This is a genomic window from Oscillospiraceae bacterium (assembly GCA_025758045.1).
GTDB lineage: Bacteria > Bacillota > Clostridia > Oscillospirales > Ruminococcaceae > Gemmiger.
Window position 1 is genome coordinate 1,551,055 of sequence record CP107208.1, and the last position, 57,671, is coordinate 1,608,725.

Sequence of the window (57,671 nt, forward strand, 5' to 3'; positions counted from 1 at the left end):
GGCGGTATCGTGGGCCGCAACCGCGGCGAGATCATCGGCAGCACCGTCGGCACCAAAGACAAAACGGGTAGTATCATCACCGCCCGCAGCGGCTTTGTGGGCGGCGTGGCCGGCTCCAACAGCGGCAGCATCTCCACCAGCGGCGGCCTGGACACACAGCCCCTTGTAAAACAGATCAACGCCTGGCTGGATGTGCCCTATAAAGACGAGACCACCACCGACGAAAACGGCAACGAAGTCACTGCCCAAGTGGTAGACACCGACAAACAGAACGCCAACCTGAACCAGATGGTCCGCGTACTGACCGGCAAGGCCAGCGGTGAGGCAGAGAAAAAACTGCAGACCGACTTTAAGGCCATGCAGGGCTTTGATACCCTGACCTATGGCGATAAAAACTATAATACAGTTTATACCAACCGCAGCGTCAACCAGCTGCTGGTCTCGCTGCGGGGCAGCACCAGCCATGGCAACGGCCTGGCCGACGGTTACCTGGGCGGCATCACCGGCTTTAACGATGTCACCGGCCAGATCACCAACAGTGCCAGCGGCCAGTGGTTCGTCTACGCCGATAACATCAACCAGAGCTGGGGCGCCGTGGGCGGCGTCATCGGCCAGAACGAATCCAATGCGGATTCCACCAGCGGCCTGGTCAACTTTGCCGCCGTGCGCCGCTTTGTGCGCGGCACGCGGGGAACGGCGGATGACAATATCAACGCTAATAATGACCGCTATGCTACCACCAAAGGTGACAATGCAGCAGATAACTATGTAGGCGGCGTTATTGGTACGCAGGAAAACCGCACCGGCGACCGCTGGACGCTGGAAAAATGTGTCAATATTGGCACGGTGTTCAACAGCCGCTCCAACAACGCGGGTGGTGTGCTGGCCTACTGGCTCAGCTACGGCGGTACGCTGACCAACTGCTATAACTTTGGCGAGATCACCACCAACGCCAACAACGGCGAAAGCTCCGGCACCGTTGGCGGCGTGGCAGGTTACTTCAATAATCCTGTTGCCGGTACGGCGGCCAACCTGTATCGCTGCAGCAACTATGGCAGCGTAAAAAAGATGACCAATGGTGCAAACGACGTAGGCGGCGTTTTTGGTAAGGTACAGCTGGCGAATGACCATAACAGCGATGCCATGACCATCAACGTGATCGAGTGCGTCAACGGCTCCAATGTCGAACTACAGGCACAGTCGATGTCTGTCGGCATCTTCTGCTATATTGGTCCGTGGGCGGCTATCCCCAACGTTGAGGTCAACATTGACCGCTGCCGTAACTATTGCACCGAAATATGGGGCCCCGTCCGTTCAGCTGGCATCTGGGGCAACCGCGGCAACGGCAGCACCTCTAACAAGAAAACGACCATCACCAATTGTTTTGCCTTGTATAAAAGCAAGAACAATACGGGCAGCATCTGGTACCCGATTGCCTATCGCCATACAGCCAATGAAAGACTGACCGGTTCCAACAACTACTACATGCAGCTGGATAAGAGCTTCGCTGGTTATTCCGGCATTGCTGGGCTGCAAGAGGGCCTGGGCCGCAACAAGGTTACGGGGGGATGGAGCCAGGGTACCAATGAAAGCGAAGAAGGCGGCGGTGCGACTACCGCCGTAAACGCGCATCGCCTGTATGCCGGTGTGGACAGCGGTGCCAACGCCGCCCAGGATGGCAACAACTTCTATCACTTCTTTGCAATGCTGCCAAAGATTTCAAGCGATGGCAGACCGGTCGTCTCGATGCAGGCTGTAAAAAAGAGCAGCTCGTATATTACCACCTTGCCGGGCCAAAACTTCTCGGAAGCTTCGTCTGTGCGTTATATCTTTGCAGCGGATGCCAAGGATCTGACCCAGTATCCTGTGCCGGAGAAATGGAATGTCGGCTATGTCGGCAAGATCCTGCTCCTCTTCGACGACGTCGACGGTAACAACAAGACCAGCAAGGAAGATATTACCGATGAGGTGCTCCAACGCTACTACAGCAATATCCTGGACAACAGCACCCCGGATGCCCCCACAGGACTGAAGATCGAACGCAGTGATGCTACCGGTTCCGGCAACGAGAGTATTTACGGCCGTTATAACGTGACCTGGAATGCCCCCACCACCGGCAGCCCGGCCATCTACTACCATATCACCGTTTACGAGACCGATGAAAACGGCGACCGTATCGGCAATACCTCCCTGCTGGAGGCCGATGCCTACGACACCCGCTTTACCTTTGAAAGTAAGGCCGAGTGGAAGGGCCGCTATTTCAAGGTCAGCGTGGCCGGCGTCAACAGCAAGGGTACCGGCACGGCAGCTGCTTCGGGCCGGCAGCAGTTTGTCCGCGCCCTGCCCACGCCGGAGCTGGAGGTCCGCCTGATGCCCACGCCGGAGGAGGGCGGCCATGTTCAGTTCAGCCAAAAGCTGGTGCTGACCAATGCCGATGAATACGATAAGTTGATGCAGAACAGCGGCCTGGCCGATTGGAGCGTCACAGTCAAGGTCGGCGGCGATAACGGCGACACCTACCAGTTCAGCAACGGGAATACCACGCCCAAACGCATTTCGGAGAGACTTGGCAGCAGCCAGCGTATGACGGCGGAAGCCACCAGCAGCGACCAGCGCTGGATGCGTTCCGGCCAGTATGACGAGACGGTGTATATGCCGGTCTCCTGGGTCGTGGTTCCCGGCGACAACACATGGGGCAACAGCAACTCCGGCCTGGCCGAGGGCAGACTTGCTGCCAAAAATGTCGAAATTACCGGCGCTACCATCGACGACCTGACCGTAATGGTTACGCTGAACTTTACCGCCAGCGTCAGCGGCACACAGCCAACCTACCGCGTCATGCTCATGGGCCGCTACCTGGGCGATGAGGCCGTCACGCTGAACGGCGAGGAGGTCTATCTCAAAGGCCAGTACATCACGCTGGCTGCACGCCAGAACGTTGTGCCCAACAGCAGCACTACTTTTACCTTCAATAACCTGCCGGACGACACCCTGACCAACTATGATAACTGGACGGTCGTGGCTGTGCCGGTCACCAGCGGTTTGGGGGATGTGGTCACCCGTTGGGATGCTGCCGATGCCGAAGCTCTGGCCAAGCTGCAGGCTTCCTCTGCCGACCGCCCGGCGGCCTGGTATGGCGGCCTGGAAATCGTGCGGGAAAGCAACGGCTACAGCTTTGCCAACCTGACCCCGCTGTATTTTGTAAGCAAGAATCTGACAGACTACAGCAACTGGGCTGGCTATGCCGCGAACCAGGTCATTTTTGAACAAAACAACATCACCGTTGCCCAGGCCCCGAAGTTGATAGGCGTGCCTGCCGACGGCGACCTGTACCTGAATTACGACGCCGACAAGCTGGCCAACGACAACCAGCTGGCCTACACCTTTACCTGGACCCAACCCGGCGAGGCGGCTGCCAGCGGCGGCAACACCAAGTATAAGCTGACGCTGTACGGTGTGACCGAAACCAGGGATGAAAACGGCAATGTAATTTCTACGGCGGAGGAGACCATCACCCTGCCGGATGATGCCAACAGCAAAGTCCAGTACAAGGATGGCACCTACAGCTACACCCTCCCTATCGATACCGACCTTGCGGGCGGCAGCAACAGCTGGCGCTTTAATAAAGTGCGCCTGCGCGTCACCCGCGATACCACCGGCACCACCCAGGGCATCGGCGCAGCCGACACCGCCGTCTATACCGTGCTGCGCCGCCTGCAGCAGGTGGGCGAGCCCGGCCAGGTGTTCCCCGTGGATACCAGCAATGCTGAACAGACCCGCTATCAGATCAGCTGGCCCGCCGTCTCGGATGAACGCGTGGACCACTATGAGCTGTGGGCACAGGTGCAGACCACCAACGCCGCCGGCACCACCCTGGGCGAAGCCTTTAAGCTGCACCCGGCGGATGGCGACAGCACCACGCTCATCAAAGACACCCAGACCATCGTGGACCTGGAAGCTTACCAGGGCGAAACGCTGGTGTTCTACGTGGTGGCCTGCCCGGCAGACGGCGACACCACCGTGCTGCGCAGCCCCAACGGCGAGGTCAGCGACCCGCAGACCATCATCCAACGCACCGAGGCCCCGGCCATCCGCAAGGTGGACTTTACCTGGACGGGCAAGGCCGTCAATGACGCCCTGCCGCTGATGAACGCTTTCTGCAATGACCTGACCATCCGGATGACGGTGGACAAGGCCGACGCCGCCAGCTATTTCTTTACCGGCTATTTGTTTGATGATGAGGCCAACTACATCGACGCCTGCGCCAAGGCCAAGATCTGGATGGACGACCCCACCAAGGAAAACCTGGACGCCCTGAATGCCGCCATGCGTGAGGATAAGGCAACGCTGATGATCCCCGAAGCCTCCAAGACCGTGGGCAGCGAGACCCAGGTCAGCGGCGATGGCACCACCGTGTCCTACACGGTCACGCCCAACGCCAACGCTTTTACCATGCAGCCCGCCGACGCCAACCGCTACCTGCTGCCCGCCCTGCGCGCCATGGTGGCCAACAGCGAGTCGGCAGCTACCTCCTCCTCCTGGAGGTTCTATGTGCCGGACGATTATGCCGGGGCCGCAGGCGCTTTGCACCTGCCCAAGATCCAGCTGGACAAGCCGGAAAAAGACGGCGTTCTCAGCGTGACCTCGGTGGAATCTACGGTGGAGGGCAAGCTGTACGGCACCGAGGGCGAAGCCTGGAAACCTGACAGCGCAGAGATCACCATTCACCAGTACGCTGTGCAGTGGCCTGCCGTCAACGAGTACACCGATACCGACGGCACCACCCGCAACTTTGCCGAGAAGTACCGCTTCCACGTGACGCCTGCCGCGGATATGCCCGCTGACGACCCGAACAAGGAAGGCTACGACATCCGCTTTACCGTGGCCCCGGCGGATGTGGTAACGGAAAATGACGATGGCACGCAAACCATAACGACCCACCGCGGCGATATTTTGAAGGTGGAAAAACTGCCGTCTGGCTTGAACGAAAACGACCCGGCCAACTGGCTGGACATCACCAAGGCCGCCCGCAACATTGCAAACGAGGGCACCGCGGATGAGTATGTCTGGTACGATTTGAGCATTGTGCAGGTGACCCGCACGGTGACGAATGATGACGGTACGACGTCCGAAGTGACGGAGCTGGTCAGCCAGCCCATCACTCTGACCGGCCACCACGCTATCGACAACGATAACCCCAGCTACCGCATCAAGACCGTGCCTGCCCTGCGCCAGGCCGAGATGACCGATTATTCCCTGGGCTACCGCCTTACCCTGCCTGATATGACCCAGCGCGCCGACGGCGACAACGACGAAACCAGAGCACTGGAGAAGTACACCGAAAAGGTCACCATCTGGGCTGTGGGCAACGGCGAAAAGACCGTCGATTCCGACCGGCTGGATGTCTCCCTGCGCACAGAGGGCCAGGCCATGACCGAGGATGCCGCCCGCCCGGTGTTCGCCATGGCGGAAGCCGACCCCCGGCCCGCACAAAGCACGGGCCGGGCAGGGGAGACGGACCCCACGCCCCCGGCCAACGACCCCAGGGCAGAGGATACCCCCGTTACCCCCGAAACCGCCGTGATGTAAAGCAGAAAGGAGGGCGCACCATGCCCCCAAAACGCAACCGCCCGCTGCGGGACCAGCAGGGCCTTGCCATGATCTTAGTGCTGTGCCTGGGCGCGCTGTTTGTGGCGCTGGCTGCCGCCCTTGTGTATGCGGCCTCGCTGATGATGGCCAACGCCGACCGCCAGCTGCCGGAGCAGGACGTCTACGAGCTGGCCGTCAGCTTCTCCGACGTGCTGGAGCAGGAACTGCTGCATTACACCGGCGCTAAAGAAAAAGACGGCGCGATGACCGAGGAGAACGACCAGAGCATCGGCTACTTTATCAACCATATCTACGTTAAAAAAGGCTCTATCGATAACCCCTACGGCGACGACACCGACCATACGTTTACCCTGCAGGCGCCCGAGGGCATCGACGAGATGACCGTCACCCTGAACAAGCACCCCAGCGACGATGTGGACGAAGGCGGCAACGTGATCGATAACGAACCCATCACAGAGAACCTGAGCAACCTTCTCATCAAACTGAGAAATCAGAGCGAGAACGGGTCCACGATGAATGTGGATGATTATGTCATTCGTGTGACCGTCAAAGTGGTCAAGGGAGACCAGAGCTACAGCTACACCAGAAAGTACAAGCATACCGGCATTTACAGCTACTATTACACGCTGGATAATGAAAACACTCGTTACAGCTTCAGTGGTGCCGAGGGCGATACAGCTTTGAAATTGACCAACATGGCAACCGGTGAGGAACGTACCGTCACAAAAAATAATGCTTCTACACTATACCTGCGCTACAGCATGGATACGGATAGTGCGTGCATTTTTGCACGCATCAACGGCAATGATGAGTAAGGAAGTGGCACTATGCAAAGATTGAAAAACGCCCTCCGTGACCGCCGCGGCGAAACCATCGTGGAAGTGCTGGTGGCCTTCGTGCTGCTTATGCTGTTTCTGGTGCTGTTTACCGCGTCGCTGCGGTTTGCCCGGCGGGCCTCGGCCCAGGCGCAGACCACCCGCGATAACGCCTACCTGCTTACCGAAGCACTTTACCCGGTCAACGACGATGCGGCCGAGTGGAAAAACGAATCCGGCACCAAGACCATGATGAACTTCAGCCGCGGTGACCGCACGGTCTTTGCCGTCAAGGATGTGGAAATACAGACCATACAGGCTAAGATCAAAGACGATAACGATGAGGCTGCTGCCACGCATACCTTCACCCGTTACTACAAAAAAGTGGACGAAGATAAAGACGACACAAAAGAGGACACGACCCCATGACCACCCCGCTGAACAACAAAAAAGGTACTACCCTCGTGGAGCTGATGGTCTGCCTGGTGCTGCTGGCACTGTTTGGCACGGCGGCGGTCACGCTGGTCAAGCCCTGCGCCGAAGCCTACATCGAGGTGCAGCAGCTGACCCGCGCCCAGAACCTGGCCGATGCCCTCACCGAGACCATCCGGGGCGAGCTGGCCGATGCCGACGGCACGATCTCTATCGTAAACGCCGCAACAGAGAGCGACGCAGATTCGGCAGACGCGGATTCGGCAAATAATATTTTTATAGAAGATGCCCGCTTGACGGAAGGCACTGCTCTGCGCTTTACAGTGGAAAGCAGCTATACCGAGATACTTGATGCCGGTTATGTGCCCAAGCTGACCGCCACCACCCTGAACGCCGACAACACCACCAGCACCAAGGTCCTCTACGACCCCGCCGACGACACCTTTGCCGAGCTGAACCGCTACCTGCACATGCGTTTTTACAAGCAAACGGAGGGCAAGGACGGAAAGAAAAAAGAGTACACGACCTACGCTTATACAACGGCCTATCCTAACAAAGATTATATGGGGCTTGTCGTTTCGGATCTTGCGTTCTATGCCCGCGGATGGAAAGAGGAGAAGGAAACCGGGAAGATCTGCCTGACCTCGCTGTCTATGCAACTGACCGTCGCTAAGCCCGATGGCACCCCCGTCTACACCCAGACCGCGGTCATTCCGCTGCCCGGCGCACCGGAGTTCCAATAATTTGGCGAATAAATTGTTGTATGGGCACTGGACAATCGGGTGAAAAAACAGTATACTAATTAAAAATAACACCGCAAGGTGTGTCAATCGTGAAACAAACGCACAGGAGAGACCTACCATGGCAGACATTGAGATCAGGATGCTCGGGAAATTTGAGATCCTTATGGACGGCAAGCCGGTCCTAGCCGCACTGAAACAGTCCCGCAAGGCTACGATGCTGATCCAGTACCTCGTCCTGCAAAAGGGCGAAAAGGTGACCCACAAAGACCTGACGGATACCCTGTGGAACGGCGAACGGTCCACCAACCCGGATATGGCTCTGCGCGCCATCATGCACCGCTTCCGCAACATGATCGAGGCCGAGGGCCTGAAGGAGCTGGAGACCTGCATCATCACCAGCCGCGGCTACTACCAGTGGAACCCCACCATGGAGTGCCGTGTGGACGTGTTTGAGATGGAAGCCCTGATGGAGGAAGCCCGCCGCCAGCTGAACCCTGCCGCCGCCGTAGCCCGCTACGAGCGTGTGCTGGAGCTGTATGCTGGCCGTCTGCTGCCGATGTCCTGCAACGAGCCTTGGGTCGAGACCCGCAGCCTGACCCTGCATGTGCAGTACCGTATCGCGCTGTTCCAGGTGCTGGAAGCCTGCAAGCGCAAGGGTGAGAATGAGCGCATCGTTAAGCTGTGCCGCCGCGCCATCGAGCTGGACCCCTACGAGGAGCGCCTGTATCTGGAGATGATCCAGGCTTTGGAGACCCTGGGCCGCCATGAGCAAGCGCTGGAGATGACCCGCCGCGGCAACGCGATGGGCTGTCTGCACCATGCCGTCGAGCCGGAGCGTGTGGGTGTGGTCTCCCGCCAGGCCCGCCAGGCTGACCGCAACCTGGAAAATGACATCTCCCGCCTGGCCGAGGAACTGTCCGCCGACGACACCCCCGGCGCTGCGTATTGCAGCTTCGAGAATTTCCGCCAGATCTATCACCTGCAGCGCGGCGTGCAAAGCCGCTTCGGCGTGCCGGTCTACCTGGCGCTGCTCACCATGTCGCCCGCCCAGAACGCTGACCCCGCCGAGACCGGCTCCATGATGGAGCAGCTGGGCGAGCTGATCCACAAGAGCCTGCGCCAGTGCGACGCCATGGCCCGTTACAGCGAGAACCAGTATGTGCTGCTCATCAGCGGCAACAGCAGCGCCGAGAACGGCAGCACCCCGCTGGAGCGCATCAAGGCGGCTTTCTACCGCGTGCCCGCCCATGGCCGTTATCTGCTCAACTACCACATGTACGCCCCCGAGCTCCACGCCCTCTCCGCCGACGCCCGGAGAAGATAATATTAGGCAATACCGCACAATTCCCGCCTGACGGCTTAAGCACCGCTCCGGCGGCTGCGGCACGGCATCTGCGTTGCCAAAATGCTCGATAATACACAAAGTATTATCTGCGCTTTTGGCTTAGCAGCTGCCGCACCTCGCTCGCCGTATCGGCACTTAGAATTATGCGGTATTGCCTTAAAATTGCCGTTCTCTTCTATGTATCTTCCATTCATCCCGTAGGGACGCACATTGTGCGCCCGGCCCCCTCTGTGAGGAGGCTCCCGCGTAAGCGGGTGGGGGAGACATTAAAATCATTGCATCCTTGCCTTTTTAATCCTATGCCACTTCAAGACACGCTCCGCCAAAGCGTGTCTTTTTTGTTAAATCATTGCAACGCACGCCCCATCGTGCTACAATAGGTACAATAATGTTAAATCCGTGACAATTTGCCCCGGAGCAAAGGAGAATCCCCCATGGGTTTGTTCAATTTCCATTTCGACCGCCCCGGCCCCGGTGTCTCGCCGGACGCCCCCCGCAAAAAAGGCCCCGCCCGCTTTTTCGAGATTTTGGGCCGTGACCTCATGTCCTTTTACCTGGCGGGTCTGCTGGCGCTGGTCAGCGCACTGCCGTTCGTGTTTGGTGTGTGGTTCGCCGTCGATACCCACTCTCTGGTGCCGCTGCTGCTGGCAGGCGTGCTGGGCGGCATGATCGCCGCGCCCCAGCTGTGCGGCCTGCTGGATACCATCCTGCGCAGCCTGCGCGACGAGCCGGGCTTTTGGTGGGCTACCTACCGCCGCGCCTGGAAACGTAACGCCAGGGCGTCGCTTTTGCCGGGTGCCATCTGCGGTCTGCTGCTGGCCATGCAGATCTTTACGGTGTTCCATTATGACGTTTCGGCCGGTGTAGTGCCGGGGGCGCTGCTGGCCGTAGGCCTGTTTTTGCTGCTGGGTCTGGGCGAGTTCCTGTTTGCTCAGGTCGTGCTGCTGGACCTGCCGTTTGCGGGGCTGGTCAAAAACTCGCTGTTCCTGTTTTTGGGCTACCTGCCCCGCGCCGCGCTGGGCGTAGTGTGGCAGTTTGTCTACTGGAGCATCATCCTGCTGCTGTGGCCCATCAGCGGCTTTGCCATGGTTCTCACGGGCCTGTGGCTGCCCGCCGTCCTGACCATGCAGGCCATCTACCCCGTCCTGAACAAAGCCTTCGACCTGGAACGCCAGATCAAAGCCATCCGCGATGCGGAGCTGGATTCTTCTTCTGATTCTGATAATTAAGTGCAGCCTTGCGGGCGTCACCACTATGCGGTGACGCCCTTTTTTTATGGCATCCTTCCATTAGGCCTTCCTTTTTGTGATCCAAGAGGAACACCGAAAGCCGCACGCTTTAAAAAGCCCCTTTGCCGCAGGCTAAATCCCCCACCCTCAATCTTGCGTTATGCCCCAAAAAAGGTTATAATAACATAATAGCCCATCTCTACCCATTCGGGCGAAAAATGTGTACAAAAGGGGGCCTTCCGCGGTGAAAATTCTGCTGGTGCACTGCCATTATCGGATGCCGGGCGGTGAGGATGCCGTCTTTGCGGCCGAGCGCGCCTTGCTGGAACGCCGCGGCCATCAGGTCATCGTGTATGAGCGCAGCAACGAGGAAGCCGCCCACGGTCTGCCCAAGGCCCTGCTGCCCCTGCATGCCGTGTGGAACCACGCCGCTGCCCGGGATATAAAACACATTATAAAAACACAAAACATCGATGCTGTGCACATTCACAATACGCTGCTGCTGCTCAGCCCCGCGGTGGTCCGCGCCGCCAAAAGCACCGGCGTGCCCGTGGTGCAAACGCTGCACAACTTCCGCCTGTTCTGCCCCAACGGCATTTTATTGCGGGACGGCCGGGTCTGTGAGGACTGCCCCCGCCACGGCCTGTCCTGCGCCATCCGCCACCGCTGCTACCGCGGCAGCCTGGCCCAAACGCTGGTAGTCGCTGCCGCCTACGGTCTGCACCGGCGCTTGGGCACCTGGCGCAGTGTTACCATGGTGGCCCTGACCGAATTCGACCGCCAAAAACTGCTGGAATTCAACCGCCAGTACCCGATGTTCGACGCTGACCGCCTGGTGGTCAAGCCCAACCCGGTCTGCGTGCCGTCCGGCCCCGTCAACCCGTGGGGAGACCGCAAAAATCAAATGCTCTTCGCCGGCCGGCTGGAGGAACTCAAGGGTCTGCGCACCGTACTGGAAGCTTGGCGGCTGCTGGGCGATGCCGCCCCCGCGCTGCTGGTGGCAGGGGATGGCCCCCTCGGTGACTGGGCCCGCGCCCAAAACTTACCCAACGTGCAGTTTTTGGGCCAGCTCCCCCGCGCGGAACTCCACGCCCGCATGGCCGAAAGCCGCGCCGTTGTCGCCGCCAGCCTTTGCTACGAGAGCTTCGCCCTTGTCCCCGCCGAGGCCCACGCTTTGGGCACCCCGGTGCTGGCCAGCGGTTTGGGCAATGTGGGTGCGTCGGTGCAGCCGGGCTTTGACGGCCTCTGTTTCGCCCCCGGCGACGCCAACGCTCTGGCCGGTGCCGTGCGCGCCTTTGGGCAAATGAGCTTTGACTGCAATGCCATCGCTGCCCGCGCCCGCCGCACCTACAGCGAAGATGAAAATTATAACGCACTGATGCGCTTTTATACAAAAGGAACGATTCAATGAACCAGCTTTACCGCGCTTTGCATATCCCGCCCAAACGGCTGCTGCGCAAGCTTTCGGGCGAAAAAGAGATCTACACCATCGCCGTGCGCCCCGTGCCTAAGGCCGAGGGCACCGACCCGCTGCCCGCCCTGGGCGGCACCCCCTACACCATGCTGCCCGCCCGCCCCGGCTTCTGGTACGCCGACCCGCTGCTCTACCACCGGGACGACCGCCGCTGGCTCTACGCCGAGGCCATGGACCTGGCCACAGGTCTCGGCCGCATCGAGGTCTGCGAGCTGCACGACGACGGCGCGGCAGGGGAGTGGCAGGTCGCCCTGCAGGAGGACTTCCACCTCTCCTTCCCCACAGTGTTTGACTGGAACGGTGAGACCTGGATGATCCCCGAGACCGGCAGCGACCACAGCTTGCGCATCTACCGCTGCAAAAATTTCCCGGCCGAGTGGGAGCTGGTGCAGCGCTTTGCCGTGGACGCCGAACTCTGCGATACGATTTTGGTCAACCGCACCCCCAACGAGCTGACCCTGCTTTGCAGCGAGACCCTGCCTGAAAACCAACTCTGGGTGCGTTACCGCCGCTGCACTCTGCGCCGCGCCGAGGCCCCTGTCGACACCGTGCCCGGCGCCCAGGCGGACGCCGCCTCCGCCCCGGCAGGTCCCTTTGCCCTGCTGCCGGACGAAGCCTACAACCTGCAGCACCGGGAAAACGACCTGACCAGCCGCAACGCCGGGCCGCTGTTTGTGCTAGGCGGGCAGGTCATCCACGCCACCCAGGTCAGCACCAAGGTGGATTATGGCGTTTACCTGCAATTTTTTGCCCGCCGCGGCAGCAGCGAGGTGCCCCTTTGCGCCGCCATGCCCCACAACGTGACCATCACCGGCCTGCGCACCGATGACATCGTCGGCATCCACACCTACAGCCGGGACGAGCAGCTGGAAGTCATCGACGCCCGCTACCTGACCCGCCTGCCCAAACTGACGCCGCCGGAAAATAAGGAACCGAACAAGGAATGAAAACGATCGCTATACCGCAGTTTTACTGCGGCCCCTCAGGCCAGAAGGGCCTGTATAACCGGCAGGAAGTCGGCCTGGCCCGCGCCTTTGCGGCCCTGGGCTGCCGCGCCGTGGTGCTGTACCCTGCGCCGGGTGCCGCGGCCCCCACGGTGGAAAACCCGGAGCCGAACGTAAAGATTTATTACCTCCCGGTACGAAAATTAGGCGCGCAGGCGTTCTTTTCCAGCTGGCAGGTGCTGCTGGACGAGCAGGTCGATGCGGTCCACGTCATGGGCGATAACTCCCCCGGCGTGCCGTCGCTCTACCGCTTCTGCCGCAAACATGGCATCCTGTTTTACAGCCAGCTGGGCGCGCTGAAAAGCACCTCCGGCCGCGCCGCTGTCCGCGCTGTGATGGACCTGCTGCTGCGCCGCAACCTGGCCGTTTACAAAAAAACACCTACCTTCGCCAAAACGCCCGCCGTCGCCGCCGAGCTGCAAAGCCTGGGCGTGCCCTGCGCCGGGCTGATGCCCGTGGGGCTGGACACTGCTATCATCCCCGACGTGCCCGGCACCAGGGCCGACCTGCGCCGCGCCCTGAAATTGGACGTTGACGCGAAGATCTTCGTCTTTGTAGGGCGGCTGGATGCCTACAAAAAACCGCTGGACCTGGTGCCCCTGCTGGAGGCCGCGCCCGATTGGCAGGCCGTCATCATCGGCCAGGGCACCCAGGGAGCGGAGCTGGCCCGCCTGCTGGCCGCCCGGGGGTTGGCCGCCCGCTGCCGGATGATCCCCCAGCTGCCCAACGAGTCTGTACACGTTTATTATCATGCCTGCGATGCTTTTGTGAATCTGAACGATCAGGAGATCTTCGGCATGAGCCTGCTGGAGGCCATGTTTGCAGGCTGCCCGCCAGTGGCTCGCCACGCGCCGGGGCCGGACCTCATCATCGAGGACGGCCTCAGTGGTTGGCTGTGCAGCACGGTGCCCCAGCTGGCCGAGGCTCTGGGCCGCATCACGCCCGAGATGGGCGCTGCCGCACAACGACGTATCAACGAACATTTTCTGTGGCAGAACAGTGCCGAGCTGGCGCTGACCCTGCTGCCCGCCAAAGGAAACCGCCATGGATAACGACAACAAACTGGTGCAAAAAGCCGCCGACCTTTACCGCAGCCTGCGCTTTGCGATGAAGTACCGCGGGGTGGAAATCCTAAGTGCCGAGGACGGCAACGATCTGGCCCGCGGATTGCTGGAAAGCGGCAGGCCGTTCCTGTTTGCCCGCTGCGGCGCTACCGAGATGCGCACCGTGGCCGATTACCTGCGCTGCGGCGGCGTGGGCTTTGCCGAAAAAACACGGCAGGACATTCAGAACCTTTCCGGCGTGTTCCCCACGGATGATGCCACGCTGGCAAAGTTCTGCCGCCTGTACACTGAGGCCGCCCATACCGCTGACCTGCTGGCGCTGTGGAATGTGGGGGCTGAGCGTGAGGTCATCCGTGGCTGCGCAGAAACCACCCGCTATGCCAAATTGCGGGCGCTGGAGCCTTACTACCACCCCCACCCCTGGAGTGCGGCGCTGGCTGGCAAGCGGGTGCTGGTGGTGCATCCCTTTAAAACAACGATAGAGCGCCAATATGCACGCCGTGCCGAGCTGTTCCCCGGCACCGATATTTTACCGCAGTTTGCCGACCTGCGCATCGTGCAGGCCGTGCAGGGCCTGGCCGGGGCCGACACAGGCTACGCCAGCTGGTTTGATGCCCTGGCCGCCATGGAACATCAAATGGACGCTGCACCGTATGATGTGGCCATCATCGGTGCCGGTGCCTACGGCCTGCCTCTGGCCACCCACGCCCGCGACACCGGCCACGCCGCCATCCAAATGAGCGGCGCCCTGCAACTCCTTTTTGGCATCCGCGGCAAACGCTGGGATGACCACCCGATCATCAGCAAACTCTATAACGATGCCTGGGTGCGGCCCGAGGAGACTTTGGCTCATAAAGAAAAAGTGGAGGGCGGCAGTTACTGGTAAAGTGTCCGACGCCCGGAAACCAATAAAAGGATGTATCTATGCGTATTCTCATGATCAGCAACCACTTAGGTGTACAAAGCGGCGTGCAGCGTTATGTGCAAAACCTGCTGCTGAATCTGGATACAACTAAATATAAAGTTGACCTCTTTGTGGGCCTCTGCCCGGCCGACCAGGCAAGCACCGCCCCTGCCCTCATCGCCCATGGGGTCAACATCATCGGTGTGCCGGACCATAAAAAGGACCGCATCCGGGCCCTGTACCGCCACCTGAAAAATCATAAAAATTATGACATCATCCACTACCATACCGCCAGCAAGATCGGCGCACCCGTCTGCGCCATGATGCGTGCCCTCTGCCCCCGCGCCAAGATCATCGTCCACAGCCACATCGTCTACCCGCCCATAACGCTGACCTGGCGTGCTGCCCACGGGGTCTACCAGCTGTTTGCCGATTACTTTCTGGGCTGCGGCGTCGCCGCCGGGCGGTTCGTTTTTGGCGACCACATCGACCGCAAGCCCAACTTTGCGGTGGCCTGCAACGCCGTCGACCAAGGGCGCTTCCACCCGGATGCTGCCGCCCGCGCCGCCACCCGCGCTGCCTGGGGTGTGGCGGATTCCGACAAGCTGGCAGGTTTCGTTGGCCGGCTCAACCACCAGAAAAACCCGCTGTTCCTCGTCGAAGTCTTCGCCGCCATGGCCCAGACCGATCCTGCCTGGAAGCTGCTTCTCGTCGGCGCAGGCGAGATGGAGCAGCCCATGCGCGAGGCTGCGGCCAAGCACGGCCTGACCGATCGCATCCTGTTTGCAGGGGTACAAAAGGACGTACCTGCGTTTATGAACGCCTTCGATCTGTTCCTGCTGCCCTCCAATTTCGAGGGCAGCCCCGTCACTTTGGTGGAGGCCCAGGGCTGCGGCGTGCCCTGCCTTGCTTCCACCAATGTGCCCAATGACGGCTCGGTGACAGACCTTGTGCATTTCTTGCCGCTGACTGCGCCCCTTACCAAGTGGGCCGCCAAGGCCAACGAGATCGCCGCCCACGGCGACCACACCGACTACTGGCCCACCCTTGCCGCTGCAGGCTACGAGCTGAAGACCGCCGCCCGCCGCATGGAGGAACTGTACGACAGACTGGGGGCGCGCGCATGATCTACGCCGAACTTGCCGGGGGCCTGGGCAACCAGATGTTCATCTACGCCTTCGCCCGTGCCCTGGGCCTGCGCTGCAACGAACCCGTCACCCTGCTGGACCGCCAGGATTGGAAGGACGGCGCCCCCGCCCACACTGTCTGCGCACTGAACGATTTGTCCATCAGCCCGGATGTGCAGATCCTCGCTGACCCCGGCTTCGCCAAGGCCCACCTGCCCCGGCAGAACACCGCCAAAGCGCTGATGATCAAGTACGAGCAGCGCCGCGGCCTGATGGCCCGGGATTGGCAGCCCTTTGAAAACCGCTGTGCCCCGGCATTGAACGCCCTGGGCCTGCACTTTGCCACCGACGGCTATACCCCCGTACACCGCGGCTGTGCCAGGGACTTTCTGGCGTGGGGATACTTCCAAAGTGCGCGGTACTTTGATGATTTTGCAGATGAAATCAAAGCGGAGCTTCGCCCCAAAGCCGCCTCCGCCGGGGAGCTGGCCGCCGCCATCGCGGCCGCCGCTTACCCGGCAGCCGTCCACATGCGCCGGGGCGACTACTGCCGCCCCGAGAACGAGATTTTGCAGGTATGCACCCCGGCCTACTACGCCCGCGCTGCAGCTGCCGTAAAAGCTGCCCACCCCGATGCAACATTATTCGTGTTTTCGGACGATGTGGATTGGGCAAAGCAAAACCTGAACACCGCCGACTTGCCCGCCGTTTTTGCCCCCCGGGGCAGCGCGGTGGGGGACATGGCCCTGATGGAGCAGTGCCGGGGCTTCGTGCTCAGCAACTCCACCTACAGCTGGTGGGCACAGTATCTGGCCAAGGCAACGGACAAACTGGTGCTGGCCCCCGAAAAATGGTACGCCCACACCAAAAAAAGCGCGCTGTATCTGCCGGATTGGCAGCTGATAGAGACCGATTAAAAAGGAGAAACCATGCCCCAGTTTTCCATCATCGTGCCTGTTTATAATGTGCAAAACTACCTGGCGGCGTGCGTCAAAAGCGTGGCGGAGCAGCCCGGTCCCAGGGATTGGGAGTGCATCCTCGTGGATGACGGCTCTACCGATACCAGCGGCCAGATCTGTGACGTGCTGGCGGCGGAGATCCCCGGCCTGCGGGTGCTCCACCAGCAAAACGGCGGCCTGGCGAACGCCCGCAACACCGGGCTGGCCGCCGCAAAAGGCGAGTGGGTGCTGTTCCTGGACAGCGACGATGCCATGGCCCCCGGCCTGCTGGAGACGTTGCGCCGCGAACTGGCCGCTCATCCGGATTTCGACTGGTTCATCGGCAAGCATCTGGAGTGGAAGCCCGACGGCACCCTGACCGAGCACACCGGCCTGCGCCTGCTGCCCGGCCCCTTTGACAGCGATGACTACGCTGCCCGCCTGAAAAGCCTGTACCGGGCCGGGCACTGGTCGGTGTGGAAATACTGCATCCGCCGCGCCTGGCTGGCCGACACCGGCGTCCGCTTTTGGGACGACGTGCGCTGGGCCGAGGATTGGCCCTTTGACCTGATGCTGCTCAACCACTGCACACGGCTGTATTTTTTGGACACGGTGTTCACCCATTACCGGGTGGGCCGGCAGGGCAGTTTGCTGACCGACGCCAAGAACCTGCCCAAGCGGTTTGATGCCCTTGCCGCCGCCCAGCGCCACTTGGCCGCCCAGGCCGCCCTGGGCAAAATACGCCCGGAGGTCTACGCTGTGATGCTGGATGCCGCCGCCGATGTGTTTTGGCCCCAGGCCCGCACTGCCGCCGTAAAAGACGCGACCCTGCGCAAAGCCTGCCTGCCCGGCCTGCGCCGCCTGCGCCCCCTCTACCCCCACGGCACCGAGGTGCAGACCCGCAAAGATTGGAAACTGTTCCAAACCATGATGAAAACCATCGGCCCCCGCCTGACCTTATGGATGGCAAGCAGACGCTGAATCGGTGGCCGTAGGGGCGATGCACAGCATCGCCCCCTACAAACCACTACACAAACGAGGTACACCCATTTGCGCACCAAACGTACATTATTAAATATGGCCTACGCCCTGGGCTCCAGCCTGCTGCTGCTTTTGCTGGGGCTGGTCACGCGGCGGCTGCTGGTCGATAATTTCGGCACGCAGGTCACCACCGCGTCCCAGGTCGTCAGCCAGCTGTTCAACTTTTTCTCGATTGCCGAGTTCGGCGTCGGCAGCGTCATCAGCTACCGCCTGTATGAGCAGATCGCCGCCAAAAACGAGGAAAAGATCAGCAAATACATGTCCATGTACAAATGGGCCTACCGCGCCGTGGGCAGCGTCATTGCGCTGCTGGCGCTGTGCGGTGCGGCCGCCCTGCCGTGGATCATGCCGGACGTACCCCTGGCCACCGGCTACACGGTCTACGGTTTAAATGTGGTTTCTACGCTGTGCAGTTACTTTTTGGTTACCCGGCGGCTGATGTACACCTGCACCCAGCAGGGCTACCGCTGCACCCAGATCGACTTCTGCTGCAACGTCCTCACCTCGCTGGCCAAGATCGCCGTGTCGATGTGGTGGCCCAACTATGTGCTGTATTTCAGCGTGTCCATCTTCTTCAATGTCTGCGCCAACCTGCTTATTGCGTGGCGGTTCAAAAAGGACTTCCCCTACGTCAAGGACGTCAAGGTCACGCTGGCGGACTTTAAGGACTTGGGCATTTTCCATGATCTGCGGTACTATTTGGTTCACCGCCTGTCCAATACCATCTACGGCTCGTCGGATACCATCGTCACCTCCCGCTTGGGCGGCTCGGTGCAGACGACCTACCTTGGCAACTACTCCACCATCTCCACCAGCGCCACCGACCTGGGCAACAAGGTCATGGACAGCTTCGCCGCGGCCATCGGCAACATCGTCTACGATAAGTCCGCCGCCGCCAACGACCACGACAAGCAGGTGTTCTGGGGCATGGACCTGTTCAGCTACCTGTTTGCAAGCTTCGTCGCTACCGCGTACTTTTGCCTGTTCCAGCCCTTCATGGGGGCCTGGATGGGCGAGCGCTGGCTGCTGCCCCTCGGCTTCGTGCTGGTGTTCTGCTTAAACGAGTACGTCGGCTGGAACCACCGCATGCTCGGCTCCTACCGCGCGGTGCTGGGCCACTTTGAGCAGGACCAGTGGTTCATGGTCAGCTCGGCGGCGGTCAACCTCATCCTCAGCTTCATCCTGTTCCCGATGTTCGACATCACCGGCGCGCTCATCGCTACCGTCGTGGCTCACTGCATCATGTGGGCAGGGCGCGTGGTGGTGGTGTTCCACCGGTACATGGCGGGCGGGCTGGCCCACTATCTGGCCGTGCAGGCGCTGCATCTGGTCACGCTGGCGGTGTGCATGGGTGGCAGCTACGCAATTTGCGCCCGCATGCCCGGCGGCTGGCTGGGGCTGGTGCCCCGTGTGCTGGTGGTGCTGGTGGTGCCCAACGTGCTTAACCTGGCCGTTTACGGCTGGGGCAGGGATGCCGCTTATCTGCGCAGCTACGCAGGAAAACTGGCAGCCAAACTCAAACGAAAGGGGAAAGCGGAATGACGAAAGTCGGCATGCTGTACATCTGCACCGGCAAGTACACGGTGTTCTGGCCGGAATTTTACCGCACGTTCAACGAAAAATTCCTTCCCAACTGCGAGAAAGAGTACTTCGTATTCACCGACGCCCCCGCTATTGAGTACGAGGACGCCCCCGGCGTCCATCGCATCTATCAGGAACCCTACCCCTGGCCCTACAGCACCCTCAAGCGGTTCTCCATCTTTTTGACACAGGAGACTGTGCTGGCCAAAATGGACTACCTCTTTTTCTTCAACGCCAACCTCACCTGCACCCAGACTATCACTGAGGAAGAATTTCTGCCCCGCCCGGCCCGGGGCGAAAACCTGCTGCTGGTCCAGCAGCCGGGCTTCTGGGATAAAAAGCCGCCCTTTTTCAGCTACGACCGCAACCCAAAAAGCACAGCGTACATTCCGTATAATTGCGGAAAATATTACGTTTCGGGCGGCCTCAACGGCGGCACGGCCCCGGCATTTTTGGCGCTCTGCCATGAGCTGGAGCGCCGCACCGAGGCCGACCTGCAACAAAATGTCATCGCCCTTTGGCATGATGAAAGCCAGCTGAACCGCTATGCGGCCGAGCGCAGCGACTACCGCCTGCTGACCCCGGCTTACTGGTACCCGGAGGGCTGGCAGATGCCCTTTGAGCAGAAGATCACCGTGCGGGATAAGTCCCGCTACTTCGACGTAGCAGCGGTTAAAAACAAACAGGCCAAGCCGCAAAGCCGGCTGCAGCGCAAGTGGGGGGCGTTCTGCGAGAACTACCTGCCCTACTGGTACTGCCTGCGGGACACCCTGCTGCATAAAACCTTGAAAGGGGGCGGCGCCTGATGGCGCAGACCCGTAAAAACCGCATACTGCCGCTGATTCTGATACTTGTCTGCGCTGCCGTTATGCTGCGCAGCGCCTTTACGGGGCTGGAGATCGACGAGGAGTACGCTTTGTCCCTCGGCTACCGCCTGGTCAGCGGCGACCGGCTCTTTTATGATATGTGGGAGCCGCATCAATTGTCCAGCCTGCCCGCCGCCGCACTGTTGGCGATGTTCATCGGCATCACGGGCGGCACTACCGGCGTGCTGGTGTTCTTCCGGCTCGTGGTGCTGGCCTGCAAGGCGGGCATGAGCTGCGTCTTTTACCGGGAGTTCCGCCGCGACTTGGGCAAGCCCGCCGCGCTGCTGGCGGCGCTGGTGCTGTTCGCCTTCGTGCCCAAGTGGTTCCTTGGCCCGGACTACACCGGCCAGCAGTTCCACTGGACGCTGGCGGCGTTCCTCTGCCTGCACCACTATGTCACCCGCGGCTGCAAGCAGCTGTGGCTGGTGCCGCTGGGCGCGGTGTGCGCCTGCTTCGGGTATTTGGCCTTCCCCCAAAGCGCGGCGGCCTTTGCCGTGCTGTGGATCGGCATGCTGATTTTGGGCAAGCGCTATGGCGAGCCGAAACACCGCGGCGCCTGGGTGCTGCTGGGCAGCTGCGCCGTCTGCGGTGTGGTGTTTCTGGTGTATGCGCTCTCCGGCGTGGAGTTCAGCATCTCGCTGCTGCTCAGCCGCCTGACGTTGATTTTGCACGACCCACAGTACAATTTCACCACCGCCCAGCGCATGGCCCTGCTGGCCGGCCAGGCATTGACCGTAGCACGGTCGCTGCTCTGGCCGCTGCTGGCCTCCGCCGCCGTCTGCGCGGCGCTCTACCTTATTAAAAAGCAGCCTGTTACGGTGGGGCGGCTGCTCAACCTGTGGGCGGCCTTTGCCACGGTGCAGTGCCTGCTGCGTGCCGTTAAGGACGGCAGCCTGGACGAGCGCCAGTTTGTGCCGGTGGTGGTGCTGGCCGGGGCATGGGCGTTCTGGCGCGGCCGCGGCAGGCCCGGCAACGCCGAGCTGTTCTGGCTGGGTTATCTGCCGGGGCTGGCGGCCTACGCCATGATCCTGCGGTCGACGCTGCTTGGATTGGCCCCGACTTTTATGTACTTGACATGGCCTGCCGTCTGCGGTATGCTGGCGCTGGTGAACCATGCGGATGGCGGGGACAATGCCGCAAAATCCCGCCGCGCCGAGGGTGTGCTTTGCCTGGCCGCGATGCTGGCGTTTTTGCTCGTCTGTCGCGTCTGGTGCGTGCAGACAACCGGCTGGAAATCGGCTGACATCACCGACACGCCGCTGGTGCGCATCACCACCGGCCCGGCCAAGGGCATCTATGCCGACGCCAAAGCCGCCGACATGCAGGAGTGTCTGTATGAAGCGCTGGCGCCCTACGCGGGCCAGCCGATTTTGCAGGCCATCGGCGAGCAGCACGGCCTGGGCTTTTTAATGGCCGATGGTACGTTGGATGTTGCCCAGGCGTCGGTCATCTCCGGCACCGACAGCGACCCCCGGTTTGAGCAGTATTACACCGACGTCCCCGGCAAGACGCCCCGCGTGATCTTGTACGATGACGCCGAGGTCCGCGATATGGCGGAGTTTCATTCCTGGTTGGAATCGAACTTTACCATTGTTGAGCGGTACAACGTCACCCACGGTTCTGCCAGCTTGCAAGTCCTTTTGGTTGGCTGATGCCTTTCGGTGCCGCCACCCTGCGGCGGCACCTCTTTATAACGGCATCCACCGGCAAGACTACCTTTTTTGTGACCAAAAAAGGTAGCGAAAAAAGTCCCGCTGTTGCGAGGCAGCGGACCCCGCCTTAGGGGCTGCTCGCCCCTAAGAACCCCAAAGAGGAGGGTCAGAGAAAAAAATCCTAAAAAATGCAGGAGTACTGCATTTTTCTTAACGGATTTTTCCCTCTTCCCACATTGACCCCTCCGGGGCCAAAATCCCCTTATAAATTGGTACTGTAGGGAGGGGTCTTGACCCCTCCTAAAGGCTCCCCTCGAGGGGAGCTCCCGCGAAGCGGGTGAGGGGTGGCTACTTTAGTTGCCACTTTAAATCACCCTACCCCCACACAAACAGGAGCAAACACATGGAAAAACTACTTATTTTCATCCCCGCTTACAACTGTGAAAAACAGGTCCCGCGCGTGCTGTCGCAGCTGCTGGACCCGCACGTTTTGCCCTGGGTGGGGGAGTGCATCGTCGTCAACAACCGCTCCACCGATGGCACCGAGGCCGCCGTGCAGGATTGGATGACCCGCCACCCGGCGGCCCCCGTGCGCCTTTTGCGCAACGATGAAAACTACGGCCTCGGCGGCAGCCACAAGGTGGCCTTCGGTTACGCAGCCGCCCACGGCTACCAGCACCTGGTGGTGCTGCATGGCGACGACCAGGGCGCTGTCGCTGACCTGTTACCTATCTTAAACGATGGAACGTACAAAAACTATGATTGCTGCCTTGGCTCCCGCTTCATGAAGGGCAGCCGCATCAAGGGGTACAGTGCCTTGCGCGTAGTGGGCAACTACGGCTTCAACGCCCTGTTCAGCCTGGTGGCGGGCAGAACCATCACCGATCTGGGCAGCGGGCTGAACCTCTACGCGGTCGAGCCGCTGAAAACTGAGTACTACAAAAAATTCCCCGATACACTGTACTTTAACGATTGCATGATCCTCGCCCTCTGTCAGCTCAAACAGCGTGTGCTGTTTTTCCCCATCTCCTGGCGGGAGGAGGACCAGGTCAGCAACAACAAGCTCACCAGCTTCGGCATCAGCCTGCTCAAACTCTGCGGGCGGTACCTGGCCGGCAAGCAGAAATTTGTCACCCGCGAATGGCGCGAAAAACCCATTGAAAATTATACAAGCAGCGTTATTGCGTCCAATTTATAAGGAGGCTCTCTTATGAAAGTTCTGGTAACGGGCGCCGCCGGATTCATCGGCGGCCAGCTGTGGCACACCCTGTGGCAGCGCGGGGACGAGGTCGTCGGCATCGACAACTTCTCCTACGGCAACCTCGACAACTTAAAGTTTGACGACCACGATTTCGGCTCCGAAGTCCGCCGCATGGACATCCGCGACCGCGAAGCCATGCCCAAGCTGTTTGAAGAAGAAAAGTTCGATGTTGTGTATAACATTGCGGGCATCGCGCCCCTGCCGGACTGCCAGAGCGACCCCGTGCAGGCTGTTGAGGTCAACACCATGGGCCTGGTACACGTGCTGGAATGTGCCCGCCGCACCGGCGTAAAACAGGTGGTGCAGGCCTCCACCAACGCCATGTACGAGAACGAGACCGAGTTCCCGACCGTGGAAAGCAAGTTCAACCCGCCCACCCTGATCTACCCCAACACCAAATACTGCGCCGAGCGCTTTGCCCAAAGCTTTGCCGACACTTATGGCATGACCGTGACCTGCCTGCGCTTTGCCAACGTCTACGGCCCTCACATCGACTGCCTGCGCAAGCAGCCGCCGTTTGTGGGCTATATGATCCGCGAGCTGTACTATGACCGCACGCCGGAGTTCCACTCCGACGGCAACCAGCGCCGCGACTACATTTATGTGGACGACCTCATCGCCCTGGCCCTGCGCGTGGTCGAGCGCCCGCAGCCCGGCTTTGATGCGGTGAACGTTTCCAGCAACCAGAGCTACTCGGTGCGGGAACTGTACGCCATCGCCAACAAGATCATGGGCAAAAACATCGAGGCCAAGTACTGCCCCAGCAGCCATTACTGGGCCAAGTACCCCGAACTGTACGGCGGCGCCTACGGCATCAAACCGGAGATCCTGGACCACGAGGTCAACAAGTTCAGCCTGTGTGACAACGCCCACGCCCGGGAGGCTTACGGCTGGGTGCCCCAGGTGGATATTGAAACAGGCCTTTCCCGCGTGGTGGAAGCCGAATGTAAAATGCTGGCCGCACTTTAATAGCGAATGGCGGCTGCCGTTCCGCGCCGCCCCGTGCAATTTGGCAAAAATCCGCAAAATAAAAGGAGTCCAAACTATGCCTAAACTCCACCTCATCCTCCCCATGGCAGGCCGGGGCAGCCGGTTCTTCGAGAACGGCTTCGTCTGCCCCAAGCCGCTGATCGAAATTGCCGGTAAGCCCTTCTTCTATTGGGCCGCCCGCAGCATCGAGAAGTACGTCGACTGCGCCGACCTCACCTTTGTGGTGCTGGAAGAGCACATCCGCGACTTCGCCATCGACGCCAAGATCAAGGCATACTGGCCCGACGCCCGTATTATTGCGCTGCCTGCCGTTACCGAGGGCGCAGCCATCACCGCCCTGCGCGGGGCCGAGGGTCTGCCCGACGGTGAGCCGCTGCTCTTCAACGACTGCGACCACCTTTTCCTCTGCCGCAGCTTCAACGACTTCTGCAACAAGGGCGGTTTCGCCCACGGCCCGGACGGTGCGCTGCTCACTTTCACAAGCGACTCGCCCGCCTACAGCTACCTGCAGTACGGCGCGGACGGCAATGTCTGCCATACGGTGGAAAAGCAGGTGGTCAGCCACGATGCCATCTGCGGTGCGTATTACTTCAAGGATAAGCAGACCTACGCCGACGCCTGCGCCGCCTACCTGAAAAACTGCGAATACAAGGAGTTTTTCGTCTCCGGCATCTACAACGTGCTGGCTGACCGCGGCGCGAAAGTGGCAGGCTTCGCCACCGACCTGCACCTGCCCTTCGGCACCCCGGCCGAGTACCGCGCCGCCGAGGCCCCGGAAAACAAATCCGCTTTTGAGGAACTGCTGTAAATGACTTTTTACCTCGTATTATCGCTATTTCTTGTGCTGGTGGGGCATGCGTTCCGCCTGCTGCGGTGGGAGCAGTTCATCCGAATTTACGAGCGCCCGCTGCGGGGCCAGATGCTGCGGGGCATGGCCGGCGGCTATGCCCTCAACTTTGTGCTGCCCTTCCACCTGGGCGATGTGTTCCGCGCGGTGTTCACCGGCCGCCGCATGAAAAGCGGCATCGGCTTCGCGCTGGCTACCGTCATCATGGACCGTTTTCTGGATGTCTGGTTCGTGGCGCTGGGCTTCGGCGCATTTTGGGCGCTGGGGCAGGGCGGTGCGGCCGTGCTGGGCGCGGCGCAGTATTACCTGGTGTTCTCGCTGGTGCTGGCGCTGGGCCTTGTGCTGGTGGTGGCCCTGCGGGACCTGCTCAAAAAAGGTTGCCTTGCCTTCTGCGGGCTGTTCAATGATACGCTGAAATTGGACGGCATGATGTTCTTTTGGAGCCTCATCAACACCTTCAAGGACCTGGGCCGCATCAAGATTGGACGTCTTGTCGTTAATACGGTGCTCATGTGGGCGGCCTACCTCGGCTCCTACACGGCGCTGGCAGCGGCCCTCACCGCGGCCGGTCAGCCCATGGCGCTGGTGGATGTGTTCGACCTGCTTTTTGGCCGCAACGCCGCCGACCTCAGCGCTTTGCTGCCCGGCGGGGCAATGGGCGCGGCTGCCCCCGCCGCCCGCATCCTGCTGCTGTGCTGGTTTGCACTGCCGCTGCTGGCCATGTGGCTGGTCACGCTGCTGCCGGAAAAAGTGCGCGGTGCCGTCAATCAGGCCACCCAGGCCGCCCCGGCAGGGGAGAGCTACCTCAACCTGCTGCCCCAGGCCGACCCGCAGGACCGTGCGGCGTTTTTAAGCCAGTATTTCGGCCTGCAAAACAAAGAGTGGGTCAAGGGCTTCCTAAAAATGAACCAGGGCATCACCATTTTGCAGGACTATTCCGCCGGTTCCAACGCCACCACCATGCTCTGCATGGACGCAGAAAAGACGTTCTACCGTAAATATGCCTTTGGCGCGGACGGCGACAAGCTGGCCGAACAGCTGGCCTGGCTGCGCGCCCAGCAAGACCGCCTGCCCCTGTGCGACATCCTGCAAAGCAGCACCGAGGACGGCTGCTGCTGGTACGACATGGTCTACGACCCGCAGGCTGTCGGCCTGTTCCGCTACCTGCACTCCAACCCTGTGGAGAAAAGCACCGCCATCCTGCGGGAGGTGCTGGACACGCTGGAAGAAAAGCTCTACCGTCCCACCGCCCGTCCGGCGGATATGAAAAAAATCGAGCAGTACATCGATAAAAAGGTGGACGCCAACCTGCAAAAACTGCGGGATGCCCGCTCCCTGCGGGAGCTGATGGCTGCCGACACCATCTGGGTCAACGGCGTCGAGTACAAAAACCTGCACCAGCTGGCCTGGCTTTTCGACCGCGAACGGTTGAAAACTTTGTTCGCTGCTGACCCCGTGGGTACCATCCACGGCGACCTGACCATTGAAAACATCATCTGCCGCCTGAACCCGGGCGCGAACGGCGGCTGGTATCTCATCGACCCCAACACCGGCAATCTGCACGAAAGTCCCTTCCTGGATTACGGCAAGCTGCTGCAAAGCCTGCACGGCAGCTACGAGTTCATGATGAAGACCCCGCGGGTCACCGTGCAGGGCAGCCGCATCGACTTCGCGCTGACCCGCTCGGCCGCCTATGATGCGCTGTATCGTGCGTTAATGGCCGATCTGCAGAGCCGTTACCCCGCCGCCCAGGTGGAAAGCATCCTCATGCACGAGGTCATCCACTGGCTGCGGCTGATGCCCTACAAACTGGCCAAAGACCGCAAGCGCGCGCCGATGTTCTACGCCGGGCTGGTCATGGTGGCCAACGATGTTGCCAACTTTGCAAAAGGAGAGAACGTATGCTGATCTGCGTCGACCTGGACGGCACGCTGCTGGACACCGTCCCCGCCAACGCCGCGGCCTACCGCGCTGCGCTGGAGGAGCAGGGCTTTACCGTCACCGATGAATACTACGCCCAATACTGCAACGGCGGCTATTATAAGCAGTTTTTACGCCCGCTGATGGGCGGCGACCCCGCCCCCGAAGCCGTGGAGCGGGTGCACGACCGCAAAAAGGAGCTGTACAGCAGCTGCCTGCCCATGGTGCGCCCCAACACCAGCTTACTGGCGATTTTGCAGGCGATGAAAGCCGCCGGCCACGACCTGGCCTGTGTGACCACCGGCAGCCGCAAAAACGCCACCGAAGTGCTGGAATATTTCCACTGCGCAGACTGGTTCGGCGTGTTCATCACGGGCGAGGACGTCGTCAACAGCAAGCCCGACCCCGAGGGCTACCTGAAAGCCATGGCGCATTTCGGCGTTACCCCGGCGGAAACGATGATCTTCGAGGATTCCGGCCCCGGCCTTGAAGCCGCCCGTGCCAGCGGCGCGACCGTATATAAGGTGGAAGCCTTTTAAAGAAATAGTTGATATTTTTTAAACAGGGCGTATTCTGTTGATTTTCTTTTGGTAATGCCTTACAATATAAAATGACAGAAAATGGGGAATTTAGCTTAAGGCAACACCGCACAATTCCCGCCTAACGGCTTAAGCACCGTTCCGGCGGCTGCGGCACGGCATCTGCGTTGCCAAAATGCTCGATAATACACAAAGTATTATCTGCGCTTTTGGCTTAGCAGCTGCCGCACCTCGCTCGCCGTATCGGCACTTAGAATTATGCGGTATTGCCTTAAATCCCCGATAAAAACAGGAGGCAACCCATGGAACATGCCAACCCGATCCTGCTTGGCAATAATAGTCCGCAGAAATTTATTACCATTGGCGAAGTCATGCTGCGCCTGACCCCGCCGAATTATGAAAAGATCCGTATGGCATCCAGCTTCGAGGCCAGCTACGGCGGCAGCGAGGCCAACATTGCCCTGGCCCTGGCCAACCTGGGCGTGGACTCCACCTTCTTCAGCGTGGTGCCCAACAACTCCCTGGGTAAAAGCGCTATCCGCTGGCTGCGCTGCAACGACGTGCACTGTACGCCGATGATCCTCTCCACCAAGGAGGAGACCCCCAGCTGCCGCCTGGGCACCTATTACCTCGAGACCGGCTACGGCATCCGCCCCAGCAAGGTCATCTATGACCGCATGCACAGCGCCCTGACCGAGTACGACCTGACCAAGGTCAATCTGCAGGAGCTGTTTGAGGGCTTTGACTGGCTGCACCTGTCCGGCATCACCCCGGCGCTGAACAAGAACTGCGCCGATTTCATCCTGCGCTGCCTGCGCGAGGCCAAGGAGATGGGCCTGACCGTCAGCTTCGACGGCAACTTCCGCTCCAGCCTGTGGACCTGGGAGGAAGCCCGCGACTACTGCACCCAGTGCCTGCCCTACGTGGACGTGCTGTTCGGCATCGAGCCGTATCACCTGTGGAAAGACGAGGAAAACCACGCCAAGGGCGACTGGAAGGACGGCGTGCCCCTGCAGCCCAGCTACGAGCAGCAGGACGAGATTTTCCAGCATTTCATCGACCGTTACCCCAACATGAAGTGCATTGCCCGCCACGTGCGGTACGTACATTCCGGCAGCGAGAACAGCCTGAAAGCCTTCATGTGGTATGAGGGTCACACCTTCGAGTCCAAGCTCTACACCTTCAACATCCTGGACCGCGTCGGCGGCGGCGATGCCTTTGCCAGCGGCCTGATCTACGCTATGATGCACGACTACAAACCCATGGACATGGTGAACTTCGCGGTCGCTTCCAGCGCCATCAAGCACACCATCCACGGCGATGCCAACATCACCGACGATGTAGAGAGCATCCGTGATTTGATGAATATGAATTACGATATTAAGCGTTGATTTTGTTTTAGGCAATACCGCATAATTCTAAGTGCCGATGCGGCGAGCGAGAAGTACAAGCTGCTAAGCAAAAAGCGCAGATAATACTGGATGTATTATCGAGCATTTTTGCGACGCAGATTGTGCTTCGCAGCCGCAGCAGCGGTGCTTAAGCTGTAAAGCGGGAATTGTGCGGTGTTGCCTTAGTAAATAGTGTGCCACCCCGGCCCTGCCTACCCTGCGGCAGGGCCTTTTATAATGGGATACTGCCGTTAAAACAAGGGAACATCCATACAATATCCCGCCAACCTAAACCGAGCCTAAAAAACCACTGCATCTGCCCAAATTTATTGACAAACCGCCCCGTTTGTGGTTGAATACTAGTATCACACGAAACACACAACGGACACCGCCCCAGCGCGAATCTTCGTGCGCGGGCGGTGCTTTGTTTTGATAGGAGATATGTAACGATGGCAGAAGAAAAACGTAAACGCATCCTTTCGGGCATCCAGCCCACCGGCACGCCCACCCTGGGCAACTATATCGGCGCGGTGCGCAACTGGGCCCTGCTGCAGTCGGACTACGACTGCCTGTATATGGTCGCCGACCTCCACTCGCTGACCGTCCGCCAGAACCCCGCTGAGCTGCGCCGCCGCACCCGCGAGCTGTCCGCCCTGCTGCTGGCCGTCGGCATCGATCCCAAGGAGCATGTCCTCTTCGTCCAGAGCCACGTGCCTGCCCACACCCAGCTGTCCTGGGTGTTGGCCTGCAACACCCAGTTCGGTGAGCTGTCCCGCATGACCCAGTTCAAGGATAAGAGCGCCAAACACCCCGATAACGTCAACGGCGGCTTGTTCACCTACCCCGTCCTGATGGCAGCCGACATTCTGATCTATAACGCCGACCTCGTCCCCGTGGGCCAGGACCAGACCCAGCATCTGGAGATCGCCCGCGACATCGCCGGCCGCTTCAACGGCATCTACGGCGATACCTTCATCCTGCCCGAGGGCTACGTCCCGGCCTCCGGCGCCAAGATCATGTCCCTGGCCGAGCCGGCCAAGAAGATGAGCAAGTCCGACACCAACGTCAACGCCTTCATCCTGATGACTGACGACAAGGATGCCATCGTGCGCAAATGCAAGCGCGCCGTCACCGATTCCGACGGCTGCGTCCGCTTCGACCGCGAAAATAAGCCCGGCGTTTCCAACCTCATGACCATCTACGGCACCTTCACCGGCAAGAGCATGGACGAGATCACCGCTGAGTTTGAGGGCAAGGGCTACGGCGACTTCAAGATGGCTGTCGCCGAGGTCACCGCCGACGCGCTGGCCCCCGTCCAGGCCGAGTACGGCAAGATTCTTGCCGATAAAGCGTATGTTGATGAGGTGCTCAAGTCCGGTGCCGAGCGTGCCTCCCGCCTGGCAAACCGCACCGTCAACAAAGTCTACCGCAAGGTGGGCCTGCTGCAGCTGGATAAATAAGATGAAACTGCCTCGTATCCGGCAAAATGCACTTGACAAAACGGCGCTGAACCGTTTATAATATTACAGTTAGTGCGGCTCGTATTGGGCCGCACAACTTTTACTATTTACACGTTAGGAGAAACTACCATGGCGAAAGAAGTCGTTGTTACCCGTGAGGGCTATGATAAACTGGTCCATGACCTGGACGAACTGCGCACCGTTAAACGTAAAGAGGTTGCTGATAAGATCAAGGTTGCACGTGGCTACGGCGACTTGAGCGAGAATGCCGAGTACGACGCCGCTAAGGAAGAGCAGGCCGTTGTCGAGGCCCGCATCGCTGACCTGGAGGCTACCTTGAAAGTCGCCCGCGTCATCGACGACAGCGAGCTGTCCGGCGATACCGTTTCCATCGGTATGAACGTCACTATCCAGGAGGAGGGCGAGGAGCCGGAATCCTACGACATCACCGGTTCCACCGAGGCTGACATGAACCTGAACCGCATCAGCGACGAGAGCCCCGTCGGCGCCGCCTTGATCGGCCATAAGCCCGGCGACGAAGTCGACGTCACCCTGCCCAACGGCAGCATCGTCACCTACAAGCTGCTGACCGTCACCCGCTCCAAGTAAGCGGAAACCGCCGCATATTCATGATTTAAAAACACGAAAGGACGATCTCACATGGAGCAGAATAAGCCCCAGACCGAACAGGACATCAGCCAGCAGGCAGCCGTTCGCCGCCAGAAGCTGGCCGACCTGCGCGCCGCCGGCAGCGACCCCTTTGTCATCACCAAATATCCGCAGGATTCTTACTCCGCTGATTTGAAAGCCGAGTTTGCCGACCTGCCCGCCGAAGCCGAGACCGGCAAGATCGTCTCGCTGGCCGGCCGTATGATGTCCAAACGCATCATGGGCAAGGCCAGCTTTGCCCACCTGCGCGACCAGAAGGGCGATATCCAGATCTTCGTCAAGCGTGACCTGCTGGGCGATGAGCCTTACGCCGCCTTCAAAAAGCTGGACATCGGCGACATCATCGGCGTCAAGGGCGAAGTGTTCCGCACCAAAATGGGCGAGATCTCCGTCCGCATCTCCGAGCTGACGCTGCTCTCCAAGAGCCTGCTGCCCCTGCCCGAGAAGTTCCACGGTCTGACCGACCGCGAGGCCCGCTATCGTCAGCGCTATGTTGACCTCATCGTCAACCCCGAGGTCAAAGACACCTTCGTCAAGCGCAGCCAGATCTTGAAGGAGATCCGCGCTTACCTGGACGAGAAGGGCTTCCTGGAGGTCGACACCCCCATCCTGACCCCCTTTGAGATCGGCGCCTCCGCCCGCCCGTTCTATACCCACCACAACACGCTGGATATGGACATGGTGCTGCGCATCGAGACCGAGCTGTATCTGAAGCGCCTGATCGTCGGCGGTATGGACCGCGTGTACGAGGTCGGCCGTATCTTCCGCAACGAGGGCATGGACCCCAAGCATAACCCTGAGTTCACCACCATCGAGCTGTACCAGGCTTTCACCGATTTCCACGGCATGATGGACCTGGTCGAGGAGATGTACAAGCGCCTGGCCCTCAAGGTCTGTGGCAGCCTGGAAATCACCTACCAGGGCAAGCAAATCGACATGGGCCACTGGGAGCGTCTGACCATGATCGAGGCCGTCAAGAAGTATTCCGGCGTTGACTTCAACGATTGGAAGACCGACGAGGATGCCATCGCTGCTGCCAAGGAGCACCACGTCGAGCTGCCCGAGGTGCCCACCAAGGGTGCCATCCTGGCCGAGTTCTTCGACGCTTTTGTCGAGGATAAGCTCATCCAGCCCACCTTCATCTATGATTACCCCGTCGAGATCAGCCCGCTGGCCAAGCGCAAGCCCGATGATCCGGCTTTCACCGAGCGCTTCGAGTATTTCATCGACTGCACCGAGTACGGCAATGCCTTCAGCGAGCTGAACGACCCCATCGATCAGAAGGCCCGCTTTGAGCGCCAGGTCGCCGAGCGCAAGGCCATCGAACCCAACTGCAAGGCCCAGGTCGACTACGACTACGTCACCGCCCTGGAGTACGGCCTGCCCCCCACGGGCGGCCTCGGCTTCGGTGTTGACCGCCTGGTCATGCTCCTCACCGACAGCGCCTCCATCCGCGACGTCCTCCTCTTCCCCACGATGAAGCCGATTGAGCAGTAAGATGCGAAAAATGACTTATATTCGTTGAAAATAATAATATGTGATACTGGAGCAATGTGAATTTACCACCAACTTACCACCAAATTTGATAATTTGCATCAGTAAAACAGAAAGCAACCTACAATAAACGCAAGCACCCCTGTCCATTTGATGTTGCGCGACAGCACAGCATGATGGGCAGGGGTGCTTGTGTATTATTCGAGGTTACAATTTGTTTTTTTCATAATGTGGTAGTTAATATCACGCCACTTTTCAACAATTTCCTCTGTTGGAGTCATATCGATTAGATTAGTGTCATAAATGTACTATCATCATCAAATCGATGAACGGGAGTGATATTTAGCAAAACATTGCGCATAATTTCTTTAGCTTCGTTCCTCTTTTCAAAAACATTCTTTACGTGAGCAATAATCTTGTCTTGTTCATCTTTAGATTTAGGAAACGGCAATTCAAGTTCTAAAACTCTTCGACCCAATGTATCAATAATGTCTTGTGTAAACTGCTTTGCTCGAATTTGCTGCTTAACTATAGGAGAAGACAACAGTGCTAACAGTAAATAGGGATTGATTTTTTCGTGATCTATACTCCTGATTTTCAAAAGGTGGCTTTGATAAACAATTTTGGTTTCAGCAGGAGAAATCATAGCACAAGTCCCTACAAGATATGTGCCATCTCGAACCATCAGGATGTCATATGGCTGTACATCCTGTTTTTCGGAAAGCTTATTGTAGATATCTTCGCTGAGACCTTGCTTTGGATCGAGTTTGATTTCCCAGTTTGCAATATCTGAGGTTCGAATGAATGGTATCTGACCTGTGCCATATGCTAATTTTCCGACTTCATCTCCAGTGCTGATGGCAACCAGTTTATCTTCGACCAACTTTCCTACAGTAACCAAATCGTATTCTTCCTGCAAACTATCAAGCTGCTCTCGAATCTCAGGGTTATAGTAAATCGGAAGATATATACTATCTGCAATTTCATGTTGTTTGACTGTAAAGCCAAGATGGTCGTAAGACAGATCATCTCCACGCTTGAATTTTTCATACCTTTCTTGAATCAAGGGAATGTCATCGTACGGAATTTCCAACCCCCTTGAATCGTGACCACACCATTTAGCAACCGCCATAAATATCTTGTGTTCTGGATCGACCTTATAATCAGCCGAAACAAACTTTGTCATCAATACAACGCAAGTTTTTGCATGAGTGTGGGGCTGGAATAGGTTTTCGGGCATGGAAATAACTGCATCGATTCTGGCATGTTGCTCCACATAATTCATAATATATTTGTGGCTTGGATTACAGAACATGCTTTCAGGGGCGACAATGCCCAGTCTTCCTCCCGGAGCCAGAAGTTCCAAACAACGTTCAATAAAAAGAACCTGTGGCGTTTGATCGGAGAGTATCTTTTCGGTTTTGGAGAATACTTTTTCTCCTTTTAGAATTTTCCACTGATGTCCTAGATCATATTGTGACAAAATGCTCTGATCATCAATTTTCAATTTAGAACCATACGGTGGATTGGTCAGTACCACATTAAAACTACCAGCAGCAATTTGTGCCTGAGCGTTGGAAGACCATTTGTGGATAGTTTCTAAACTGTTTTCGCAGAAAATGCCTCCTCTTCCATCGCCGAGGATTGCCATGTATGCTTTAGTTGTTTTACTTAAAAAACTTTCTTTATCGATGCCCCTAAAATTCTTAATAGCAACTTCTTGCTGATCAGCAAATATCTCTCTGTCGGGCCAACCCAATTCTCGACCCTCTTGCTGAACTTGATTCCATACATAACGCAAACTTTCGATCAGGAAACCACCAGAACCACATGCAGGGTCGATGAGCCTATCTTTTCTAGTCGGGTTTGCAAGCGATACTAATAATTTGACCACATTTCGTGGTGTGAAGAACTGTCCCTGACCACCACGAAGCGACGGAGAAATAAAAGTTTCAAATGCATCAGCAATAGCATCACGTTCGCTTTCTGTCAAGCAATACTGTTGTAGTTCACCTGCAATATATGCTATCGAACTATTGGACAATGTAATAATGTCTGCAGATGTAAAGACATCGGGATATTTAGTTTTGACATGATCAAAAATCTCTATAATACGCTTAGCAACGTCATCGACATTTTCATCGATTCCTGCTCGAAAGCTGACCATATCATTTGGCTTTGTAAACCTCTCATCATAAATCTTGCAGAAAATCAGGTTTATGATCTGTGACACAAATTCTGTGTCCAAAGTGATACCTGTGTTGTTTGCAGCCAGATAGTTTCGCATACTATTAAACACAGACTTTAGGTTGTGAGTCTTTTTCAGATCCTTACGCTTGAATAAACCAATATCTTCAATTCTCTGGCCAAATAACGGTATATTAGGAATTTCAATAAAATTAATAGTGCCGTTTGCTTCATACTTTCGAAGATAAAGAGTTTCTTCACCATTATACCAAACACCCAAAACAGCTTTCGAAAGTCTCATGTAATCTTCAAGCTGTGATCTGCCGTCTTTACGACTCTTTTTCTTGCATTCAACTACCATAAAGAGGTTGTCATCAGTGTGAATATTATCTGAAAAAACAGCAATATCAACAGGATACTCTTTTTTGACATCAGAAGGTCTAACCTTAACATGCCACTGGGGTCTTGTTTGAATATGGCTAATGGGATATCCATAGTCCTCATATAGCTTTTTTGCAAACGGTTGTACCGCTTGCGTTTCTTCAGGGGTTGCTTTGAGTTCTTGACCAGATATGTAATCAGTCAGATATCCCTCTCTTATCTTTTCCATAATTTTCCTCCAAAATTGTTTGTTCATTTATGCTGTTTCGTATGTCCTTTATCATACTAGGATGTGTGTTAATCCAGCGAGCAATATCTGCAGGGACTTCGCCTCTGTCTTTGGCAGCTAGATCAAAAAAAAGAGTTCGTGCGTCTCCATCTGTCCCTAATATTTCTATTGACTTAAATTGGAGTTCAGGAGGAGGAGGACTAACTCTTCCAGATAGAATGTCATAAAAATATGGCTTCGTTATTCCTAAAGAGGTGTAAAACTGAGTTTGCGTCATACCAGCTTGCTTTATTAAAGTTCGGAGGTAATCTCCAAAAGATAGATCATTCACAAATGTTCACTTCCATCTTTTAATAGTATGTGTGTATACATACTAACATACTATTTCTTGTTTTTCAATAGGTTATAGGAGTAGTTTCAAGGTATAAAAGTCAAGTATAGTAAATCTATCAGTTTCTCGATTTGTTCTTTTTCCGATAGCGGAATATCCGTCGGCTTGTCTTATTTGAAAAATCCGGCAATAACAGACCGAAATCCGTTCAAATGGTAGCGAAGGGCAAGATTCGCCTGGAGTAACTCAAAATTCACGTTGTGAATTTTTCGTTTCCGGCAATCTTGATGGGGATGCGCTCCCCATGCCCTCGCGGACAGCAATATGAATTGCAGTCATTGGTTCGACGAGAATCGTCTCGCAGCCGTGATGCTCTGCACCACGGGATGAGGTCTTCCACCTCAAACGCTGGAACCCTGTTTGTCAAAGAAGTCGAGAATCGACTTTTCTGACAGACAGGGATTTTTTGTTTTGCGCTTTTCCAAGATGTTCTCTATTCTGACCAGCACAGGCAGTACCAGCGGATGCTCCGCGAAAAGGGCATCCGGCAGAGCATGAGCCGGAAAGGAAACTGTCTGGACAATGCGGTGATAGAAAACTTCTTCGGGCTGCTCAAAAGTGAACTGCTGTATTTGCAGGAATTCCGTTCCATGGAGCACTTCAAACAGGAGCTTGTTGCATATCTGGATTACTACAACAACCACCGCATCAAGGCAAAACTGAAGGGCTTGCCGCCTGCAATTCACAGACAGCAAGCCCTTTCGGCTGCTTGAACAATTTTTGCTTCAAATTATTGTCTAACTTTTTGGGGGCACTTCATTGCTCTGAGGGATTTTCTAATATATGATAGCACTCGCCATATCACTACAGACTATTTTTTGAAGTGCTTTGCCTTAATAGTTTTCAATTCCTAATGTAGCGTAAAAAACATCTTTTTTAAACACATCAAGACCGCCTATATCTCTTTTGTTGTAATAGATAACATATCCCGCATAAAGGTCTTTGTAGCTCCCTGCGTTCTTAACTTCGCCACTTTTAAATGAATCAATCTTTCCGTCATCGCCACAATATATCCCGGTATACCCATTGCCGTTATCGTATACCGTCCACATCACTGCGCCGTTTTCGTCGATGAACGAGTAAAAATAGGCATCATTTAATGCCGTGAGCCCCTTCTCTAACGCAGGGACTTCCGAAAGATGAATTATCTCTTCGTAGTGCTCTTTTAAATCGCCCAAGTCTCCGGTAGATGTGTTACCACCATTGTCTGAATATTTTCCTGTTTTAGAAGCAATCGTCAGCGGCTTACCAATACTTTTTTGCCGTTGAAACGAATTATTGAGACCGTATATCGTAGACATCTCAGTCTGCACAGCCTGCGTCAACGCTCGCGTTTCTGCCACGACCTGACTCTTTCTGGCCTTGTCAATGTACCCGGTAAGTGCCGGAATCAGCAGTGCTGCAAGAATAGCCAGAATCACCAGTACAACAATGAGCTCGACCAGCGTAAACCCGCGTTTCGAATTTTTCTTCGCCATAGAATCGACATCCTTTCGGTACATTTGATGTATTATAACATATCTTTGCAAAAAAGTCTATTCTTCTTCTTGAGGTTGTAAATACAAAACAGCCTCTACGGGAGTAGCCGACATTAGTAAACATCATACTCCTATATGAATGACAACACATGGCACTATGCGGTCTCGGACACAGAGGTCCTGCAGCCGACCCAAATCGAGGAGATGGCGGTCAAAACGTCCGAAAACAACTGGGACCTGACATTGTTTACCTGTACCACGACTGGCCAGGCACGGTATGCGCTACGCTGTGTCCGCACAGACGAGTAAGCATTATTCATAGTCATCGCTTCCAAAACACAAAAGTATTTCCGCTACACAATCCATAGATACACAACAGCGCGCCCCGCCTTGCGGCGGGGCGCGCTGTTGTGTATCTATGCGGAAAATTAAGAGATTTCCTTTTTGCCATCGTAGCTTTTGGCTTTGGTGGGGGCTTTCAGCAGCTTACGGGTGTACTGGTAAACAATTTGCAGCAGCACATACCAGCAAAAAATCGGATGCATCAGGTAAATCGGGTTTTTGCGGGAGATGGCAAGCCCAATGCCATCGGCGAGCGCGGGAAGAATAAACCCGGTGTACGGCACAAACAGCAACGCCTTTTTGCCGATGCCTGGCTGGAAGCGCTCGCGCCCGGCGTAGCCGGCGTTGTCTTCTTTGGCTTTGTTGACGTTATTCCACACGCGGTAGCGCAGCTTGGGCCAGTAAGCTTTCAGTGAATCGGCCGAGTAGTGCAGCAGCGGGTCGTTTTTGACGACCAGCAGTTGGGTGTCACCCTGGGCGCGCATGATGTAAAAGGCGTGGACCAGTTCGGTCTCGTCCTGCATGCAGAACGAAAAATATTCTTTATCGATCATTGTACCTGCGCAGACCAGCTCAATCAGCGGGAAACGGTGCAGCTCTTGGAACGAGACACAGAGTGTGTGCTCGTCCTCCCAACGGACGTCGTAAAAGTCCCGCAGGTTTTTCTCAAAAAAGCCGTAGCTTTTGGAAAAACGGTAGATGAACAGGGAATAGGGGTCGCCGAACTCGGAAATATATTGGTTCAGCAGCGGATAATCGTCGGGACGCAGATAGCCGCCGCACAGCGCGGCCTTGCATTCGGGGTGGGCCTGCAAGGCCTGCACCTTGTGCAGAATACTGTCCGGGTTGACCATGACCTCATCGTGGTCCAGCGTCAGCACATAGCGCCCCCTGGCGGCCTGCATGCCCAACAGTTTAGCGTGCACAGGCTCGGTTCTGGGATTGTGGATGACCCGGCCGCCGTAACGTTCAATCAAGGCATAGGTGCCGTCGGTGCTGCCGCCATCCACAGCCAACAGGTCCAGCTTGTCCTGGGGGTAACTCTGCTTTTTAATACCTTCCAGCGTGCGGGGCAAAATCTTTTCCGAGTTGAATGTGGCAATCAGGATCGTTACAACAGGCAGGGATTCGGGTGTAGTGTTCATAGAGGCTTCTTTCTTTGTCGGTTCAGCTCTTCATAAGCGCAGTGGCAATCATCCGGGCAGGGGACTGCGCGGGTACGATGGGCGGGCGCTGGTAGTCGGGATAGTGGACAATAAAATCATCCACGACCTGCATGCTCTCCTGGTACATGACCACATTCTGGCCAAGGCCGTCGCTGCGCTCGGTATGAGTGCGCAGAATTAAGCAGGGTTTGCCCATGTAACTCAACTCTTCCTGGTTACTGCCACCATCCGTAATGACAAACGCCGCGCCCTCCAGCAGTTTCATGAAATCAAAATACTCCACACGGGGTAAGGCGGTCACGTGTGCATTTTGCTTTACAGTGTCCAGTAGCCCCATCTCCTGCAGCGTTACTTCAGTAGGCTTATGCAGGATCATCACACAGTGCATGCTTTCAGCCTGTTGCAGCGCGCGGGACAGCATATCGCGCACCAACGTTTTGTTGGCAAGATTCTCCTGCCGGTGCATGACAAACACAAAGTAAGGAGCGCTCTGCAATTCTGCGATAACTGGGTCCTTGCAGGGAATCGTGCGGGAGTAGGCAAGGCTGTCGGCAATCGTATTATAAGTGGTGTTTACCACAAGCCCCTTGGCCTTGCTCAGGTTAGCAGCAGCCTCCTGGCCGGGGGCAAAGTGTAGCCGTACACAGCGGCTGGTCAGTACACGGTCAATTTCTTCGGGAAAGGGATTCAGCCAGTTGTGGCTGCGCAGGCCGGCCTCTACATGGGCCACACGCATGCCGAAGTGCTTTGCTAGGTACGCACCCATAACGGTGGAAACGGTATCACCGTGTACGACCATCGTAGCGCCGCGCAGGGTATCTCTGCCGAAATGCGCGGGAATGGCCTTTTTCCCTTTGTGCCAGGTGGCAGCAAACCACTGCATCAACCCGGCAGCCGACTTTTTAATGTCGCTTTCCTTGCTCAGCTCCAAATCCACATGGCCGCCGTTGAGGGCGCGCAGAATGGTGCTTTTTACAATATCGTTCTGCCCAGATGCGATGATATGATAGGGAACCTGCTGCGCCTGCAATTGCAGCATTACAGGAAAAAGCTTGATCAGTTCGGCCTCCGTGCCGATGAAAAAATAAATACCTGACTGTGCCATAGATTAAGACCTTTCCAGCGTATCTGCTTTATCATAGTAATGCAGAATGTGCAAACGATAAAAAATTGCCAGCGTATCGACAAACATATTGCGAATGTCCTGATATCCGATCCGCCCGAAAGAAGCCCGGTGGAACACTACCTCAATCGGTGCGGAAGTGATTTTATATCCGCGTGCATTGATGATAGCCAAAACCTCAATATCAAACGCAAAACGCTTGACCAGGATCTGCCGCATGACCGGCTTGATGACCTCGGCCTTAAACAGCTTCAGGCCGGTCTGGGTGTCCCGCACGTTCAAGCGGAAAAGAATTAACAGCAGAATATAATAACCCCAGCTGTACACGCGCCGGATGGCCGGGTAATCGACCTTGGATTCCGGGTGCATCTTGCTGCCAATGACAACATCAGCATTTTCCCGCTGCATACGATCGATAAAGTCTGCCAGCTGTTCGGGCGCTAAATCCAAATCGGCATCACAGAAAGCAATATAGTCACCCGTGGCGTGGGCCGTGCCCTCGCGCAGCGCGCCGCCCTTGCCCTGGTTGGGCTGGTAGCTGATGCAGCAGATCTTCGGATTCTCGGCTGCGGCGCGCTCGATCTCCGCTTTGGTGCGGTCGCTGCTGCCGTCGTCGATGACCAGCAATTCATAGTCATCCGCCAGCGGGCAGATCTGCCGCGCAGCTTCCAGCGCGTTTTCGTAGATGATGGTTTCCTCATTATAAGCAGGCATCAGTACGGAAAGCTTGCCTGACAGTTTTGCCATGGGGTACCTCCTGGCATACAGCGACGTTTTACTTCTTCTGGCTGTGATGGTACAGCCAGTTCTGAATTTTAACGATCAACGAGGGATTCAGGTTAAAAATAATCGACTTTGCCTTGATGACAAATGTGTCTTTAAACCCCATAAAAGGGCGATGACTGGTGTCGATATTTAGCCCATTCTGAGCAGCAAAAGAACGTACGCACAGCTGCCACTTGCCGCGCTGTACAGACCCGGCCGGATGGATACGCTGATACTGGCTGTCTTTACAGGTAAGTACTGTATAAGAGTAGGTTTCAGGGGAAAAAGACTTCACCCGCTCAAAGTTCCAGGCATCGGCATCTTCAGCACAGGCAATGCAGAGAAACTCCTTGCGCCAGACGGAAGGCCCGGCAGCCAGGCGGTACTGAGTGCCTGCGGGAATTTCTCGATAGCCGCCGTCTTTACTCCAAATCGGCATTGTGGGGGTGAGATAATCCAAATACACAACGCCAACCTCTTTGTGCTGACGCAGCAAAGTCACATCAGCAACGATCTTCTCCTGGTCGATTTTTCCGGCAAGCCAGTGGTCTTCCAGTGTGATGAAGATGTATTCTTCCTGAATTTGCGCACAAACTTCCCGCAGGCGGCCTGTCCACGAGGGGTTGGGGCTGTGCAGGGCACGGCTATATACCGTCCCTGCCTCCGGCTCGCCGCTCTCGGTACACAGGTATACCGGGTAGGGACAGTCCGGCCAGAACTTGCGCATACAGTCCGAAAACGGCGTCCAGCAATCGGCATATTTATCACAGGAGACAACAAGGATACACATATCCTGCATCATTCGTATTCCATCCTTCCTTGGGGCTTAGTAGGGAAAAAGCCTTACCACCAGCACGCCGTTATACCAAGTCCAGCAGTTTTGTGCAGGGAACGCTTCCAGCTCGTTCAGCGCGGCGGTCAGGCTGTCCGCGTCGGCGGTGTAACCCTGCTCCTGCAAAGTCTTGGCGACATCGGCAGGCATAAAGGAAGAATCGCTGGCGTTCAGCAGGTTCATATCCGCTTTCAAATGCTGGTTGATGTAGCGTTCCGCCACAAACGGCGCGCTGTAGGACTGTTCCCAGTAATAGTCACCGCCGATGCCGGCCACATCGCCCGCGGGCTCGTAGGCTTTCTGGCCGGGGAAATAGGTTGTCTGGTATCCGGCCAGAACTACCGGAGTGACGCCTTTTTCGTACCCGGGCACAGACTCGATGCGGTCCACCAGGCGGGTGGAGTCAGCAATCGTCATCTCGTACCGCGCATATGCCTTGGTATAGCACAGATTCGCCAGCCGGATGCCGCACAAAACAGTCAGCCCGGCTACCACGCAGGCCAGCAGAGAATAACCCCACCGCAGCAGCCTTTCCCAATCTTTGCGCAGGTCGTCCCGGCGGTAAAGCTGCTCAACGGCCATCACGAAAAACAGCCATGGCGTCAGGTAGGAGAAGGTCATCAAGGTGTGTACCCACTTGGCAACAATGCCAATGGCATTCATGGCCAGCGGCAGGCAGACAATGTCTGCCACCAGCAAAAACAGCCCCAGAGGGCGTTTCCACAGCTGCTGTTTTACCAGCAGCCAGACGACCAGCACAGCCGACAGCGCCGCGCAGAGCAGAAACAGCGAGTACATGACCCGCTCGCCATGGAAATAGGTGTTGTAGGTGCCGGGCAAAAAGAAGGTGAACACCTGCTGCAACGAGGTGACGATGTTGCCCACATAATCAGTCGCAGCCTGGGCCTGGGCATCCTGCACGCGGCCCGCCGTGTTGTTAGCGGTGATCAGATTGCAGATCAGCGTCGTGCCGATCATCGAGCCGCCGAACAAAAATAGCATCCCGAAATGCCGCGCTAAATTGTGCTTGTCATCGCCTTTTTCGTTGAATAACAGCTTTTTTAAGCTGCACAGGAAAAACAAACTCAGCGTCATGCCGACATAAGCGGCATAGCTGCCTTCAGACAGCAGCATAAACACAAACGCGGCGATCCAGCCGTGCCGCCATTTTTCGTAGGCATAGGCAGCCATGCAGGCAAACAGCAGCGCCCCGGCGTAGATGTGGGCGCTGGTCAGGTAAAAGTTTGAGGAAATCATCGTCGGGCATGTGACCATCAACCCCGAGACCAGCACCACGCCTGCGCGGCTGGTAATGCCCAGTGCTTCACAGACGAACCAGGCCGCTGCGCCGTACAGCGCCAGCGTGACCACACCCAGCAGCCACGGCGTGCGGATGGTACCCAGCAGATCCCAGTACAATTTGATGAGCCAGCGCGTGCCGGAAGCACCATCCGCCCAGGAAAATCCTTGCGTAAACAGTGCCGAATCATCCGCCCCGGTCAGCATATTGGTGTAGCAGTACATGTGCGCGGCCAGGCCGATGATAAAGGTCGCCAGCATGCACAGCTTGAAATTCCGCGGAAGCTTTTTATAGCCGTCCGCCAGGCTTTCCAACGGCGAGCGGTCCCAGAACGGTTTGGATCGGAGGTTCTCCATCACACAATCTCCCTATTATTATAAATAAGTATACGATAAAAGTATAACACACCACAGGGTCAAGTTCAATACTCAAGGCCCGCAGGGCGAATAAAACGCGGACAGGAAAGAAACAGGGAAAATAATCAAAAATTCTTAATTCTGCTGTACGGCGGGCTGGAACGGGTGCAGTACGACCAGATCTAAGATCAGTCGGACGAGGCCGACCGCAAAAGCGCGGCGCTGGGATCCACGGCATGTGCAGTGGTGTTTTTGGTGCGCCTCCTCATGGGTGCTCTCCCTCATCAACGACGTACTGGACATGAGCCGCATTCGCGCCCTGCCGTACCATGCGCTGGCGTCCATCCCCATCGTGGCCACCAGCCAACGCCTTCGCTGAGGACAAATGCGCCGCCCTGGAAGCTGGCATGAACGGCCATATCGGTAAGCCCATCGGGATACCGAAGTTAATAGAAACATTAAAGAAAATTTTGCATTAAAAATGGCAGGCACCTGTAATAGGTGTCTGCCGTTTTTGCCCGGAGCCTCCCTCTGGGAGGAAGGTGCCCCGCAGGGGCGGAGGGAGAGACAAAACTTTTAGCTGCTGCGGATACGAAGCTTTCTCCCTCACCCGCTTCGCGGGACCGCTTACGCAGCCGGGCCCCTCTGTCGCGCAGAGGAAGCCAAAGATCGATTACAACTTCATCTCCTGTTGAGCCGTTGCAAAGTAATCAGGATACAATTGAAGCAAAACGTTCTTCTCCGCGATAATTTTCCTTACATGGTCGGTCAGTTCCCGGCACAGGGCGTCGATGTCCCGGCGGCGGATCTGGTCCATCATCACCTCATGCTGGCGCACCGCGCCGTCAAAAGTGGCGGCGTTCTGCACCGTCAGCACGCGCAGGCGGTTGTAGTGCGGGTTTGTGGATGCCACCACGTCCCAGCTTAAATCCTGCCCCGCAAGCTCAAAGAACCGCTGATGAAACTGGTTGTCCAGCGCGATGAACTCCAGCGGCTTCAGCCCGGCAAAACAGGCTTTCTGCTTCTCGATCAAAAGCTCCAGCTCTTTCAGGTCCGGCTCAGTGCAGTTCTGCAAAAACAACGGCAGAATGGCAGTCTCCAGGCTCTCCCGGATGAACCGCTCCTTCTCGGCACGGGTCAGATCGATGCGGGAGACCATCGTGCCTTTCTGCGGTGTGATCTCCACCAGATCCTCTTTCTGCAGGCGGATGAACGCCTCCCGCACCGGTGTGCGGCTGACCTGTAGCTTCGCGGCCAGCTCTTGTGTGCTTACCGTGGTGCCGGGCGCCAGCTGCAGCGAGGTGATATTTTCTCGGATAATGCGGTAGACATTCTCCCGGATGGAATTGTCTTGCGCTTTGTTGGTCGGGCTGGGCATGATGTGCTCCTTACTCTGTAACTGACATGTCAGTATGCCAGATGGCTTACTGCTATTGTAACACATCCGGCAGGGGACTGCAAGCGGTAAATGGAAAAACCACGGAACCAGAAAGACCAACTGCCCAAATACGCAAAAATAGGCGCATGCTCGCTAAATACTTAACGATACACTTATGCAAAATGTGCAAAAAACCACCGCCGCTTTTGTTATTTTGATGAATTACAAAACAGGTGTTGACATTCCTGACCCGCCATGCTACAATGACGATGTTGGAACTGACATGTCAGCATGTCAGTTCGCTGAATGAGAGAAACCAAGTCATTTCTGTACATGAGAAACCCGGGAGGTTTACACATGAAAGCAGTTCAGATCGTAAAACCCAATGATCTCCGCATCATCGATATGGATAAGCCCACCATCGACGCCAAGAACAACGTCCTGGTCAAGATCAAGGCCGCCGGCATCTGCGGCTCTGACGTGGGCATCTACCACGGCACCAACGCCGCCGCCACCTATCCCCGCGTCATCGGCCACGAGATCGTCGGTGTGGTTGAGGAAGTCGGCGGCAACGCCAAGAAGATCAAGGTCGGCGACCGCGTCATCGTGGACCAGGTCACTGCCTGCGGCACCTGCTATGCCTGCCGCAAGGGCCGTCCCAATGTTTGTGAGCACCTGCAGGTCCGCGGCGTCCACATCGATGGCGGCTACCGCGAGTACATGGCCGTGCCCGAGAGCGACGTTTATGTCCTGCCCGACAGCCTGAGCTACCAGGATGCCGTTATGATCGAGCCCACCACCATCGCCGTGCAGGCTTGCAGCCGTGCCCAGCTGGAGTTCCAGGACACCGTTATGATCATCGGTGCCGGCGCTCTGGGCAGCAGCATGCTGCGCATCGTCAACCTGTACAGCCCCCGCAAGATCATCGTCGTGGACATCGACGAGCCCAAGCTGGAGGCCGCCCTCCAGAACGGCGCTACCGACGTCATCAACTCCAAGGCCGAGGATGTCGTCACCCGCGCTAAGGAGCTGACCGATGGCTACGGCCCGACGGTCGTCATCGACTGCGCCTGCTTCCATGGCAGTTTCCTGACCGCCTGCAAGGCCGCTGGCAACGCAAGCCGCGTCATCACCATGGGCTTCAGCATCGCCCCCGATGAGATCAACCAGTTCGTCATCACCAGCAAAGAGCTGGACGTTCGCGGCAGCCGCCTGCAGAACCACCGTTTCCAGACCGTCATCGACCTCATCAACAAGGGCAAGATCGACCTGAACGGCTCCATCAGCCACACTTTCAAGCTGACCGACGCCCAGGCCGCTTTCGACTTCAACGACACCCACGATCCGTCCATCCGTAAGATCGCCCTGCTGAACGACTAAGCTTGCAACCGCGTTCCTCGTTATAAAAGCGATTCCTGATACAAAGCACCCCACCGGGGCTGTGCATTGCGTACAGCCCCGGTGGGGTGTTTTTAGGGCAATACCGCATAATTCTAAGTGCCGATACGGCGAGCGAGGTGCGGCAGCTGCTAAGCCAAAAGCGCAGATAATACTGGATGTCTTATCGAGCATTTTGGCAACGCAGATGCCGTGCCGCAGCCGCCGGAGCGGTGCTTAAGCCGTCAGGCGGGAATTGTGCGGTGTTGCCTTAGTTGTTTTATACAATGTCCCACTCGACCGGCGTGGTAAACAGCCGCATGGCCTCGGCGCGGTCGGTGGTCTGGCCCAGCGCCCACATCAGTTTTACGGCCACGGCCTCGGGGGTCATGTCCTTGGCTTCCAGCACGCCGGGCAGCTCTTTCACCGAGCGGCCCACCTCATACACCGCCAGGTCGCACCCCTCGTGGGGGACCTGGGTGGTAAACACAGCCAGGCGGCCGCTGGTGCACCAATCCTGCAGGCGGGCGTACATTTCGCCGTGCTCGCCGCCGGGCAGGCCGCCTACGCCGAAGCTTTCCACCACCAGTGCCCGGTAGTGAGGTGCCAGCAGCGGGATGATGTCCGCCCGCATGCCGGGCACCAGCCGCAGTACGAAGACGGCGGGGTCCAGCTGCTCGTAAAACTGCACGGGCGGCATCGGGTCGGGGCGGCGCAGAAAGGGGATGAGCCGCATATCCCGGAACACGGCGGTCTCGGGGTAGTCGATGCTGGAAAAGGCGTTGAAGCTTTTGGTGCGGGTCTTGCGGGCGCGGGTGCCCAGGATGACCTTGTTGTCAAATACCAGCTGCACGCCCCAGGAAAAATCGCTGCTGGCATACAAAAAGGTGCGATACAGGTTGTTGCGGGCGTCCGTATCGCGGTTGTAGATGGATTTTTGGCTGCCGGTCAACACCACTGGCTTGGCGCTGTTCTGGATCATGTAGCTCAGCGCGGCGGCGGTGTAGGCCATCGTGTCGGTGCCGTGGGCAATGACGAAACCATCGTAGGCATCGTAGTTTTGGCGGATGGCATGGACCAGCTGCTGCCATTGTTCCGGGCCTACGTTGGTAGAGTCCAAACTGAACAGCTGCACCGCGTCGATCTCGCAGAGTTTGGCCAGCTCCGGCACGAAAGAAAGGAGTTCTTCCGATGTAATGGCCGGCGCCAGGCCGCCAGCGGCGGTGGGTTTGCTGGCGATGGTGCCGCCAGTGGCGAGGAGTAATATCTTTTTCATATATGTTTTTACCTTTCGTGCTGCCTTGCAGCAGCGAGACTTTTTCGCTTCCCTTTTGGTCACAAAAAAGAAGAACCTTACAGCAGGATGCTGCTATATACGGTTGTCACTGCATGGGGGTGACAACCATCAGCCGCAATCACAAATCCCACAACAAATGCTTTTCCGCAACCAACGCAGCATCTAATTTCTTGACCCGCATCCCCGAGAACTCCACAGTAACAAACCGTCCGTCAAATTCGGTTACGACCCCTCGCCCGAACACCGCATGCTGCACGGCGGCCCCTACGCGGGTCACAGCCGCTACATCCACCGGCGGCAACGCAGGCCCGGCCGCCGCAGGCTTATTCCGCCCTAACACCCGGTTGGTTTCGGCCTTGGCCAGCTCCCGTTCGGCACGGCTCTCGGGCAAATTAAAAATTACTTCCTGCACAAAAACCGAGGGCATCGTCTTGCAATCGAACAACACCAGCTTGTGCCGCGCACGGGTCATTGCCACGTAAAACAGGCGGCGGTCCTCCTCGTATTGGCGGGTATCCTCGGGGGTGCGGCAGCAGATCTCCGGCTTGGCGGGCAGCACGCCGTCAAAGGCATCCAGCAGCACCACCCGGTCATACTCCAAACCCTTGCAGGAATGGATCGTCGATAAAACAAACGGAACATCGCTGTTTACATCGGCCTTCGCGGCAATCAGCATCCGCAGCTCTTCCAGCCGGTCCAACAGGCGCAGGGCGTTGGGCTCCTGCTCGGCCAGCATTTCCAAAATAGCCAGTTTTCCGGTGTCCATGCCCTTCTGGTTCAGGTACGCGCCGTAACCGCAGCCGTGGCGCACGGCGTCCAGCGCATCGGCGGCGTTCAGCTGCGGGATGCGCTTAAACGCCGCGTAAATATCCCCCAGCGATTCCCGCATCCGAGTCTTTGTCTCGGAGTCACGGATCAGCTCCTCCAAAATCGGCCGCCCGGTGCGGGCACTGGCCCCACAGGCCGCCAGCGCCCTCTGGCGGGAGAGCGCCAGCCCAAACTTGTAGTACAGTCGCAAAAACCGCTCACCATTGGCCGGCTCGTAGGCAAAGCGCAAAAAATCCACGGCATCCAGCACAATTTTGTGGGTGAAAAACGTCAGGTCGGCCTTTTTAAAGCGGTAGGGCACACCCCGCCGCTCGCACAGGTCTACCAGCGGCAGCGCACTCTCGTTGTTGCGGAACAGCACCGCCGTCTCCCCGCCGCCGCGCCGGGCTTCCTCAAACAGCCAGTCGATCTGCTCCTCGCGCCGGGTGATGCGCCGTATCTCAATGGGGCACTGCGCCCCCTGGGTCGCCCGCAGGAATTTGGGGCGGCGGTAGCGGCTGCGGGCCACAAAGGCGTTGGCGGCGGCCACGATCTCCTCACTGGAACGGTAATTCTCCTCCATCAGCAGCACCTGTGCGCCGGGGTAGACCTGCTCAAAGTCCATCAGTGCCTGGGGGTAGGCGGCGCGGAACCCATAGATGCTCTGATCCTCGTCGCCTACCATAAACAGGTTCAGACTGCGCCCGGCCAGCAGCCGTATAATTTCGTGCTGAATTTTGGAGGTATCCTGCGATTCATCCACGCAAAAATATTTATACCGCTGCTGGAAATACGCCAGCACCGGCGGCGCGGCCCGCAGAATTTGCAGCGCAAACACCATCTGGTCGTCGTAGTCCATCTGTCCGGCCCGTTTCAGCGCGGCCTGGTAGCGGCGGTACAGCTCCGGCAGGCTGGCCAGGTCGGTTTCCAGTCCCTCAATTTCCTCGTCGGTCAGCGCCATATTTTTAATGTAGGTGATGGCCGTGCGCAGCTCTTTCAGCGTGCTCTCGGTGGGAAACTCCCGGTTCACCTGCTGCCAGATGTCGGTCAGCATCCGGGTGATGTCGCCCTCGTTGGTCAGCAGTTCAGGCTGGCGGCGGCCGTAGACCCGGCTGTAATACTGCAAAATCACCGCCGAAAGCCCGTTAATGGTGCGGAAGGTCATCTGCCCGGCCAGCTCCGCCCCAAAACGGGCGGCAAAGCGGCCGCGCATCTCGTGGGTGGCGGCCACTGTGTAGGTCATCGTTAAGATCTGCGCCGGGGGCACATCGCAGCACAGCACCATGTAGCCCAAACGGGTCACCAGCACGGTGGTTTTGCCGCTGCCCGGCACGGCCAGCAGCAGCACCGGCCCATGCACGGCCTGCACGGCGGCCAGCTGTTGGGGGTTCAGTCCCGCCGCATATTGCTTGATAAAGGTCTCTTTCTGCAAAAGGCAGCCTCTTTCTATGCCCCGCCCATAGGCGGAAAAGTTCGATACTACAAGCATACCATGCCGCGGCGGCGGGGGCAAGCGTTACTTTTTTATCACGAAGCAGGGCAGGGGAGCGGTGCTGGCCCAGTTGGCAAACTCGCATACCAGCACGGTGTATTTTGTCAGCGGCAGGGCGCGGAAAAATCCCAGCGCCGCCTGCTTTTCACTGTCACCGATGACCTGCCCGCTGTACAGCACCGCCGCCAGCACACCGCGCGGCTTCAGGGCATCCAGCGCGGCCTGCAGGGCGGGCAGACTGCCATCGGCGGTGGAGTGCACCTCGTGGTCGGCGCCGGGCAGCCAGCCAAAATTGAACAGCACGCAATCCGCCGTGCCGGGGGCGACCAGTTCGGCCAAACATGCATGGTCGTGCACCAATGCCTGCCCGATGGCCCCCAGCCCGGCGGCGCCCAGCCGTGTGTTGGTGTTTTCCACGGCGGCAGGCTGAATATCCAGCGCCAGCACCCTGCCCGTGGGTCCTGCCAGGCGGCACAAAAACTCGGTGTCGTGGCCGTTGCCGCAGGTGGCGTCCACATACAGTCCGCCCGGCTGGAGGTGGGCTGTCAAAAATTCATGGCAAAGCTGCACCGCCGAAAGATCCGGTACCCGGCGGCGGACCATCTCGCCGCCCTGGGGCAGAAAGCCGAACTTTTTCAATAAGGCCCCGGCGGCTTCGTCAGCGGCAGGGCCGGCGGTAAAGCGGGTCTCGCGTTTGACGTCATACCCGCCGTTTTGCTGCAAGATCTCCTTGACCAGATAGCTGCCGTACCCCCGCTGCCGCCAGGCCGGGTCGATCTCCACCCACAGCCGCCCATCCTCCAGCGCAGCCATGCCGATGACGGTCTTTTCTTTGTATAATACGTATTTCCCGGCTTCGTGGGTGATTTTCATAGCAGGCACTTCCTTTTACAAACTACATCCAGCATACAGGCCCCGGCACCGCCTGTCAAGCGCCGAAATGGGAGCATTTTCACATTCTTTTCACCCGGCCGAGAAACCTATTTCACAATTGGCCGGTATACTATAGGCATAGAAAGCAAAAAGGGAACGAAAGCCCCAGGAACATTGCCCCGACGCTTCCCAAATCTCACGCGAAAGGATGGACCAGTATGAGCAGCGAATACGATTACTCCGGTCTTTACAATAACGGCCAGGGCGACAGTACGCCCGACCCCAATCAGGGCCAGAACAACAACCAGCCCCAGAACGAAGCCAACCAGGCTTCTGCAACCCGGCCCAATCAGCCCAGCCAGCCCGAGCAGGGCGGCTACCCCAACGTGGGCAGCAGCGGCATGAACACCGCCAACACCGCCCGCACCGATTACTCGGCAGGCAGCAGCACCAATAACACCGGTGCCAACACCTACAACCAGCCGAACAACGCCTACGGCCAGAACAACGGCTACACCAGCAGTTTCAGCGGCGGCAATGGTGGCAGCAACGGCGGCTACAATGGCTACAGCTACGCCAGTGCCCCGCAGCAGCCCCCCAAGAAAGAAAAAAAGCATAACAAGGTCCTGCTGCGCGTCCTCGCCGGTGTCGGCGTGGTGGCCCTGGGCTTCGGCGGCGGCATCGGCGGTGCCGTGGTGGCCAGCCGTGCCGGCCTGACCGGCAACCAGGTGGTCGTGCAGGAAGTCCAGCGCGACACCAGCACCGATGCCTCTAACACCGGCAGCACCGATGGCACCTCTATGACCATGCAGCAGATCGCTGCTGTGGCCTCCCCCAGTGTGGTGGCCATCACCACCGAGCAGATGAGCAGCAGCCAGACCTGGTTTGGCGGCTACTATGTGCAGAGCGGTGCCGGTTCCGGCATCATCGTCAGCCAGGATGGCTACATCCTCACCTGCGCCCATGTGGTCAGCGGCGCTACCAGCGTGAAGGTCCAGCTCAACGGCAGCGACCAGAGCTATGACGCCACCGTTGTCGGCGTCGACTCTACTTCCGATATTGCCGTGCTGAAGGTCGATGCCACCGGCCTGACCCCGGCAGTCATCGGCGACAGCGATAAGCTGGCTGTCGGTGAGACCACCGTGGCTGTGGGCAACCCGCTGGGCACCTTGTCCAACACCGTTACCCAGGGCATCGTCAGCGCCCTGAACCGTCAGGTCACCGTGGAAGATAACGATATGACCTTGATCCAGACCGATACATCCATCAGCCCGGGCAACTCCGGCGGCGGTCTGTTCAACGCAAACGGTGAGCTGATCGGCGTGGTCAACGCCAAGAGCAGCTACAGCGAGGCCGAGGGCATCGGCTTTGCCATCCCCATCAACACCGCTATGGACATTGCCCAGCAGTTGATCGAAAACGGCGCTGTGGCCCGCCCGGTGCTGGGCGTCAGCATCCTGGACATTCAGGATTCCTCCACCGCACAGCAGTACGGTGTGTCCGCTTTGGGCGTCTACGTGGCTGATGTCACCAAGGGCGGCGGCGCCGAGGCTGCCGGTGTGCAACGCGGCGACCGCATCATCGCCATCGATGACACGGCTGTCAGCAGCACCTCCACCGTCAAGAGCTACCTGGCCGACAAGCAGGTGGGCGACACCGTCACCCTGCAGGTCGAGCGCGACGGCAAGGTCCTAACTCTCAACGTCACTTTGGGGAATAGTGCGCAGTAAAAGTGCCCCAACCCAAAGGCCCCCTTGTGCAAAGGGGGCTCTCCCTACCCCGCGTTTTCTATAAACATTTCCTCCTTCTTTTTTCTTTCCATATAATCTTCTGATCTTGCAAAAATGTCCTGCAATGCAAATCTTGCATTGTGGGACATTTTTGCTGTTTTATACAGCTTGTTCATAAAAACTTTGTTTGACAGGCCATACAGCCGTACTGTATAATTTAAAATGTACGCAACGTATAAAAAAGTTCATATCCGGGAAAGAATCTGGACGAAACGCGCACAAGATGCCGAACCGTCCGCGAAACAGGGGAACAGAAGAAAAGGAGGTCATACCCATGAGCGATTACGCTGCTATTGCAAAAGAAGCTGCCGTTTTTACCGAGGAATGTGTCACCAACAACCGCATCGACCCGTCCCTTTTTGGCCAATACAACATCAAGCGCGGCCTGCGCGACCAGGACGGCAAAGGCGTGCTGGCAGGCATTACCAACATCTCCCGCATTGATGCCTTTGAGGAGAAGGACGGTAAAAAAGTGCCCTGCGACGGAAAACTCTGGTATCGCGGCTACAACGTGTATGACCTCATCCGGGGCCTGCGCGGCAAGCGCTATGCCTTTGAGGAAGCCGCCTACCTGCTCCTTATCGGTGACCTGCCCAACGAGGCCCAGCTGGATGCTTTCAAGGACAGCCTGGTCAAATGCCGCGACCTGCCCACCAACTTTGTGCGGGACGTCATCATGAAAGCCCCCAGCCGCGACCTGATGAACTCGCTGACTCGCAGTGTGCTCACCCTCGCCAGCTACGATGACGACATCGGCAAGACCGACCTGCAGACCCAGCTGGAGCAGTGCATCAAGCTCATCAGCGTCTTCCCCATGCTGGCCGTCTACGGCTACCACGCCTACCATTATTATGAGTGCGGCGGCAGCATGTACATCCACCGCCCCAAACCGGAGCTTTCCACCGCCGAAAACCTGCTGCAGATGCTCCGCCCCGACCAGAAATACACCGAGCTGGAAGCCCACGTGCTGGACATCGCCCTGCTGCTGCATATGGAGCATGGCGGCGGCAACAACTCCACCTTCACCACCCGCGTGGTCAGCTCCTCCGGGTCGGATACCTACTCGGTCATTGCGGCGGCGCTTTCCAGCCTGAAAGGCCCCAAGCACGGCGGTGCCAACATCAAGGTCATGCAGATGATGGACGACATCCGCGCCCACGTCACCGACCCCACCGACGAAGCCGCCATGCACGACTACCTGTCCCGCATCGTCGACCGCCAGGCCTTCGACCAGAAGGGCCTGATCTACGGCATGGGCCACGCGGTCTACTCCCTCAGCGACCCCCGCGCCGTGGTGTTCAAAAACTTTGTGCACCAGCTGGCCGATGCCAAGGGCCGCGCCCTCGATTTTGAATATTACAACACCATCGAGCGGCTGGCCCCCAAAGTTATCGCAGAAAAACGCCATATTTATAAAGGCGTGTCTACCAACGTCGACTTCTACTCCGGCTTCGTCTATGACATGCTGGGTATCCCCGTGGAGCTGTACACCCCCATCTTCGCCGTGGCGCGCATCGTGGGCTGGTCCGCCCACCGCATGGAGGAGCTGGTCAACGTGGATAAGATCATCCGCCCCGCCTACCAGAGCATCATGACCCCGCGGGACTACGTGCCGCTGGAAAACCGCTGATGCCCGCCTGACCCCCTTACATGCAAAAGGAGGCCGAATGAACGAAAAACTCAAAGAAAAGACCCGCGAAGCCCTGACCAGCGTGCTGCCCATCACGGTCATCGTGCTGATGCTCAGCGTCACGCTGGTGCCCATGGAGGTGGGTACGCTGGCCCTGTTTTTAACGGGGGCGGTGCTGCTCATCGTGGGCATGGGCTTCTTCCAGCTGGGTGCCGAGATCTCCATGACCCCGCTGGGCCAGGGGATAGGCGGCAGCATCGTGCGCCAGAAAAAAACATGGCTGGCCGTTGTCATCTGCTTTGCCATGGGCGCTATCATCACGATCTCAGAACCCGATCTGCAGGTGCTGGCCAACCAGGTGGCGGCCATCCCCAACGCCGTGCTCATCTGGACGGTGGCGGCGGGCGTCGGCGTGTTCACCGCCGTGGCGGTGCTGCGCATTTTGTACCGCGTGCCGCTGTCCAAAATGCTGCTGGGGCTGTATTTGCTGCTGTTCGTGGTGTCCCTTTTTGTCCCCAATGAATTTTTGGCCGTCGCCTTTGATGCCGGCGGCGTCACCACCGGCCCCATGACGGTGCCCTTTATCATGGCGCTGGGCATCGGCTTCTCAGCTGCCCGCAGCGATAAGGACAGCGCCAACGACAGCTTCGGCCTCATCGCTCTGTGCAGTGTTGGCCCCATCCTGATGGTCATGCTGCTGGGCATCTTCTACCACCCCACGGAGACGATTTATGACGCCGTGCAGCTGGCCCCGGTCATCACTACCCAGGATGTGGCACTGGCCTTTTTGCAGGACCTGCCCCATTATACGGCCGAGGTGCTGCAAAGCACGCTGCCCATCGTGGGCGTGTTTGTGCTGTTCCAGGCGCTGACCCGCAGCTTCCAGCCGCGCCAGTTGGTGCGTATGGTGCTGGGTTTTGTGTATACCATTATCGGGCTGATTTTGTTCCTCACCGGTGTCAACGTCGGGTTCGCGCCCGTAGGCAATCTGCTGGGCAGCGGCCTGGGCAGCGGCCCCCTGCGCGGGGCGCTGCTTCCTATCGGCATGCTCATCGGCTACTACATCGTCAAGGCCGAGCCAGCGGTGCAGGTGCTCAACGAACAGGTCGAGGAGATCACCGGTGGCACCATCTCCCGCCATGCCATGAACCGCGCCCTGCAGGCCGGTGTGGCCGTGGCGGTGGCGCTGGCCATGCTGCGCGTGCTGACCGGACTTAGCATCTACTGGGTGCTCATCCCCGGCTACGCGGCGGCGCTTATCATGAGCCGCTTTGTCCCGCCGGTGTTTGTGGGCATCGCGTTTGACTCCGGCGGCGTCGCCAGCGGCCCGATGACATCCACTTTCCTGCTGCCGCTGGCCATGGGCGCATGCAGCGCGGTGGGCGGCAACGTCGTCACCGATGCCTTTGGTATCGTGGCGCTGGTCGCCCTGGCTCCGCTCATCGCCATCCAGATCATGGGCCTGCTGTATGCCCGCCGCACCCAGGCGCAGACCGCCCCCAACATTTTGGACGACACCGTGGTGGAACTGGAGGAATACTGATATGGCTGCAACGCAAAAACGCACCCCCTGCCTGCGGCTGCTCCTTTCGGTCACGCAGGCCGAGGATGAGCACCGCGTGGTGGAAGTGCTGCAAAAAAACGGCATCCCCCTTTGTTTTGAAGCCCGCGCCAAGGGCACAGCCCCGTCTGAGCTGCTGGATGCCATCGGCCTGGGCGGCACCACCCGCGTGCTGACGGCGGGCCTGCTGCCCCGCGCCAATGTCCCGGCGGTGTTCGGGGCCATCAACAAGGCGCTTTCTTACCACAAGCGCGGCGCAGGCATCGCCGTGACCCTGCCGCTGACCGGCGTACAGAACAGCATTTTGCAGTTGACCGCCCCGGCGGACTGTGCCGGACCCACTGCTGAAAAGGAGGAACACACCATGAAGGACCATCCCTACGCCCTGCTGTGGGTTTCCGTCAAGGCGGGCCACGGCGACGAAGCTGTGGACGCTGCCCGCAAAGCAGGGGCCCGCGGCGGCACAGTGCTGAAAGGCAGCCGCTGCAGTACCGAGGAGGCCAGCAGCTTTTTGGGCATTTCCATTCGGGAGGAGCAGGATTTTGTTATGATCGTCGTCCCGCAGGAGCAGAAATCCGCCGTCATGCAGGCAGTCACCGCCGCCTGCGGCCTGAACACCCCCGCCCACGGTGTAACAGCCGCCCTGCCGGTAGATGAAGTGATGGGATTAGAATAAGTACCCCTTAAAAGGCCCCCTTGTGTAAAGGGGGGCTCCGCGAAGCGGTGGGGGATTGTGACCTTACCCCATACATCGACCTACCCCCGTAAAATCACAATCCCTCCGTCACGGCTACCGCCGTGCCACCCGCTTACGCGTCGGGCCCCTCTGTCGCTTCGCGACATCTCCCCACACTGTGGGGAGTCACCCTTTACACAAGGGAGGCTTTAGGAGCCCGCAATAACGATAAAAAAGGATGCAAGGAACTTACTCCTTGCATCCTTTTATTATTGTTGAATTGTTAAAAATTACCCGGCAATCGCACCAAAAGCCGAGAAGCCCAGCAAACTGACCACACCCATGATGCACCCGGCCAGCAGCACGCCGCCCATGCAGGCACGCACGCTGGATTTGAAATCCATGTCCAGCAGGCTGGCGGCCAGTGTGCCGGTCCAGGCACCGGTGCCCGGCAGGGGGATACCCACGAACAGCAGCAGCGCCCAGGGCAGGCCGCGGCCGGCCTTGGCCTTCAGCTTCTCGCCGCCCTTGTGGCCCTTCTCCAGGCAGAAGGTGAAGAACTTGCCGATGACCGGCTTATCCGCGCCCCACTCCAGCACCCTGCGGGCCAGAAAGAAGATGAACGGCACCGGGAGCATGTTGCCGATGATGGAGATGATGTACACCTGCCACAGCGGCAGGCCCAGCCCCACGCCGATGGGGATCGCGCCGCGCAGCTCGATCAGCGGCACCATCGAGACGAAAAATACAGTCAGATATTTAGTCAGCATAATAAACCTCGTTGTAGTGTTGCTTTCTATAAATGATAACTTTCTAATTATACAGGATAACGACCAATTTGGCAAGTACTACTTTAAAGGCTCCCCGCAAGGGAAGCCATCTCTGCTACCGTATGCCTTATCCTTAATCTATATACACATCCTCAAGTTTATTCTGTTTTGTCAAATCCGGCCAATCTTATGAATATGTTGTAAACTTTTATAAAATTGCACAAGGTTAGTTGTATAAAACTGGCGCCCTGCACGAAAATAAGTTAATTTTCTCTAACTGCTTGACTTTTAGGTGTTAGTTATGCTAAACTGCTATCGCAAGCGGTTAGAACGTTCTAACCGCCCACTTTTGCTTGACCTGTTAGCATATGCTAATGGGCGGGCCAAACAGCATATAAAGGGGTGTTTGTGCTATGCCTTTGACAATGGCAAAAGCAGGTGAGACCGTCACCATCCAGAAGATCACCGGTAAGGATGAAGTTCGTCTGCACCTGGCAGAGTTGGGCTTTGTTGTTGGCGAGACCATTACGGTCGTCAACGAGATCAGCGGCAACCTGATCCTCCAGGTCAAGGAAGCCCGCATCGCGCTGGATAAGACCATGGCCATGCGCATCATGGTCGCCTAAAATTCGGAAATCCGTCCCCGCGCAAACGGAGGCTAGATTTACAGTATTGAGGAGGAATCGTATATGAAAACTCTTAAAGACGTTAAGGTCGGCGAGACTGCTACGGTCAAACGCCTGCACGGCGAAGGCCCTGTCAAGCGCCGCATCATGGACATGGGTCTGACCAAGGGTGTCCAGGTCTACGTCCGCAAGGTCGCACCTCTGGGCGACCCCATGGAGCTGACCGTCCGCAACTACGAGCTGAGCGTTCGTAAGGCTGACGCCGAGATGGTCGAGGTCGAGTAAAATAGCTGCTTTCCCCGCCCAAAAGCGGGAAAACATAGAAAGGGGTATATGAATGGCAATTAAAATTGCATTGGCCGGCAACCCGAACTGCGGTAAAACCACCCTGTTCAACAACCTGACCGGCTCTAACCAGTACGTCGGTAACTGGCCCGGCGTTACGGTG

General features: G+C 57.7%; 47 protein-coding genes and 2 pseudogenes (2 of these 49 only partly in view). 36 read left to right on the forward strand and 13 right to left on the reverse strand.

Annotated features, from left to right (window positions below):
• From OGM81_07355 to lysS, 25 genes and pseudogenes are all read left to right on the forward strand, one after another.
• Nucleotides 1-5,589, forward strand: the 3' portion of a protein-coding gene (locus OGM81_07355; protein UYJ44923.1) for a prepilin-type N-terminal cleavage/methylation domain-containing protein. Its footprint begins 5,295 nt before the window's first position; only the last 5,589 of its 10,884 coding nucleotides appear in the window; the start codon falls outside the window, past its left edge; its stop codon occupies nt 5,587-5,589.
• Nucleotides 5,590-5,609: 20 nt separating this feature from the next.
• A complete protein-coding gene (locus OGM81_07360) occupies nt 5,610-6,425 on the forward strand; it encodes a hypothetical protein (GenBank protein ID UYJ44924.1) in 816 nt (271 codons plus the stop codon).
• Nucleotides 6,426-6,437: 12 nt separating this feature from the next.
• On the forward strand, nt 6,438-6,854 hold the full coding sequence (locus tag OGM81_07365) for a hypothetical protein (protein UYJ44925.1): 417 nt from the start codon (nt 6,438-6,440) through the stop codon (nt 6,852-6,854).
• Nucleotides 6,851-7,600: a prepilin-type N-terminal cleavage/methylation domain-containing protein gene (locus tag OGM81_07370; GenBank protein UYJ44926.1), complete on the forward strand. Its 750-nt coding sequence runs from the start codon at nt 6,851-6,853 to the stop codon at nt 7,598-7,600. Before OGM81_07365 ends, OGM81_07370 begins: the two co-directional genes overlap by 4 nt.
• 118 nt (nt 7,601-7,718) lie before the next feature.
• Complete coding sequence (locus OGM81_07375) at nt 7,719-8,924, forward strand: hypothetical protein (GenBank protein UYJ44927.1); 1,206 nt, start codon at nt 7,719-7,721, stop codon at nt 8,922-8,924.
• 455 nt (nt 8,925-9,379) lie between these two features.
• Nucleotides 9,380-10,174 (forward strand): hypothetical protein, encoded by a 795-nt coding sequence (locus tag OGM81_07380; protein ID UYJ44928.1) that lies wholly within the window; start codon nt 9,380-9,382, stop codon nt 10,172-10,174.
• Between the two features lie 244 nt (nt 10,175-10,418).
• Entirely contained in the window at nt 10,419-11,585 is a 1,167-nt protein-coding gene (locus tag OGM81_07385; GenBank protein UYJ44929.1) for a glycosyltransferase family 4 protein, read from the forward strand.
• A complete protein-coding gene (locus OGM81_07390) occupies nt 11,582-12,595 on the forward strand; it encodes a hypothetical protein (protein ID UYJ44930.1) in 1,014 nt (337 codons plus the stop codon). Before OGM81_07385 ends, OGM81_07390 begins: the two co-directional genes overlap by 4 nt.
• Complete coding sequence (locus OGM81_07395; GenBank protein UYJ44931.1) at nt 12,592-13,704, forward strand: glycosyltransferase family 4 protein; 1,113 nt, start codon at nt 12,592-12,594, stop codon at nt 13,702-13,704. Before OGM81_07390 ends, OGM81_07395 begins: the two co-directional genes overlap by 4 nt.
• Nucleotides 13,697-14,602: a hypothetical protein gene (locus tag OGM81_07400; GenBank protein UYJ44932.1), complete on the forward strand. Its 906-nt coding sequence runs from the start codon at nt 13,697-13,699 to the stop codon at nt 14,600-14,602. Before OGM81_07395 ends, OGM81_07400 begins: the two co-directional genes overlap by 8 nt.
• A 38-nt stretch (nt 14,603-14,640) precedes the next feature.
• Nucleotides 14,641-15,747, forward strand: coding sequence for a glycosyltransferase (locus OGM81_07405; protein ID UYJ44933.1), 1,107 nt, complete (start codon nt 14,641-14,643; stop codon nt 15,745-15,747).
• The gene (locus OGM81_07410) at nt 15,744-16,664 is read left to right on the forward strand and encodes an alpha-1,2-fucosyltransferase (GenBank protein ID UYJ44934.1); all 921 of its coding nucleotides are present in this window, start codon (nt 15,744-15,746) and stop codon (nt 16,662-16,664) included. Before OGM81_07405 ends, OGM81_07410 begins: the two co-directional genes overlap by 4 nt.
• A gap of 12 nt (nt 16,665-16,676) precedes the next feature.
• Complete coding sequence (locus OGM81_07415; protein UYJ44935.1) at nt 16,677-17,666, forward strand: glycosyltransferase; 990 nt, start codon at nt 16,677-16,679, stop codon at nt 17,664-17,666.
• A gap of 69 nt (nt 17,667-17,735) precedes the next feature.
• Nucleotides 17,736-19,268: an oligosaccharide flippase family protein gene (locus OGM81_07420; GenBank protein ID UYJ44936.1), complete on the forward strand. Its 1,533-nt coding sequence runs from the start codon at nt 17,736-17,738 to the stop codon at nt 19,266-19,268.
• Nucleotides 19,265-20,113, forward strand: coding sequence for a glycosyl transferase family 6 (locus OGM81_07425; GenBank protein UYJ44937.1), 849 nt, complete (start codon nt 19,265-19,267; stop codon nt 20,111-20,113). Before OGM81_07420 ends, OGM81_07425 begins: the two co-directional genes overlap by 4 nt.
• A complete protein-coding gene (locus OGM81_07430; GenBank protein ID UYJ44938.1) occupies nt 20,113-21,825 on the forward strand; it encodes a hypothetical protein in 1,713 nt (570 codons plus the stop codon). The genes OGM81_07425 and OGM81_07430 overlap by 1 nt, the downstream gene beginning before the upstream one ends.
• Before the next feature lie 403 nt (nt 21,826-22,228).
• Nucleotides 22,229-23,023 (forward strand): glycosyltransferase family 2 protein, encoded by a 795-nt coding sequence (locus tag OGM81_07435; GenBank protein ID UYJ44939.1) that lies wholly within the window; start codon nt 22,229-22,231, stop codon nt 23,021-23,023.
• 12 nt (nt 23,024-23,035) lie between these two features.
• Nucleotides 23,036-24,055, forward strand: coding sequence for an NAD-dependent epimerase/dehydratase family protein (locus OGM81_07440; protein UYJ44940.1), 1,020 nt, complete (start codon nt 23,036-23,038; stop codon nt 24,053-24,055).
• Nucleotides 24,056-24,131: 76 nt separating this feature from the next.
• Nucleotides 24,132-24,884 (forward strand): NTP transferase domain-containing protein, encoded by a 753-nt coding sequence (locus OGM81_07445; GenBank protein ID UYJ44941.1) that lies wholly within the window; start codon nt 24,132-24,134, stop codon nt 24,882-24,884.
• Nucleotides 24,885-25,517: pseudogene (locus tag OGM81_07450) on the forward strand (flippase-like domain-containing protein).
• Between the two features lie 1,190 nt (nt 25,518-26,707).
• Nucleotides 26,708-27,382 carry an HAD family hydrolase gene (locus OGM81_07455; protein ID UYJ44984.1) on the forward strand — a complete coding sequence of 225 codons (675 nt, stop codon included), beginning with the start codon at nt 26,708-26,710 and terminating at the stop codon, nt 27,380-27,382.
• Between the two features lie 302 nt (nt 27,383-27,684).
• Nucleotides 27,685-28,773, forward strand: a complete 1,089-nt coding sequence (locus tag OGM81_07460) for a sugar kinase (protein UYJ44942.1) — start codon at nt 27,685-27,687, stop codon at nt 28,771-28,773.
• 449 nt (nt 28,774-29,222) lie between these two features.
• Entirely contained in the window at nt 29,223-30,233 is a 1,011-nt protein-coding gene (gene trpS, locus OGM81_07465) for a tryptophan--tRNA ligase (protein ID UYJ42193.1), read from the forward strand.
• Nucleotides 30,234-30,362: 129 nt separating this feature from the next.
• Nucleotides 30,363-30,842 (forward strand): transcription elongation factor GreA, encoded by a 480-nt coding sequence (gene greA / locus OGM81_07470; GenBank protein UYJ42194.1) that lies wholly within the window; start codon nt 30,363-30,365, stop codon nt 30,840-30,842.
• A gap of 51 nt (nt 30,843-30,893) precedes the next feature.
• Nucleotides 30,894-32,399 carry a lysine--tRNA ligase gene (gene lysS, locus OGM81_07475; protein UYJ42195.1) on the forward strand — a complete coding sequence of 502 codons (1,506 nt, stop codon included), beginning with the start codon at nt 30,894-30,896 and terminating at the stop codon, nt 32,397-32,399.
• 283 nt (nt 32,400-32,682) lie between these two features.
• Here the strand turns inward: lysS and OGM81_07480 are convergent, their stop codons facing one another.
• Nucleotides 32,683-35,193, reverse strand: a complete 2,511-nt coding sequence (locus OGM81_07480; GenBank protein ID UYJ42196.1) for an N-6 DNA methylase — start codon at nt 35,191-35,193, stop codon at nt 32,683-32,685.
• The gene (locus tag OGM81_07485) at nt 35,162-35,524 is read right to left on the reverse strand and encodes a helix-turn-helix domain-containing protein (protein ID UYJ42197.1); all 363 of its coding nucleotides are present in this window, start codon (nt 35,522-35,524) and stop codon (nt 35,162-35,164) included. Before OGM81_07485 ends, OGM81_07480 begins: the two co-directional genes overlap by 32 nt.
• 503 nt (nt 35,525-36,027) lie before the next feature.
• On the opposite strand from OGM81_07485, the pseudogene OGM81_07490 reads away from it, so the two are divergent.
• Nucleotides 36,028-36,297, forward strand: a pseudogene (locus OGM81_07490) (IS3 family transposase).
• Nucleotides 36,298-36,417: 120 nt separating this feature from the next.
• Here OGM81_07490 and OGM81_07495 read toward each other — a convergent pair.
• Nucleotides 36,418-37,062, reverse strand: coding sequence for a prepilin-type N-terminal cleavage/methylation domain-containing protein (locus OGM81_07495; GenBank protein ID UYJ42198.1), 645 nt, complete (start codon nt 37,060-37,062; stop codon nt 36,418-36,420).
• A gap of 135 nt (nt 37,063-37,197) precedes the next feature.
• On the opposite strand from OGM81_07495, the gene OGM81_07500 reads away from it, so the two are divergent.
• Entirely contained in the window at nt 37,198-37,371 is a 174-nt protein-coding gene (locus OGM81_07500; GenBank protein UYJ42199.1) for a hypothetical protein, read from the forward strand.
• Between the two features lie 119 nt (nt 37,372-37,490).
• Here OGM81_07500 and OGM81_07505 read toward each other — a convergent pair whose 3' ends face one another.
• Genes OGM81_07505 through OGM81_07525 form a run of 5 tightly spaced genes read right to left on the reverse strand, consistent with a single transcriptional unit; the run spans nt 37,491 to nt 42,946 of the window.
• Nucleotides 37,491-38,549: a glycosyltransferase gene (locus OGM81_07505; protein UYJ42200.1), complete on the reverse strand. Its 1,059-nt coding sequence runs from the start codon at nt 38,547-38,549 to the stop codon at nt 37,491-37,493.
• Between the two features lie 22 nt (nt 38,550-38,571).
• Nucleotides 38,572-39,675, reverse strand: coding sequence for a UDP-N-acetylglucosamine 2-epimerase (locus tag OGM81_07510; GenBank protein ID UYJ42201.1), 1,104 nt, complete (start codon nt 39,673-39,675; stop codon nt 38,572-38,574).
• A 3-nt stretch (nt 39,676-39,678) separates the two neighbouring features.
• Complete coding sequence (locus tag OGM81_07515; protein ID UYJ42202.1) at nt 39,679-40,440, reverse strand: glycosyltransferase family 2 protein; 762 nt, start codon at nt 40,438-40,440, stop codon at nt 39,679-39,681.
• Nucleotides 40,441-40,468: 28 nt separating this feature from the next.
• Nucleotides 40,469-41,260: a hypothetical protein gene (locus OGM81_07520; GenBank protein ID UYJ42203.1), complete on the reverse strand. Its 792-nt coding sequence runs from the start codon at nt 41,258-41,260 to the stop codon at nt 40,469-40,471.
• A gap of 24 nt (nt 41,261-41,284) precedes the next feature.
• Nucleotides 41,285-42,946, reverse strand: a complete 1,662-nt coding sequence (locus OGM81_07525) for a glucosyltransferase domain-containing protein (protein UYJ42204.1) — start codon at nt 42,944-42,946, stop codon at nt 41,285-41,287.
• A gap of 238 nt (nt 42,947-43,184) precedes the next feature.
• On the opposite strand from OGM81_07525, the gene OGM81_07530 reads away from it, so the two are divergent.
• The gene (locus OGM81_07530; GenBank protein UYJ42205.1) at nt 43,185-43,325 is read left to right on the forward strand and encodes a hypothetical protein; all 141 of its coding nucleotides are present in this window, start codon (nt 43,185-43,187) and stop codon (nt 43,323-43,325) included.
• A 294-nt stretch (nt 43,326-43,619) separates the two neighbouring features.
• On the opposite strand, the gene OGM81_07535 is transcribed toward OGM81_07530, so the two are convergent.
• Nucleotides 43,620-44,324: a GntR family transcriptional regulator gene (locus tag OGM81_07535; GenBank protein UYJ42206.1), complete on the reverse strand. Its 705-nt coding sequence runs from the start codon at nt 44,322-44,324 to the stop codon at nt 43,620-43,622.
• Nucleotides 44,325-44,681: 357 nt separating this feature from the next.
• On the opposite strand from OGM81_07535, the gene OGM81_07540 reads away from it, so the two are divergent.
• Nucleotides 44,682-45,704 carry a zinc-binding alcohol dehydrogenase family protein gene (locus tag OGM81_07540; GenBank protein ID UYJ42207.1) on the forward strand — a complete coding sequence of 341 codons (1,023 nt, stop codon included), beginning with the start codon at nt 44,682-44,684 and terminating at the stop codon, nt 45,702-45,704.
• A 277-nt stretch (nt 45,705-45,981) separates the two neighbouring features.
• Here the strand turns inward: OGM81_07540 and OGM81_07545 are convergent, their stop codons facing one another.
• The 3 genes from OGM81_07545 to OGM81_07555 form a co-directional block, all read right to left on the reverse strand.
• Nucleotides 45,982-46,977, reverse strand: a complete 996-nt coding sequence (locus OGM81_07545; protein ID UYJ42208.1) for an asparaginase — start codon at nt 46,975-46,977, stop codon at nt 45,982-45,984.
• Between the two features lie 139 nt (nt 46,978-47,116).
• Nucleotides 47,117-49,237, reverse strand: coding sequence for an ATP-dependent helicase (locus OGM81_07550; GenBank protein UYJ42209.1), 2,121 nt, complete (start codon nt 49,235-49,237; stop codon nt 47,117-47,119).
• 84 nt (nt 49,238-49,321) lie between these two features.
• On the reverse strand, nt 49,322-50,170 hold the full coding sequence (locus OGM81_07555; protein UYJ42210.1) for a GNAT family N-acetyltransferase: 849 nt from the start codon (nt 50,168-50,170) through the stop codon (nt 49,322-49,324).
• A gap of 218 nt (nt 50,171-50,388) precedes the next feature.
• On the opposite strand from OGM81_07555, the gene OGM81_07560 reads away from it, so the two are divergent.
• The 4 genes from OGM81_07560 (at nt 50,389) to OGM81_07575 (ending at nt 55,827) form a co-directional block, all read left to right on the forward strand.
• Nucleotides 50,389-51,900, forward strand: a complete 1,512-nt coding sequence (locus OGM81_07560) for a trypsin-like peptidase domain-containing protein (GenBank protein ID UYJ42211.1) — start codon at nt 50,389-50,391, stop codon at nt 51,898-51,900.
• Nucleotides 51,901-52,234: 334 nt separating this feature from the next.
• Nucleotides 52,235-53,590 (forward strand): citrate/2-methylcitrate synthase, encoded by a 1,356-nt coding sequence (locus OGM81_07565; protein ID UYJ42212.1) that lies wholly within the window; start codon nt 52,235-52,237, stop codon nt 53,588-53,590.
• 37 nt (nt 53,591-53,627) lie between these two features.
• A complete protein-coding gene (locus tag OGM81_07570; GenBank protein ID UYJ42213.1) occupies nt 53,628-55,133 on the forward strand; it encodes a DUF1538 domain-containing protein in 1,506 nt (501 codons plus the stop codon).
• A 1-nt stretch (nt 55,134) separates the two neighbouring features.
• Nucleotides 55,135-55,827 (forward strand): transcriptional regulator, encoded by a 693-nt coding sequence (locus tag OGM81_07575; GenBank protein UYJ42214.1) that lies wholly within the window; start codon nt 55,135-55,137, stop codon nt 55,825-55,827.
• Nucleotides 55,828-56,117: 290 nt separating this feature from the next.
• On the opposite strand, the gene OGM81_07580 is transcribed toward OGM81_07575, so the two are convergent.
• Nucleotides 56,118-56,597 (reverse strand): small multi-drug export protein, encoded by a 480-nt coding sequence (locus OGM81_07580; GenBank protein ID UYJ42215.1) that lies wholly within the window; start codon nt 56,595-56,597, stop codon nt 56,118-56,120.
• A 413-nt stretch (nt 56,598-57,010) separates the two neighbouring features.
• On the opposite strand from OGM81_07580, the gene OGM81_07585 reads away from it, so the two are divergent.
• The 3 genes from OGM81_07585 to feoB all read left to right on the forward strand — a co-directional run.
• Nucleotides 57,011-57,223, forward strand: coding sequence for a ferrous iron transport protein A (locus OGM81_07585; protein ID UYJ42216.1), 213 nt, complete (start codon nt 57,011-57,013; stop codon nt 57,221-57,223).
• Nucleotides 57,224-57,286: 63 nt separating this feature from the next.
• Entirely contained in the window at nt 57,287-57,508 is a 222-nt protein-coding gene (locus tag OGM81_07590; protein UYJ42217.1) for a ferrous iron transport protein A, read from the forward strand.
• Between the two features lie 52 nt (nt 57,509-57,560).
• Nucleotides 57,561-57,671: the 5' end (the start) of a ferrous iron transport protein B gene (gene feoB / locus OGM81_07595; GenBank protein UYJ42218.1), read on the forward strand. It continues 2,088 nt past the right edge of the window; 111 of the gene's 2,199 nt are visible here — the first part of the coding sequence; its start codon is at nt 57,561-57,563; the stop codon falls past the right edge of the window.

Bases quoted from the DNA above. Each gene is read 5' to 3' on its own strand.
- OGM81_07360 (UYJ44924.1), top strand. From the start codon at position 5,610: ATGCCCCCAAAACGCAACCGCCCGCTGCGGGACCAGCAGGGCCTTGCC.
- OGM81_07365 (UYJ44925.1), top strand. From the start codon at position 6,438: ATGCAAAGATTGAAAAACGCCCTCCGTGACCGCCGCGGCGAAACCATC.
- OGM81_07370 (UYJ44926.1), top strand. From the start codon at position 6,851: ATGACCACCCCGCTGAACAACAAAAAAGGTACTACCCTCGTGGAGCTG.
- OGM81_07375 (UYJ44927.1), top strand. From the start codon at position 7,719: ATGGCAGACATTGAGATCAGGATGCTCGGGAAATTTGAGATCCTTATG.
- OGM81_07380 (UYJ44928.1), top strand. From the start codon at position 9,380: ATGGGTTTGTTCAATTTCCATTTCGACCGCCCCGGCCCCGGTGTCTCG.
- OGM81_07390 (UYJ44930.1), top strand. From the start codon at position 11,582: ATGAACCAGCTTTACCGCGCTTTGCATATCCCGCCCAAACGGCTGCTG.
- OGM81_07395 (UYJ44931.1), top strand. From the start codon at position 12,592: ATGAAAACGATCGCTATACCGCAGTTTTACTGCGGCCCCTCAGGCCAG.
- OGM81_07400 (UYJ44932.1), top strand. From the start codon at position 13,697: ATGGATAACGACAACAAACTGGTGCAAAAAGCCGCCGACCTTTACCGC.
- OGM81_07405 (UYJ44933.1), top strand. From the start codon at position 14,641: ATGCGTATTCTCATGATCAGCAACCACTTAGGTGTACAAAGCGGCGTG.
- OGM81_07410 (UYJ44934.1), top strand. From the start codon at position 15,744: ATGATCTACGCCGAACTTGCCGGGGGCCTGGGCAACCAGATGTTCATC.
- OGM81_07415 (UYJ44935.1), top strand. From the start codon at position 16,677: ATGCCCCAGTTTTCCATCATCGTGCCTGTTTATAATGTGCAAAACTAC.
- OGM81_07425 (UYJ44937.1), top strand. From the start codon at position 19,265: ATGACGAAAGTCGGCATGCTGTACATCTGCACCGGCAAGTACACGGTG.
- OGM81_07430 (UYJ44938.1), top strand. From the start codon at position 20,113: ATGGCGCAGACCCGTAAAAACCGCATACTGCCGCTGATTCTGATACTT.
- OGM81_07435 (UYJ44939.1), top strand. From the start codon at position 22,229: ATGGAAAAACTACTTATTTTCATCCCCGCTTACAACTGTGAAAAACAG.
- OGM81_07440 (UYJ44940.1), top strand. From the start codon at position 23,036: ATGAAAGTTCTGGTAACGGGCGCCGCCGGATTCATCGGCGGCCAGCTG.
- OGM81_07445 (UYJ44941.1), top strand. From the start codon at position 24,132: ATGCCTAAACTCCACCTCATCCTCCCCATGGCAGGCCGGGGCAGCCGG.
- OGM81_07460 (UYJ44942.1), top strand. From the start codon at position 27,685: ATGGAACATGCCAACCCGATCCTGCTTGGCAATAATAGTCCGCAGAAA.
- trpS (UYJ42193.1), top strand. From the start codon at position 29,223: ATGGCAGAAGAAAAACGTAAACGCATCCTTTCGGGCATCCAGCCCACC.
- greA (UYJ42194.1), top strand. From the start codon at position 30,363: ATGGCGAAAGAAGTCGTTGTTACCCGTGAGGGCTATGATAAACTGGTC.
- lysS (UYJ42195.1), top strand. From the start codon at position 30,894: ATGGAGCAGAATAAGCCCCAGACCGAACAGGACATCAGCCAGCAGGCA.
- OGM81_07480 (UYJ42196.1), bottom strand. From the start codon at position 35,193: ATGGAAAAGATAAGAGAGGGATATCTGACTGATTACATATCTGGTCAA.
- OGM81_07495 (UYJ42198.1), bottom strand. From the start codon at position 37,062: ATGGCGAAGAAAAATTCGAAACGCGGGTTTACGCTGGTCGAGCTCATT.
- OGM81_07500 (UYJ42199.1), top strand. From the start codon at position 37,198: ATGAATGACAACACATGGCACTATGCGGTCTCGGACACAGAGGTCCTG.
- OGM81_07505 (UYJ42200.1), bottom strand. From the start codon at position 38,549: ATGAACACTACACCCGAATCCCTGCCTGTTGTAACGATCCTGATTGCC.
- OGM81_07510 (UYJ42201.1), bottom strand. From the start codon at position 39,675: ATGGCACAGTCAGGTATTTATTTTTTCATCGGCACGGAGGCCGAACTG.
- OGM81_07515 (UYJ42202.1), bottom strand. From the start codon at position 40,440: ATGGCAAAACTGTCAGGCAAGCTTTCCGTACTGATGCCTGCTTATAAT.
- OGM81_07520 (UYJ42203.1), bottom strand. From the start codon at position 41,260: ATGATGCAGGATATGTGTATCCTTGTTGTCTCCTGTGATAAATATGCC.
- OGM81_07525 (UYJ42204.1), bottom strand. From the start codon at position 42,946: ATGGAGAACCTCCGATCCAAACCGTTCTGGGACCGCTCGCCGTTGGAA.
- OGM81_07535 (UYJ42206.1), bottom strand. From the start codon at position 44,324: ATGCCCAGCCCGACCAACAAAGCGCAAGACAATTCCATCCGGGAGAAT.
- OGM81_07540 (UYJ42207.1), top strand. From the start codon at position 44,682: ATGAAAGCAGTTCAGATCGTAAAACCCAATGATCTCCGCATCATCGAT.
- OGM81_07545 (UYJ42208.1), bottom strand. From the start codon at position 46,977: ATGAAAAAGATATTACTCCTCGCCACTGGCGGCACCATCGCCAGCAAA.
- OGM81_07555 (UYJ42210.1), bottom strand. From the start codon at position 50,170: ATGAAAATCACCCACGAAGCCGGGAAATACGTATTATACAAAGAAAAG.
- OGM81_07560 (UYJ42211.1), top strand. From the start codon at position 50,389: ATGAGCAGCGAATACGATTACTCCGGTCTTTACAATAACGGCCAGGGC.
- OGM81_07565 (UYJ42212.1), top strand. From the start codon at position 52,235: ATGAGCGATTACGCTGCTATTGCAAAAGAAGCTGCCGTTTTTACCGAG.
- OGM81_07570 (UYJ42213.1), top strand. From the start codon at position 53,628: ATGAACGAAAAACTCAAAGAAAAGACCCGCGAAGCCCTGACCAGCGTG.
- OGM81_07575 (UYJ42214.1), top strand. From the start codon at position 55,135: ATGGCTGCAACGCAAAAACGCACCCCCTGCCTGCGGCTGCTCCTTTCG.
- OGM81_07580 (UYJ42215.1), bottom strand. From the start codon at position 56,597: ATGCTGACTAAATATCTGACTGTATTTTTCGTCTCGATGGTGCCGCTG.
- OGM81_07585 (UYJ42216.1), top strand. From the start codon at position 57,011: ATGCCTTTGACAATGGCAAAAGCAGGTGAGACCGTCACCATCCAGAAG.
- OGM81_07590 (UYJ42217.1), top strand. From the start codon at position 57,287: ATGAAAACTCTTAAAGACGTTAAGGTCGGCGAGACTGCTACGGTCAAA.